Genomic DNA, 57,671 nt, shown 5'->3' on the forward strand with positions numbered 1-57,671 from the left:
TTGAACCTGATTTTATTGCAGTCAGACCCCAAAAAGGAATGGTTATCAGGAATATGGATGCATGGCTTATTGATGGTATAAAAAGCGCCAACGCATTAAAGAGAAAAACGATCACTACAATAGATCAATCGGGACATTTGTCTAATACCCTTACCGATAAATCGGAAATACGTTTCATGAATTTTGACATTCCCGTCGGAGATATTTTTAACACCAAGAAAATTAAATTTTTAGTGGACGGGAAAGAAATTGTTTATGACATCGCTAAGTCTGAATGGGAATAAAAAATAAAAATAATTATAAATCAATAAATTGAAAAACAATGAAAACATTAATCCTCAGAAAAAAAGAAGGAAGGTTCCAGATTCGTGGAATGAAAAGAAGTTTGCTGTCGGCGTTGTGCGTCATTGCCTTTTCCTGTGCCTGTTTTGCCCAGGATGTTATTGTAACGAAGGATTCGAAGAAAATTGAGGCCAAGGTAACAGAAATAAGTGTAGAACATGTTAAGTACAGACTGTTTAATCACCAGGATGGTCCTGTATATACGCTTCCGAAAAGCGATATCGTTACCATCGTTTATCAGAACGGAACGGTAGAAACGTTTGTGTCGGAAACCACACCCACAAAAACATCCCAGGCGTCGCCTAAGACCGTTCCCACATCCACGCAACCGACGGTATCCGTACAGCCGGTGCAGGTATCTACACGACCAACATCGACAACCGCTTCCGTCTCTGCGAAGTCCGCAGCGAGAAATAACCAGATTGCAAGGTTTGGGGTTAAATTCGGCCTCAATCTTGCATCGGAGATGGTTGATGAAGGGAGTACCGACACACGTGCCGGAATTCATATCGGAGGCTTTGTGGCGTTTAGACTCGGCAATATAGTGGATCTTCAACCTGAAATACTCTACTCAATGCAGGGAGCAAAGAGTACTTCAGGAGGTACAGAGATGATAGATAAGTTTGATTATATCAATGTGCCATTAATAGTGAAAATTTTTGTCACCAGGAACCGTACGTTCAGTATCGATCTGGGCCCGCAGTTCGGATATATGGTCAATGCGAAGTTGAAATCCGGGAATACTACATTGAACCTTTTTGATTATACAGATGATCTTAATAGATTTGATGCATCCATAGCACTGGGGGTATCCTATCTGTTTGACTTTGGCCTTGACTTGTATTTCCGCGGCAACATTGGATTAACCAAAATAGCGGAAAGCATGGACCACAAGAACAGTGTATTTCAACTCGGGGTAGGATACAGGTTCTAACTGTATGAAAAGTAACCCATGTTGTCCTAAAATTAATATTTAGAGAAAAGAAAGAAGAACCCAGAAAACCCAATGTGCCACACGATTTTCAGGCGTGTGGCACATCGGGTTTTAATAATGACTATGAATTGTGGGCAATAAAAATAAAAAACCTCACAATTATATTTTTCTTTTTCTCACAGGTGGTGAAACTCCAATGGAACAGAAAAAGAGAATCCAGAATGTCATGCGAAGGATGAATAAGAAATTAAAAATGATAAGTGAGGAATTAGGTATTTCCGGGATAAGCACATACACCGGCAAACATTCATATGTAAGTATTTTGAAACATAGCGTAGCCAATATTGCTTATATTTCCGAAAGCTTAGGTCATAGCAATTTAAGGACAACTGAAAATTATCTGGCTTCTTTTGAGAAAGAAGAACGCATTAAAATGCTGCATTGCATACTCAGGAATTTAATGAATGAGTTTGGTCCGAAAATACCATAAATTTGGAACTAAAAGGATAAATATTTTGTCATATATTTATGCTATTTATGTGACAGGATTAATTTGAAATTGCCTGAAAAACAGGTAAAAATGTATATCCGACAGTAATGTAACTCTACCTGTTTTCCTCGTTGTAAAGCAGGAAATATGCATACCAAAAAATATTGTCGAATTCGATAATTTTTGCTAAATTTGTAATATATAAACGCAAAATAGTTTGCATGAGCAAGAGATTGGTTCATTTGGATTTTGAAATTGATAAATTAACTCATTCCATTGAAAATACTTTTTCGGGCGACAGCTTTACAACAGACATTTTACCTCTTACAAGGCACGATTTAAAACAGGTAACCAAGAAAAACAGGTGGAATTTCAATTGGAAGGAAGAGTTTGACAATCCGAGCAAAGATGTATATAAACTGACCATCGTGCAAAATCCTGACATTATTGACAGATATTATAAAATGTAATAGTTGTGGGTTATATAAAAGAACCGGATGGTGTCGATTTTGTGATTGCCCCGTCGTCATATACTGATGAGGATAGAGAAGCTATAAGCGCCCACCTTCGGGAGTATAAGGCTAAGAAACGGTTAAAAGTAAAACAGTCAAACGTACACCTAAACGTAAGACTACAACGACATAGTTTTTATAAATATTGCATTTTACATATATTGTTATAAACTTTGCATAAAATAGACCTTGACAGAGCAAAAGGCCTAATAAATATCGAAAACGTCTGATACTATTGACAAAATGATCAATAAAAATGCTTTTATTGTAAGATATCAGGCAATATAATTTATACCTTTGTGTTGGATCAATTTTGGAACTATGGATGCAACAACGGTAAAGAATACTAACCACCGGTTTAACTTGAGGTATTGGAGAAATACTAATCAAGATGCTTTAATTAGCAACTCTTAATGAGTGGTTTAAAATCTGATAATATGGGTTTAGCCAAATATTTAAAATTAGGAAAAATCAATGTCAATTCCAAAGACAGGTGTATCGAAATTGACGGGGAAACAACTATAATTCCTTATGAAAAAATTACCAATTCGGATTGGGGAGCGATTTATGAAAAATACGTTGGTCAAATTTTTGAAGATAACGGGTATGAAGTTATATACAACGGCTTAAATTTGGGGTTCATAGATAAAGGGATTGATTTAATTGCAAAAAATGCTTCAAATATTATATTGATTCAATGTAAATATTTTAAAGGATTTATCACAAAGAACAAGATAGAATGGATTTTATATAAGGCTTCTAAAGAATTATTGAAAAATTATTATGCTTCTGGTAAAAAAGTAACTTTTATGCTTGTCGTGAATAGCATTGATAATAATTTTTCCAAACAAAAGCCAAAGGGATTTAATCCAAATTATGAATCACCAAATGCTAAAATAGAATATCCCTTATTACAATATTTTCTAGACCATAACTATACCCAAGATAAAATAAAGTTGGCTTGTAAAGAAATAACTATGGAAAGATAAAAAGGATAAATCTTGTGGGCAAATCGTGGGCAATAAAACAAAAAGCCTCACAAATTTACTTGTAAGGCTTTGATTTTCAGTGTCGGGGTAGCAGGATTCGAACCTGCGACCCTCTGCTCCCAAAGCAGATACGCTAACCGGACTGCGCTACACCCCGAATGAAAAATGAGGTGCAAAGGTAACAAAATATTTTTTGTCTGCAAGGACTTTCTCATCAAAAAATCTATAGATAGTTTGTTTCTAGTAACTTTTGTAGAAGTTTTTCGTATATCTTTGTAAAAGGAAAAGCATGGAATAAAAAATGCTTAAAGAGTGACATGTCTCTTTTTTGTCTGATTGACAATGCTTTGTGGTGTTTTGTGATCGTGGGCTTTGTTAATATCTGAAGCATTTAGATTCATTTTTTCTTAGTCGACAGACTTTATTTTTTGAGCATGAAGAAATTAATTTCTCTTTTTTGGGTACTTTATACATCTTTTTTTACAGTAAATGCTGTAGCGGGCATAAATGACATCTCCCCATCAGGGAATCCTTTGGCGGAGTTTGGCATAAATGCCAATATGATTGTTACAGTAACAGCATCCAATGTAAAATGTTTTGGCGATAACAATGGGGAGATTACGGTAAAAGTGGAACAAGGTGTTCCTCCCTATCAGGTCACAATAAATAATGCTACCTATACCTTGAATTCATCGCCTGCTTCTGTTACGGTTTCGGGATTATCCGGAGGCGACTATCCTATTGTCGTCACTGATAGTAATGGTGAACGGGAAGCGACTTCCCAGCTGGTAGAAGAGCCAATCAAATTAGATATTGTTATTTCAGAACAAAAGAACATCTGTCCGGATGAATCATTTGGAACAATTATCCGTGACATCAGGGGTGGATGGGATCCTGTTGCAGTTACCTGGTATAAGGATGGTGCATTGTTGGGTTCTCCCAACCCGACGAAACTGACGGAAGGACACTATGAGCTGGTGGCTGTGGATTTTGCTTTATGTACCAGTTCGGTAGAAGTAACCCTTTATAAACTAGACAAAATAGAATATGACGGTTTGGATGTCACTGGTGTTAACTGCCAGGGAACGAATACAGGGTCTGTAAAAATAATCAATCCCCGTGGGGGAGCCACAGGTGATTTTATTTATTGTGTCAAAGACCTGAACGATCAGGTTGTTCCCGGGTTTGATTATGCCCAATGGCCCAATGATCTTATTTCAGGATTGCCGGAAGGTGATTTTATCATTGAAGTAAAGGATAATGTGGCAACGGACTGTCTTCCTTTGAGGATCCCCGTAACTATTGATATCGATACCGGAATCGATATCGACAAAATATCTGTCACCGAACCGTCCTGTTTTGGTAGCAATGACGGATCGATCGATGGGATCAGGGTGCTGGGAAATACACAGCCGTTGGAATATAAACTGGAATATCCGGATGGCAATATATCCGGATGGCAACCCTCACCTTTATTTAATTCAATTTCAGCGGGAGACTATAAGGTATGGGTCCGAGAAATCACACCCGGCAGTTGTGAAGTATCCAAAGATACGACCATTGCAGGGCCGAAAGAATTAAAATTTGAAAACATTGTGGTCGATGATCCGGCATGTATGAAAATTCCTCAGGGGTCGATCAGTTTTGATGCAACAGGAGGAACCGGAGTATTGAGTGCCACATTAAATGGTAGCAGTTTATTGGGTAACCTGACGGATCCCATAGCCAATACATGGCATTTTCAAAAAGAATTGATCAAAGGCGGAAATATAGTTGTCCGGGTAACCGACGAACGGGGATGTAATGATACCATCATGCGTACAATCCCATACACCTCGGATCTTGAAATCGACTATTCTGTTATTGTTGAGAATGAATGTCCCGATGATGAGATAGCAAGTATCACCGTCCTTGCAAAAGATATATTAGGTGCGCCACATGCATATTTTGTATATGAGTTATACCGCGGACCTACTTCTGATGCCGTTTATCTTGAAGAAACAATCACCCAGACGGATATCACACAACCGGTGGTCTTTCAACAGTTGAAAAACGGAACCTATACTATATCAGTGTATGACGACCGGGCTCCGGTACCTTGCTATACCCCGGATTTAACTGTTGACGTATCAAATACGGATATTGTGACCATCGAAGACCTATTGGTGATTGACAATACCTGTACCGGAAAGGCCGAAGGTCGTTTGCTCTTCACCATTGTAGGAGACCCCTCTCACCTGAAATATGCCTATTCCCTCAATAACGGTCCGCAAACGGAGGTATCTTCAGATGCACAGGGCCGGGCTGATGTCGAGATACTGAATATGAAGGGTGGTAAGTATACCCTGACTGTTTATTATGGGAATTGTTCTATAGATAAAGAAATCAATATCAATGATCTGTCTTTGGTACTTCCGGCAGTCACAGCCGACGGGCTCACACGATGTGATCACGTTTCTGACGGAGCTATTCATATCAATATGTCCGATCCGGCAGGTGTACGTTACAAATACTGGTACAGTGGGTTGAATGATGGTGATTATATGAGTTTTTCTCCGGCAAATGGTCTCACTACAAGTATCAATGCACTACAAGCCGGGGATTATAAGGTCGTTGTACAGGATAAAAATGGTTGTTTATCAGACACGATCACACAGAATGTTCCGGATGTTCCACCCATGTCTTTCTCATATACACACATTACCGAAGCATTATGTATCGGAAAATACGATGGAGTTGTTGGTGTTACCGTTACCAATGGTGTAGCGCCCTATACTATCAGCGTACTTAGCAAACCTTCAGGTGCGATCGACCCAAAGATCAATCCTGATGCTACATACGATTTTATCATGGAAAATGTGTCCGGAGGTATTTATGAATTATTGGTTACCGGGAGTAACCAATGCTCCGCCACATTGGATATTGATGTCCAGGTATTGACAGCTGTTGAAATGGATATTACACCTACCGATGCCTCATGTGATATCAACGGAAATGAAATTCCCGGCTCTATACATGTCAAAGTGAAAGAACCTCTGTCCGGTACTTTTGTCTACTCGATAGACGGGAATGACGAAAATCCGACCACAGATACGGAACATATATTTTCTCCATTGGTGGGGGGTAGTTACCAGGTTAAAGTAACCGAGCAAACCGACGGTTGTTTTGTTAGTGAAGATGTAATTATCAGGGGAACAGAAGCTCCCGGAATTACATTTACACCATCAGCTACCTGTATAGGTATAGATGACGGTAAATTTACATTCACCATTCTTTCCGGAGGAGGTGATTACAGGTACCAGTTAACTTCGGATGGTATAGCTGATCCGGCAGCATGGATCGATGGGAGCACCGGCGTAATTACAGGCCTGGCGGCAGGCGATTATTGGTTGTTGATTTCAGATAAGCTGAATAATTGTGTCTGGCCATATCCGGTTGAAGTTTCTTCTATTCAGGAATTGACTTTTGATATCTTATTGCAAGAGACCCCGATTGCCAATTGTGTAGTTGAAACAGACCTGACCCTGTTACCACAGGGAGGAACATTGCCATACAAGTACCAGATAGATAGCGAGCCGGAACAAAGCGGCCCGACATTCGCTGATGTAAGCGGAGGTTATCATAATTTGGTGTTAACCGATGCAAAAGGATGCCGGAAAGATTCTGTTTTTCTTGTTACCAAACCAACGGTTGATGTAAATATTGACGATTCAAAGCAATTATTATCATGCAACAATGATTCGAGTGGGTATCTGGTTTTAAAAGGTGCAGAGCTGTATGATTATAAATGGTATTTAAAAGATGGTGATGGCACTATTCTTTCCAATACCAATTCAATTTATGACCTTGCAGCAGGAGATTATGTGGTGGAAGTCAGCCGGCCTGATGGTTTATGTACTGTAGATTATACATTTACCGTAAGTGCAGCTACTTCTGTTGAAGTAAGTATTGATGATCAGGCACATGGATATTGTCCGGGCGATATGGTCACGCTCAACGGAAACGTAATGATTACGCCTAATCCCGGATCGTCGTCATATGTCGCAAACTGGATATTGCCTAATGGCGAAACCCTTGACTTCTCCACTAATAACCCATTGATATTTGTGGCTGAGAAAGGAGAAGTACAATTGATCGCCTCTTATAATCATTGTTCGGATATTCGGACCCATGAGTTGGATGTTACTACACCAACCCTTAATATTCCGGTCGATACGGTTTATATACCTAAAGGAGATACCTATATATTGAATGTAGAAGCATCTGGTTTTACAAATTACACCTGGGAAAGTATTCCCGGCGGTTATGCCGATCTGCCTTCTCCGGCAGGCATTGTAAGCTTAACCCGACCCGAACAGGCTTATCAGTTAAATCTCACATTGGTTGACGATAATTCCTGTACTGTAAGTGATTCTGTTTTCATCAGTTTTGCGTTTGATTTGTTCATTCCTAATGCATTCACTCCCAATGGAGATGGGATACATGATACATGGGTTTTCCATAATCTCGATCAATACAGTGAATTCCATTCTGTAGATGTGACTGTGTATAATCGGGCCGGGATCCTGGTTTATGAAGGCAAGGGATACAATAATGGTTCGGTGGTCTTTAACGGACGACGTGGAGGGAACGATTTACCCATCGGTACTTATTATTATGTGGTGAAGATAGGGTCGCGATCGATAACCGGTTCTGTAACCATTATCAGGTGATGATTTGAAATTATTGGTGTTGGCAAAATACAATAAAATGAAGAAATTTATTTTCTTACTGGTGATAGGATGTCTGGTGCTGGTCTACAAAGGTTCGGCACAGCAACTGCCTGTTTCATCAATATTTATAGAAAATCCGTTTTTGTTTAATCCTGCTGTGGCAGGTGTAGATGACGGATTTAAAGTACGGATGAATAATCGCTTTCAATGGCTGGGTTTTGCAGATGCTCCCATTACAAACCTATTGAGTGCATACGGCCCGCATAAAAATAAGAATATCGGATACGGAGGTACCATAGGTTATGACTCGGCGGGTCCCTATAGCAAATTTAATCTGAACGGGGCTTTCGCTACCAACGTCTCAATTAATGATCAGATACGCATTTCAATGGGGATCGGGTTAGGGTTCATACAATACCGCATTGACGGAAGCCAGCTCGAATTGGATGCTCCTGGTACTCCGCAAATCCAGGATCCATATGCGCCGCTTTCCCCCATGTCTACTTCCCTCCCTGATGCGTCTGCCGGTGTTTATGTATATCATAACAATTGGTATGCCGGGTTTTCAGCCCTTCAGTTGTTCAATAACAATGTCGTTTTTAACGGGGAAAACAGTGACCGGAACCGTTTAAAAACACATTTTTATGTCAATGGCGGATACAAATTTGTCCTGAATGAACAGTGGGAAATAGAACCTGCCCTATTGGTGAAAAAAGTAGACGCTACTCCCCTTCAGCTCGACCTGACGGGAAGAGTCACTTATCGCCAGCAATTCTGGGGAGGGATCAATCTGAGGAACACTTTCGAGTCTTTTGAAGATATTTCCATCATGATAGGGTATATCCACCAGAAGAATATACATATCGGATTGGCTTATGACCATACATTGGCAAAGATCGGTAAATTCAATTCAGGGACTATTGAATTGGTTTTAGGGTATAATTTCACTTCTATTAAAAATCGTCCCAAAAGCGATAAGTAATATCATTTTTTTGTTTCTGCTGAGAATAGCGGAGGATGATTTGTCATTGAATAGCCTAATGGCTATCTTTGTGCTATTAATCAAGTGATCATCGAAAAACGACCGTATATTTTTAAGCAGAATATGAAGACTTTGAAAAATCTCCCGAAATATGAAGAGATGATGCAACAGGTTGCATCATACCCTTTTGATGTGTTGAATGTCAACGGACATTTTCACACACCTTACTCATTCAGTGCTTTTACGGATATGGACCAGATCGCCGGAATGGCTGTCAGGGAAAATATCAGGGTATTGGGAATAAATGATTTTTATGTCATGGATGGCTATGAGGAATTTAATCAAATGGCTGTCCGGAATCAGATATTCCCCTTATTCAATATTGAAGCGATCGCATTGTCCAAAGATCAACAAGCCAAAGGTATCCGGGTAAATGATCCCAACAATCCCGGTCGTACCTATTTTAGCGGAAAAGGGTTGGATTTTCCGGTTACTTTGTCAGGCGAATACAAAGAATTGCTCGAAAGTGTCAAAGCTGAAAGTCAGAGGCAGGTAGCCGATATGATTGTAAAACTGAATGAGTGGTTGAAAGAATTAGGTATTCCTTTATCCTTTTCGTATGATGAAATACGCAGGAAATACGCCCGTCAGTTGGTTCGCGAACGGCATATCGCCCAGGCATTGCGTATCGCTGTTTTCGAAATAGCGAGTAATGATGACGCATGTAAGGAAGTGTTGCAAAAGATCTATTCAGGGAAACCTGTCAATGTGGATATTCATGATGCGGCAGCCCTGGAAAATGAATTGAGGAATAATTTACTGAAAGCTGGAGGAAAGGCTTTTGTGGAAGAAGATGATAAGGCATTTCTTTCTGTGGAACAGATGAAAACGATATACCTGAAAGCCGGGGGAATTCCTTGCTATCCCGTTTTACTGGATGATGCAAAGGGTAACTTTACTGATTTCGAGGCCGATAAGGAACAAATGTGCGCAAGCCTCAAAGAACAGGGTATCTATAGTATAGAGTTAATACCCGGACGTAACAGCCTGGAAATACTGGAGCCGTTTGTCCGTTATTTCGACGGACAAGGCTTCGTAATTACTTTTGGGACAGAACACAATGCTCCCGGTTTGATCCCGTTGACTGTGACTTGTCGTGGTGGTGTGGAACTGACCGACTACCTAAAGCGTGTCAATTATGAAGGCGCTTGTATCGTTGCAGCTCATCAATATCTGAGAAGCCAGGGAAGGGAAGGATATATTGATAATTATGGAGAAGCCCTGATCGGTCAGCGCCAGGAATTTATTCGTCTTGGAAATGCTGTTATCCGTAAATGGATATCCTGACCAAAACTATGAATTGAAAAGTATCATTTTAAAGTGGTCACAATAAATGGCTGTTTTCATTTTGTTATTACTATTCTTTGCCACACGGCGGTGATAAAGTATTTTTCGTATATTTGTAGAATATAGGATACGCCTTGGACAAAATTTCAAGCAAGCTTGATTTTGCCTCTCGGCTTTCACTATATTTGTAGAATATAGGATGCGGTTCGGCAATTATTCAAAAGCAAGCTTTCCACAATTGCTCTTACCTTTCACTATATTTGTATCTAATTGGTATATCAAAGATCTTAGTAGACTATGAGTGAACGCATATTAAAAGCCTTAATGCAATTATTTGCAATTATTTCGCGGCCGGAAAGCAGTTCCTCCGAACGTCATAAGGTCATAGAGGGCTTCCTTCGCAAACAACTCAACAGTGAACTGGCAGAAGAATATATTGAGATATTCAATAATTATTTTTCACAGTATCAGGAAAAATATAAAGATACCCATAAACATCAGAAACACACTGCTTCGAGTTCTGTTAAATTGCTGGTAATCAGTGATCAGATTAATAAGGAACTAACCCAGAGTGAAAAGTTCTCACTGATGGTACTGTTGCTTAGCTTTATAAAGTCGGGGCATGGACCGCAAAGCACCATCTCCGAATTTGAGCAGGAGTTTGTAGAAACTGTAGCCAGTGCATTGAATATTGAACAGGATGAGTTCCTGGAACTGATCCAGTTTGTCATGCTTCCGGTGGAATTCCTATCCTCTTCTCCCAATCTTTTGCTCATAGATCAGAATGATCATGCGGAAAAAGAATATAAGCATCTGCACCGCGATGGGATCCATCGGCCATTAGTCATATTGCATGTAAAAAGCGTGAACATGTATATATGCCGTTATGAGGGAAATAAAGAACTGTTTCTCAATAACCAGATGATAGAACGGGAGCAGATCTACATATTGAATTATGGTAGCAGTATCCGGAATTCCCAGATCAAACCTATCTATTACAGTGATATCGTCAACTGTTTTTATCTTAGCACGCGGGCTAACCCCATGTTGTTCAAGGCTGAAGAGGTAGAATATAAATTTGAAAACGGAACCATCGGATTACATCCCGTCAATTTTGAGATACTATCGGGAAATATTGTCGGGATCATGGGGGGAAGTGGTGCCGGAAAGTCTACGTTATTAAATGTCTTTACCGGATTGGACCGGCCAACCTCCGGAAAAGTGTTTCTAAACAATGTTGATGTCCATAAACAGGGTCATGAAATCGAGGGGCTCATAGGTTTCGTCGCTCAAGATGATCTTTTGGTTGAAGAGCTGACTGTATTTCAGAATTTGTATTTTAATGCCAAACTCTGTTTCGGACAATATCCCGAAGAGGAAATCCGGAAAAGAACGGATGAGGTATTGCGGGATCTCGGTTTGTATGAGATTCGTGATATGAAGGTCGGATCACCATTGGATAAAAAAATCAGCGGGGGACAAAGGAAGCGGCTTAATATCGCATTGGAACTGATACGGCAACCTGCTGTATTATTCCTTGATGAACCGACATCCGGACTTTCTTCCAGAGATTCGGACAATATCATGACTTTACTTAAAGACCTTTCTTTGAAAGGAAAATTAGTCTTTGTTGTGATTCATCAGCCGTCTTCCGATATTTTTAAAATGTTCGACCGCCTATTGGTACTTGATCAGGGGGGATATCTTATATACAACGGTGATCCGGTTGATTCGATCCTGTATTTTAAATCACAGGCACACCAGGCCAACAGGGATACCAGCGAGTGCCCCGAATGTGGAAATGTAAATCCTGAACAGATTTTTAATATTGTTGAAGCGCGTATACTTGATGAGCATGGACAACCTTCGGATACCCGGCGTATTTCACCAAAAGAATGGTACGAATTGTTCAGGAAGGTTCCGGTAGCCCGGATACCGGAGGAGGAAAGACCCGAAGAATTGCCTGATGCGACACTGAAAAGGCCATCCAGGATAAAACAGTTTATGGTATATGCAACACGCAATATCCTTACCAAACTCAGCGATAGGCAGTATATCATGGTTTGCCTTCTGGAAGCGCCATTGCTTGCATTGATCCTCTCATACATTATCCGCTATTATGACGTTTCTAACGGCAGCTATACTTTTGAACTGAATGAAAATGTTCCGATCTATATTTTTGTTGCGGTGATCATTGCCATATTTATCGGACTTTCCATGAGCGCGGAAGAAATAATAAAAGACCGGAAAATCCTGAAACGGGAAGCCTTTCTCAATCTTAGCAGGGGAAGCTATCTCTTTTCAAAAATCATGGTGTTGTTCGGTATTTCTGCTATACAGGCGGCATTATTTGTTTGGGTGGGAAATGGTATTATCCAGATTGCGAGCATGTCGATAGTATACTGGTTGGTATTGTTCTCAGCATGGGCTTGTGCCAATATGATGGGATTGATCATCTCTGATGCTTTTAAATCGGTAGTAACCATCTATGTCCTTATTCCCTTCATCGTCATTCCGCAATTGATGTTAAGCGGGGTATTGTTACGTTTTGAAAAAATAAACCCGACTATCTCTTCTCCTGCATCTGTTCCCTGGTATGGAGAAATCATTACAGCCCGTTGGGCATTTGAAGCATTGGCCGTAGAACAGTTTATGAACAATGACTATGAACGGGTCATGTATCCTTATGAAAAAAACATGAGTACGGCTGAATTCAGAAAAAACTACTGGCTGGTGGAAATGAAAAACAAACTGGCGGAAGTAAATACGGCACTGGAGAATGGTAGGGAACCTGACAGTAAGACCATAACCTTATTATGCAATGAAATCGCTTCGGAAAATAAACATCAGGATCTTGTGGCATTCGATTTTTGCGGCATCATGAATAACAAAGGGCTATCTACGGATCTGATCAATCGGACAACACAATATTTTGACCAGTTATCCAGGTATTATACTGTATTATATAACAAATCAGCCGGACAAAAAAATCAGTTGATTTCAAAAATTATGGCTACAAATCCTGATAGCCTGCGTCTTTTAAAATCGAAGTATTACAATCAAAGCCTGGCCGATATGGTAAAGAACAGTAATGAAACCCATCGTTTGATTGAATACAAAAACCAGTTATTACAAAATTATCATCCGATCTATAAAGATCCGGAACATCCGTTTATCAAAGCTCAGTTTTATGCACCGGCCAAGCGTTTTTTAGGTCAGGATTACCCCACCATGTGGATCAATGTTGTTATCATATGGTGTTTCAATATTTTCTTCTTTTTTGCCTTATACTTTAGATGGTTACCCAAGCTGATGAAGCTGTTTAGAAAAGATTTTTCCGGATAGATGATCTTTAAAATCGTTTCATGGTATTTTACTAAATCATCTTTTTAAGTAGATGTTCATAATTAGTTTCCATTATCATATTTTCTGTTTCCCCACTCATACAGTGGTATTACACCTGGGAGCCTGATCTTCCGGAAGCGGGCACCAGTCCTGCAAAGTGAAGGGGTAAGCCGGAAGCTGTCTGAGCCGCCAGGCAAGTTCTTCCGGCGTCCCGTAGTGTGCAGTGACTGGTCGCTGAGGAAGTAAGCCTTGATTTTTACTCACCATAGATAATTTATATGGTGTTCGTGAGATCACTTCGTTTAGTTGCTTCTTTTTATCAAGAAAAAGAAGAGTAAAAAATGATTCTATGTATGATATAATTTTGAACATTTACTTATTAAAATAAGATACAATTCAAAGAAAAGTTTCAGATAAGGATTTGCAAAATTACGAACAAGTATTGCGGGTCATGTTTCTTTTCCTTCCTCTTCAATATTCGATATCCTGAATTTCTTCTTGTATTGTAAGGGAGTAATTCCTTTTATCTTGGTAAAAATCCTCGATACATTTTTGTAATCGTCAAATCCGGACTGATAAGCAGCATCAATTAGAGGTATGTCTGTATTAATCAATAATTCCGAAAATTTTTCTACCCTATATTGTTGTAGGTATTGATAAATCGACATTCCGGTTTCTTTTTTGAATAATTTTTCCAAAACCCTTCTGGAAAAAGGTCCAGTATCGACAATATCATCGACCGAAAGGGTGTTCATGTAGTTTTCCTCAATATGTTTCAATATTTTCTCTATATTTTTGTCGGATACGGCATAACGCTCGGTAGAACCACGGGTCACGATACGTAAAGGCTTGATCACCACATCGGCAGACGATTTCCGCTTTTTCCTGATCTGTTCGTGAAGTAATTTTCCCAATTCATACCCTCCGTTTTGAATATCCAGTTCAATTGAAGAAAGGGGCGGATTGGATATATTACACAACAGTTCGTCATTATCAACACCCAATACTGCGATATCATTGGGGACGTGTATATTGAAAATTTTGCACACCTCGGTTATTTGTAAGGCATGATAATCATCACAAGCAAATAATGCAACAGGTTTAGGCAAACCAAGAAGCCAGTGATATAAAACATCCGTATCAAAATTCCATTTTTCGGTTTTATTCGTATCTGCCGGTTCCTTAAAAGAATAGACATCAAATCCTTTTTTATTCAGGGTATCTTCAAATCCATCTCCCCGTTCCCGCATCCATACCGTTTCGGAGAACCCATAATAAGCAAAGTAACGAAATCCCCTCTGCAGGAAAAACTCTGCAGCCATAACACCGGTATGATAATAATCTCCGGTAAGATTAGATATACCATCATACCGGTCCTTGTAATTTTGGATAACCACCGGAATTTTAAGCTTATTCAATGCCTTCACATCAACATCCGATAACTGTGCGATGACAGCATCAGCTTTCCATTGTCTGGCCCACTCTACTACTCCTTCATCCCCATATAATTCACGATAATATATGGGCATGCGGTAAAAAATCCAGGGACCATACTCCTTTGAGTAGCGAACAACCCCCTTGATCATGCTCCGGCTATATCCGCTGGATAAATCCGTTAATAGAAGAATTCTTGTCATTCAATCAATATTAAGAGTTAACAAAGATACAAAAAAGACGCTTTTTGAGGATAAATATTCGTAATTTATCTATATTCGATCGATCTTTGTGTCATTTCTTTGTACCAGGGGAGAAAGAATAAAAGAATTATCCTTAAAATATCTAATAATGAAAAGAATAAAAATTATCTACATTGTTTTATTTATCTACATGTTAGGAATAGGAATTTCTGCTTGTCATCAAACCGGATCTACTATGGCTAAAATATCTACTCAGGAGGATATTCAACTACCTGAAGGGAAAGCACCGGAGCCGGAACCTATTCCTCATTTTCCGGATAAGTTGCATGCTTTTGTATGGAGAAATTGGAATCTTGTAGATTTGGAAAAGATGGCACAAGTACTAAAAACCTCACCTTCAAAAGTAAAAAAACTGGCAGGCTCAATGGGTTTGCCGGCTTACCAAAAGCCAAAATGGACGACTGAACAAATCTATATTACCCTGATCAGGCGTAATTGGCATCTTTTACCTTACGAACAATTATTGGAATTAGTTGAGATGACACCTGAACGATTGAATTTTTCGCTCAGGGAAGATGATTTCCTATGGGTAAAGTTAGGAAACCTAAAACCCAAATGTCAACCGTTGATCTATGAAAATCCATCTAAAGAGTCAAAAAAACGAGCCAAAGAGATCAGTAAAGTCCTAAAAGGACAAATCGGTAAAAAGCAGTTAAATGCTGCGGTAGAACCACGTTTTGCTTTTATCGATGAAATAAAGAAAACCGATGGGATTCCACGGGAAAAAATAGTTTCTGATAAGGAAAAAGGATCTTTACGGTTTATCTATTCTTACTTTGCTTTATTTGGAGACCCTTTATTCAGTGACGAAGATATTTTTGCCGAAGGGTTATTAGAAAAATTATCAGCATTAGGGGTTAATGGAGTATGGTTGCATGTTTTGCTTCGCGACCTGGCCCCTGGAGGAAATGCCTTTCCCGAATTTGGTGCAGGACATGAAAAGCGGCTGGAGAATCTTCGCAAAACAGTAGATCTGGCACAAAAATACGGGATCGATATTTATCTGTACTTAAATGAACCCAGGGCTTTACCTGCATCTTTTTTTAATAACCCTGATATTCCCGGTAGAGAATCGACAAAAGGAGTCCGCGAAGGTGAATATCATGCATTATGTACCTCTAATGATGATGTCCGGAATTGGATAAAAGATGCTTTGACTTACATTTTTACACAAGTTCCGGAACTTGGAGGCGTATTCACGATCAGCGGCTCGGAAAACCTTACTTTCTGCAATTCGCATGGGGGATGGCAGCAATGTCCGTGCTGTAAAGAAAAATCCGGAGCGGAAGTGACTGCCGATGCCAATGCGCTCATTGCAGAGGGCGTACATCGTGCATCGCCTGATGCAAAGGTGATTATATGGGATTGGGGATGGAACAGGCACGGAATAGCAACAGACGTAATTGAAAAACTCCCTTCTGACGTATGGTTGATGTCGGTAAGTGAATGGGCATTACCTATAGAAAGAGGCGGAATAGAAAGTAAAATAGGCGAATACTCAATATCTGCAGTAGGGCCGGGTCCCCGGGCGAAAGAGCATTGGCGTGCTGCAAAAGAAAAAGGAATAAAGACAGCTGCAAAAGTGCAGTTCAATTGTACCTGGGAAATAGCTGCCGTACCATTTGTACCGGTGATGGATCTGATTGCTGAACATTGCAGTAACCTTGCCGAAAGTGGTGTTGACGGATACCTGCTCAGCTGGACGTTAGGAGGGTATCCATCTCCTAACCTCGAAATACCTCAATATTTCGATCGCACGCCTACGCCCTCAACGGAACAGGTATTGGATAAACTGGCGATAAAACGTTATGGAAATAAAGGCGCTCCGTATGCACGGAATGCATGGAGCGCTATGAGTAATGCTTATCGGGAATACCCTTATTCGGGAGCAGTTGTTTACTTTTCTCCGGTACAGATAGGCCCGGCAAACTTACTTAGGCCTGAAGCAACCGGATATAGTGCGACCATGTCGGGAATTCCTTATGATGATCTGACAAAATGGCGAAGTATATATCCTGCTGAAATATTTGCCCGGCAATTTGAAAAAATGGCTAAAGGATTTTCTGAAGCTATTCCTTTATTGAAACAGGCTGTAGATATGGCTGATAAGGAGTATATAGCAAGTGTGGAAGACGAATTGCGTTTTGCCAAAGTAGTATGCATCCACTTTGAAAGCGTAGCCAACCAGGTGCGTTATATATTATTACGGGACCAATATCTCGCACCGGAAATTCAACCGGAAAAGAGAAAAGAAGTTGCACAACAGATGAAGCCTCTGATAGAGCGTGAAATGTCCCTGGCAAACGAACTGTATCTTTTAACATTGGAAGATTCCCGGATCGGATTTGAATCGGCCAATCAATATTTTTATGTACCCAATGATCTGCTGGAGAAGATAATCAGCTGCCAACAAATACTTGATCAGTTAGAGTGAGTCAGGACAAAAAGTAATATTATCTTTAAAAAATATTTCTTACGTTGAACAATAATTGAATGTAAATTGTTAAGTATGATTTATACCTAATAACAATAATGAAAAACAACGTTTTTTGAGGATTTAATTTCGCAAATTATCCACAAGGAAAAAAATTGTTAGTGTTATTTTGTATATGATAGGAATCTTTCCAAATCAACCTATCTGTGATATCTAAAGTTTTATGATCTGATCAGGTGCTCCTGTAAAGACAATATCTTGTAATTGAGTTTGATAAATTATAATCTTATTTGCCTATGATAAAAAAGAAACGGTAAGTGCGGCCACACCCACCGTTATAAACTTTACTGTCGATTATATTAAATAATCGCATTAATTAGAATGACAAAAATATGATAATAAACCGTTGTAAAAAACTATTTATCAATAAAAAGGAAATATTTTTTTGATATCTACCGCCTTCTTCTTTGTAAGCATCTGTATTCTTAATCTTTGATGTGAGGACTCGACAATAAGATGTCTGAACATATTTGAATAACCGGTGGAAATAATACCCTCATGCCCGTGATATTAATTGCCGGTAAGGAGGATATGGTGACCTGTCTGTTAAATCAACAACGAATTTCAGCCCTTTTTGGCAAAAGAATGAGAGGCCATAAATTGTTTCGAGAATTAACTAAAAATTAAAAAAACATGATCAATAAATGTGTAAAAAAGATGTTCGTTTATGATCGTCCCTTGATCTGGAAAATCATCATTATTTCTCTGTCTATTTTATTATTACCTAATCCATCTTTTTCAAACGAGGTGGAAAACAATAAAGATTCAGAAGGAAAAGCATTGATAGCTGTTGCACAGTCTTCCATCAGGATTTCCGGAAGAGTTGTGGATAAAGATGGTTTCCCGATACCCGGAGTTGCAATCAATGTGAAAGGAAAACCGGAGATCGGTACGGTAACGGAGCAGGATGGTAAATATGCGATTACTTGTAATCCGGACGATATGCTGGTATTTTCTTTTATGGGTTTTAAAACCATGGAACAGGCAGCCAATGAGATTGATAAGGTAACACTGACCATGGAAGAAGATGCCCTTGAAATGGATGAAGTAGTGGTGGTCGCTTTCGGCAAACAGAAAAAAGAAAGTGTGGTGAGTTCCATCACAACCATTAGTCCTCAGGATCTGAGAATTCCTTCCAGCAACTTAACTACAGCTTTTGCCGGACAGATTGCCGGGGTAATCGCTTATCAACGTTCCGGAGAACCCGGTCTGGATGATGCGGAATATTTTATACGGGGAATCACGACCTTTAGTTCGGAAGGTAAAAAAGACCCATTGATCCTGATCGACGGAATTGAAATGGAATCTACCGATTTAGCAAGAATCAATCCTGATGACATTGCCTCTTTCTCCGTATTGAAAGATGCCAGTTCTGCGGCATTATATGGCGCCCGTGGCGCCAACGGGGTAATTTTGGTCACTACCAAAGAAGGAGTCAGTGAGAAACTGAATATCAATATCCGTGCGGAATTATCCACCTCTGCCAATTCGGAACTGGTGGAACTGGCCGATCCGATCACCTATATGAGGCTTCATAATGAAGCGGTCAGGACCCGGGATCCTTTGACGATGCGACCTTATTCATCGGAAAAAATATACAATACGCAGTTAGGCAATGATCCTATAAACTATCCTTCTGTGGATTGGTATAACTATCTACTCAAAAAAAGGACGTTCAATCAACGGGTTAACGCTAATATTTCCGGAGGCGGAAAAGCTGTTCAGTACTATATAGCAGCAGGATTACAACATGATACGGGTATATTTAAGGAAAGCAAGGAAAATCAAATTGATAATAACATTGATGTCCTTCGTTTTCAGCTGCGTACCAATGTAACCATTAAAATTACTCCCAGGACCACTGCCAGAGTACGGGCTTACGGTTCGTTTGACGATTCTCAGGGGCCAAAAGACGGAGGAAAAGATGCTTTCAACAAAGTCCGTAATGCCACTCCGGTACAATTTTTACCGGCTTATCCTAAAGATACAGCCAATGAGTTCACCGAATGGATCCTTTTCGGGATGGCTGGCGATGGAGTATATTCTAATCCTTACGCTCAGATCATCAGTTCTTATAAGGAGGAAAAAAAATCCATGATGTTTTCTCAGTTGGAATTGGAGCATTCCTTTGACGGTCCGCTAAAAGGACTGTTTGTACAGGGGATTTACAACATCAAACGAAACTCCGAATATGACCTTAACAGATCCTACCGTCCTTTTTACTATACGCCTGTCGCCACGGCAGATGGTTCCTATCTTTTGTATTGTTATAATCCGGACACCGGAACCAACTATCTGGATTATAATTTCGGGAACAGAAGAATCTCATCCTCCATGTATGGGGAATTCCGGATCGGATATAATAAGGTATTTAATGAAAAACATGATCTGAACCTCTTGTTGTTGGGTGCAATACGAAGCGAAACAGATACCAAGGTCACCACTCTTCAGGAGTCACTCCCCAAAAGAAATATTAACTCCGCCGGAAGAGTCACTTATGGATATGATTCAAGATATTTTATCGAAGCTAATTTTGGTTATAATGGTTCCGAACGTTTCTCCAAGAGCAAGCGCTTCGGTTTTTTCCCTTCCATCGGCGCCGGGTGGATGGTTTCCAATGAAGTATTTATGGAAGGCCTGAAAAAAGTAATACCGAGGTTGAAACTGAAAGCTACTTACGGGCTGGTAGGAAATGATGCCATCGGCGATAAAAAGGACCGTTTTTTCTTCCAATCACAGATTGAGATGAACAATAGCGGCATGGGTTATGTATTTGGAACAGAGAGGGGATATGCCAAATCAGGCATTTTGATCAAGAGATATGCTAATGATCAGATTTCATGGGAGATAGCAAAAAAGACAAACTTTGGTATCGAACTAACCTTATTCAACGATCTGGAGATACTGGCGGATTATTTTATGGAAAAACGGGAAAATATCCTGCAGACAAGAACAGATATTCCCACTACCATGGGACTGGTAACCATACCACAGGCCAATGTGGGAATTGCCAAGGGATCCGGTTTCGAAGCGGAAGTAAAATACAGGAAACATTTCAATCCCGATGTCTTTTTGATTATCAACGGAAATTTCACTTATGCTTCCAGCAAATACAAAGAGTTTGAAGAACCGGATCACACGGACGCACCCTGGAAATCCCATATCGGAAAAAAGTTATCACAGCAATACGGATATATTGCAGAAAGGCTATTTATCGATGAGGCAGAAGTAGCGAATGCACCCGTGCAAACCTTTGGCTCATACGGAGCGGGAGATATCAAATATAAAGACATCAACAATGACGGACAGATCAATTCGGATGATATGGTGCCTATCGGATACCCGACTACACCTGAGATTATCTATGGAGCCGGATTTTCTATGGGTTTTCATGGTTTCGATTTGTCCTGTTTTTTCCAGGGTTCTGCCAGATCGTCTTTTTTCATCGAGCCCGATAAGATCACTCCTTTTATCAATAACGGACAGAGAGGTTTATTGCAATATATTGCAGATGATCACTGGTCGGAGACTAACCGTAACTTATATGCTTTCTGGCCGAGACTTTCCGAATACGAGATTAAAAACAACAGCCAGAAAAGTACCTGGTGGTTGCAGGACGGTATATTCCTGCGCTTGAAAAATGCCGAATTCGGATATACCCTACCCGAAAAAATATCTCAAAAAATAGGTATGAAAATGCTCCGGGTATACCTGAGCGGTTCCAACCTCTTGGTATGGTCGAAATTTAAAATGTGGGATCCCGAAATGGCCGGGAATGGCTTAGGATATCCCGTACAAAGAGTGTTTAATCTCGGTGTAAATATTAACTTCTAAATGAAAAAAAATATGAAATATTTAATTAGAAATATATGGATATTTTCCGTTATCATGAGTATCACGGCTTGTGATAAATTTCTGGATGTGATTCCGGATGATACTCCCACATTGGATCATGCCTTTTCGAACAGGGCAGCCATGGAAAAATTCCTGTTCTCCTGCTATTCTTATTTGCCGGATCCGACCAATCCTTACTACTATCCGGCTTATCTGGATAGTAATGATGAATTCTACCCGAGGGGAGGCGAATCCAACACTCATACGGTATCTACTCCTTCAATCATTATCCGGCGTGGAGAGCAAAATTCCAATGATCCGATTCAGGATTACTGGATGGGTAAAAATGGTGGGAAAAGCATGTTTCAGGCGCTGCGTACCTGTAATATTTTTCTGGAAAATGCACATGCTCCTAAAGATATAACGGAAACCGAAAGAAAAAGGTGGATTGCTGAGGTAAAATTCCTGAAAGCCTATTATCATTTTTTCCTGTTACAATTATACGGACCGATTCCCCTGATCAAGGATAATTTCGATATATCGGCCGATCCGGAAGATGTACTGGTCTTTCGCGAACCGGTAGACGAATGTATTGCTTATATCGAAGAACTCATTGATGAAGCTCTTCCCGACTTACCGGAAATTATTACCAATAATATCCAGGAAGACGGGAGGACTACCCAACCCATAGCACTGGCAGTAAAAGCCAAGGCATTGATCTGGGGAGCCAGTCCTCTATTCAACGGAAATCCGGATTATGCCGGATGGGTCGATTCACGGGGGAAACAACTGATATCTTCCACGTATAGTAAGGAGAAATGGGAAAATGCCGCCACTGCTTTAAGATATGCTATCGGAGTTTGTCATCAGTCAGGACATGAACTATATATGTATAGTAAATTAACCGGAAGCCAGCATAATATGCATGATAGTGTCGTTGTATTGATGAGTGTACGGAAAGCGGTTACCGAAAGATGGAATAAGGGGATTATCTGGTCTAGCATGGAATCATTCGGAATAAAACGGAATAGCGACGATAATAGTAAATTTCTGATACCGACTTATCCTGATATGAGCAATTTTCAACGGATACTATACCCGGCTATAACTGATGACAGGGATCCTACATCATACTGTTTTGCTTCTTTCAATATGGCCGAATTGTTTTACAGTAAAAACGGAATACCTATCGATGAAGATCCGGATTGGGATTATGCGAACAGATATAAGCCGAAACAGGCAGGAAATGATCACAAATTTTATATCGCTTCAGGGGAGAAAACAGCGTCGCTCAATTTTAACCGTGAACCCCGTTTTTATGCCAATCTGGGGTTCGACAGGGGTTATTTCGAACTGGAAAAAACGGCAGTGAACTATGGCGCGTCATTTACCCCTTGTCTAAAACTGAGAGGCGGTAGTGAGGCAGGAAGCAATAAAAACGAAACGGGTTATTATGTAAAGAAGTTAGTCGCCTTCGAAACAGCCAATAACCAAACAACCCAGACTTATTCCGGATATGATTACCGTTTTCCTTTGATCCGGCTCGCGGATCTATACCTGTTATATGCCGAAGCATTGAATGAAATGTATGACACTCCCAATGATGAAGTATATGAATATATTGATAAGGTAAGGGAGGTGACCGGATTGAAAGGAGTGGTGGATTCATGGAAAAATTCCCGCTATCCGAACCGTCCGTTTGATAAAGACGAAATGCGGAAAATAATCCAACAGGAACGAATGATCGAACTGGCTTTTGAGGGTCAGCGTTTCTGGGATGTCCGACGTTGGAAACGGGCAGATGAATTCTGGACACAAACCCCTATAGGCTGGAACCAGCAAGGTAAAACAGTTGAAGAATATTATAATTTAGTGAATATAGGAGGGGTAACACGTAAATTCCTGTTTAAGGATTATTTATGGCCAATAAGGATTGGTGACCTACGGGTCAATAAAAACCTGGAGCAAACCTACGGATGGTAGTAAATAATTGAATTTCGATAAGTATGTCAATCCGATATAATTATAAAAATTGCTGAAACAAAGCATAATAAGACAATATAAAATATACAGGCGATTAATGCCAGTTCTTTACAAGAATAATATTTATATAACGAACAGTAGATAATTAATTGATAAAATATTTAGATATGAAAAACCTGTATTTCTTAACTGTATTATTGATGGTCTGCTTGTTTTCCGCATGTAAAGATGATGAGAAAACAGGGCTGAAACCGGGTATACTTACAGAATGTATCGTTACTTCCATCAACGGCGGAGCGCTTATTACCTACTCTATCCCGAGAGGTGTCGATGCGCTGTATGTAATGGCCGAATACGAAAGGAACGGACAGATGTTTACGGAGCGGGCATCTGCGTATGAAAACTCTTTGAAAATCGAAGGCTTCAATACCATGAATCCCGTAAGAACCGCTTTGTATGTGGTTAACCGTGATAAATCCAAATCGGAACCTTTATTTGTAGAGTTCGAGCCTTTGGAGTCCCCTATAAGTCTGACATACCAATCTATGACGCTCGAGACGGGTTTTGCCGGAATTATAGCTAAATGGGAAAACCGTGCAGAAATTGAACTGGGGTTCCGGTTGATGGTAGAAGAAGATGGAAAGTTAACAGATAAGGATATGTACTTTTCTACCCTTTCTTCCGGAGCACATGCTTTCCGGGGTTTTGACGAAGTGGAAGCTACATTTGCCGTATCCATTGAGGATAAATGGGGTAATATTTCTGACACCATGTTCCTTACCACCATTCCCTACTTTGAAATGCAGATACCATCTGCCGACATTAAAGACAGGAGGGATGGATCCGGACCATCAAAGAGCGGACTCATGTTTGATAAATTCAGGGCAAATTCTACCCTTACATTTAATAGGATGTTCAATGGAGTTACGGATGGAGACATGGATAGCTGGACTACCGAACCAACGCCGGATTATAGCGAGATGTGTGCGTTTACTATTGATCTGGGCGCAGTATATAAACTCAGCCGGATGATCATGTGGCCGCGAAGAAGGTACAATAATCCCCAACATGTATATACCGTAAATAATGTGTTTACTTTCGAAATGTGGGGTTGTAAAACGTGGGATCACTCGAAGGTTTCAGCTGAAAATAAAGCATACTGGCTGGATGAATTTCAGGATTGGCAGACCTTTATCCCTTGGGATGGCTTTTCCCCGGAAACGGACATTCCTGAACATACTTTCAAGGATGATTGGGTATACCTGGGGTATTATGAAGTTGAAAGGTTAGACTTGGCGGGAGCCACAGATGATGAAATATGGGCCAAAGGAGAAGAAGGGCATCATTTTGATATCATTGCGGAAGCTGATCCGGTACGATACATCCGTTTCTTTCCCAGGTCAACGAATCTGGGGAGCCCTGTACCCAAAGGAGAATTCCAAATAACAGAGTTGAGCTTTTTCGGTAATAACAATGTGCCGCAAGAATAAATAGAGTTGAAGGACACTCACGACATACTGAATATTTAATTAAGAAAAGTATATGAATAAAATAATATCATTCACAAAAATCCTATTTCTGATGATTACCTGTATTTCTTGCGATGACATGAACAGCATTCATCAGGATTATCTGGATGAAGGGGAAAAGGTTTATTTGGGAAAAGTAAATGAACCGGAAAGTTTTCCCGGAAGAAACAGGGTAAAGTTGATCTGGTACCAGAATGCCGATCCGGATATTACTCAAACCGTGATATCCTGGAACGCAGGAAAGGATTCGATCGTAAAAACTTTCGACAGGACAACAGGCGGTATACAAAAGGATTCTATTATTATCGATGTGGAAGAGGGAACCTATTCTTTTAACCTGTTCAATGCCAATCAATCTGATGACAAGTCCCTGATCTCGACCGTTCAGGAGGTTTCCTATGGTGATAACTATGAAAAATACCTGGTCAACAGGATGGTGGAAAGTGCATCTTTTCAGGAAGGAGAATTTGTAGTTCAATTATCTGCTACGGTATTAAGCAATATGATCGGTTCGGATATTTTCTGGCAACAAAACGGGATGGAAGAAAAACTGTTCGTTACTAAATCAAAAAATAAAGTAACCCTTGAAAATTTCAGCGGTTTATCATTTGCTTACCAGACTCTTTATATGCCTAAATCGACCGCTATTGACACCTTTTACGCAGCAAAGGCCATTTACGCAATGAACATAAGCGCCGATAAGGTTACTCCCCTTAAAGAAGGCAATACATTGAACATTACTTTTCCGGTAATCAACGATCCGTATTATACTGGGATAGAAATTACCTGGGTACAGGATGGTGTAGAGCATATTTATACATTGGATAAGGATAATACCATTGCGGCCATTGATAATTTTGATGCAAGCCGGATCAATTACCGGACCATGTTCGATTATGATGCTACAACTTATTATTCGGAATATACCGAACTCCAGGTACTTAATCCGGTTAATTTAAACAGAAGCGGATGGACGGTAACCGCTTCTCATAATTTGCCGACCGATCCTGCTAATAACTCTACGGATAATATCAAAGACGGAGATAACGATACTTTCCTCTCGTTAATTAAACCGGGAAAAAGTTATGCGGGAGTTACCGTATCTGCCGGTGAAACGGTATATTTTGTCATTGACATGGGTACCTCTCCGACCTTCGATTACTTCATCTTACGTCATCGTCAGGGTAACGAAGCTGCAACTAGTCCGAACCTGAGAGTACATAAAGCTTCTTTCTATGGAAGCAATACAGGAGGTAATGATTATGTCCTGATAACAGGTGTAGATATTGATGTGGATGCTCAGGAAAATCGATATGACATACCAAGATCAACATATCGCTACCTGAAAATGACCTATGACCAATGGACAGATACATCCAGTGCCATGCAAATTGCCGAATTTTATCTGGGACTATGGCAATAGGGATGATAGGATACAAATAATATGATTTGTTGTTCAAGAAACATATTGTACCGGTTAACCCGGAGGTCTATCCGGGTTTAATCAAAGAAAAAAATTAAATGTTTTACCGGCTGAAGCAGGAGAGGCTGTAATGAAAAATACCCTGCAATTGATTTTTTAAAATTTAAATGTTACACTTATGAAAAAGTATGTTTTTCTTTTGATGGCCCTTTTGGGCATAGGGTGCTGGGCTTGTAAGGATGACGACCCGTCGCCGCCGAAACCCGTTATTTTATTATCGGCACCTGCCAATGCATCTTCTTGTGAGCTGGAAACTGTGGATGATGTCACTTTTTCGTGGGCCGTGAGCAGTGGTGAAGTCGCCGGAGGATATACCTTGTACCTGAGTCTGTCAGCTGACCTGGTCTCTGCAAAAACCTATACCTCTACCCAGCTTCTGTTAAAGATCGCTTCCGGTAACTTAGATGCCTTGTTGGGAGAATGGGGTGTTGCCCTGGGTGCGGAAGCTACGGTATATTGGTCGGTGAAGCCTTCCGTGGAAGGTGAAGCCACTCCGCCGGCAGAATCACGGAACGTGAAAATGAAAAGACTTCCTAAACCGGCTCCTGTAATTTCCTTATCCGAACCGGATGCAGAAGCTTTTATTGACCTGAAAGGCCTCAGTAATATAAATTTCTCGTGGAAGTTGGGTGAGGAGGATGTTATTACCGGCGGATATACCCTGTATATCAGCAATACGGAAGATCTGGCTTCTTCGCTTACGTATACATCTGAAGAACTTTCTAAAGCGGTAGATACCAACGAACTGGATGAAAAACTGGAAGAATGGGGTTACACCTGGGAAGCAGAAGCGGAAATTTTCTGGACGGTAAAGCCCACAGAACCTCAAATTGCAACTGTCCCGGATGCAAGGAAGATAAAAATCAAGCGTTTACCCAGGTCGTCCAGTGTTCTGGGGAGTATGCAAAATGTTCAGGTGTATCCTGGTTATGAGCGGATTCTTGTAACCTGGGAACAAAATCCTGATCCTATGATTGAACAAACCGTACTTTATTGGAATAATAAAGCGGATTCGGTTGTAATTGATTTTGTCAGAACAGAGGATGGTTGGCAAAAAGAGTCTGTTTACATTCCCAATCTAACGGAAGGAACAGCGTATACTTTTAAGTTATTCAATAAAAATTCACTTGGGGACAGATCTGCTCCGGAAGGTGTTCAATCGGGAGGATGTACTCCTTACGGGCCGGTATGGGAAGCCACCTTGGGTGGGAAAAACACAAGAGAGTTAACCAGAATCCTGCCAACGGCCTATAATCCCGCTTCTCCCAATACAACGGTGGGTAATGTGACCCTTACATGGGATAATGCTCCGGCTAATAGCGTAAAAACCGTAGTGGAATACAAAAAAACGGGAAGCGGTACGCCTTCCAATGTATATGTCAGCAATAATGCAACATCAACCGCATTGACTCAAGTGGGTAATAATCTTCTCGATCCGGATCACCTCCTTTATGTAAAAACACTATATGCCCCTGAAGGCGGAATTGATACCCTTGAATCGAAAACTTTATTAAGCCAGATGGTGGTTTATATCGCGGATATAGAGAAATCACATAAAAGGCTGAATTACAATCATCATCTTAAACCTCCGACCTGGACAGAGACAATTATATCAGCTACTGATGAACGGTTGATCTGGGGGATGAATCAGGAAGATAAGATTACGGTATTTGATTGCAACCGATTCGGCAGCTTCGGTATTTTCGGAGGTGCTGAATTTATCAATCAATATGGAGAGAATTCTCGTTTTCAAATGAAATGGACAATCAATGCAGACAATACGGTAACTGTTGAAGGACGCGATAACGATCCTGCTGCCGGGTATACTATTCACAACAATGACCAAACCAGGGGTGAAGGAGGAAGCTCTGCTTCCCATGGTACAGCCGGTGTGGTTACTATAGATGAAGGTCCGTCGACCTTTAATCCATCGGATCGTACTTTAGCTATGAATTATATGCGAATAGTGGTCGGTACCACTTCTACAGGAATAAAAACATTTTTCCTGGAGACCCTTAAACCCAAACCTTAAGATGTAACATTTGTACTTAAACAAGTTGGTGTATTTTACACCAACTTGTTTTATTCTCTTTCCTGATTTATAATATTTTCTATTCTATGCCTTATACAAGTAAAATACGAGCAACCTCTAAATATCTTATCCTGTTTTTGGTTATTTTGAACGTTGCCTGTAAGAAAGAGACGACCGAACCTTTTTTCAGGATGGATGAGTCGGAGTTGCTACAGAATATGAGTGCGGAGGAGGGGAACAGGAAGGTCACCATCTCCACCAATCAGAAATATACAGTCATATCTTCTCAATCATGGTGCAAAGTTTCTGTTTTTCAGGATTATTTCTCCATCTCTGTTTACGGGAATGAAGATCTGCAATCAAGGACTGCGTCCATTACAATAACATCCAAAGGATTCCCGGAACGGGTTGTAACGGTGGTACAAGCCGGAACACCTTCTGTCTGGGGTATTCCTGAAGAATCCTTGATACAGCATTTCACCATGGATGGCGATATCCGTACCATTGCAGTTCCAACTGTCCGGGAATATACAGCTACCTCTTCTCAAACATGGTGTGCTGTAACAATCACGGATGATGGTCTTGAAATCACAGTAACTCCTAATGATGGGGAGAAAAGGACCTCTCTTGTTACCCTTGGCGCCGAAGGGCTTTCCGATATTTTCCTCAAAGTGACCCAGGATGGTGCTATTCCTTTTCTGGAGGTGCCGGACGATCAATTAATCCAATATTTTGATGAAAACGGAGGTACGCGGATTATTACGGTGGCATGTCACCAAAAATATACGGCTATATCCTCTGAAACCTGGTGTTATGCGGAAGTCTGTGATAATGGGTTGAAAATATCCATACCCCAAAACAAAAGTTCGGAACGGACAGCCCGAATTATGGTTTCTTGTAACAATATGCCGGACATCACTATCGATGTGGTACAGGAGGGTATTACTCCGTTTATCTCGGTAAAAGAATCAGGAATCTGGCTTCGGGCAGGAATACAGGAATTTTCTTTAACTGTTACCGCCAATATCCCGTTCGTTTTTGAACTTCCGGCGTGGATACGGAAAATATCATGCAGTCCCTGTGAAACGGCCATTCGGAAATACACTTTTATCGCCTCTTCTCCGGTAACTGTTCAGGAGAACATCATCATCAAAGGAGTGGATGGCGACGTGCAGGCGGTGGTTCCGGTGATACAGCAGGAAGTGATGGCGATCAAGGCCATGACCTATAATGTACGGGTATATTCATCCAATGACGGCGACAATAACTGGCCCAACAGAAAAGATGTAGCGGCGCAGATCATTAAGAACGAAGGAATTGATGTTGCCGGATTGCAGGAGATGAGTAAAAATATTTTAGGAGTGGATCAGTTCGGAGATTTAAAAACGTTGTTATCTGAAGATTATGATGCATATGGATACGGGCGCGACGAAAGTTCGATCTCAGATGAGTACAATGCCATATTTTACAAAAAAAGCCGTTTTCGTCTCATCAAATCCGGTGTTTTTTGGTTGAGTGAGACACCCGATGTGAAATCAAAAGGCTGGGATGCCGCTTACTATCGTATTGCCGTATGGACCATACTGGAAGACAAAAATGACGGGCAACGTTTGTTCTTCATCAATACACATCTGGATAATTCGGGGCCAACCGCACGACTGGAAGGCGTCAAGCTGATTATGACCAGGATCAATTCCCTGAGTGAGGGATTACCGGTTGTTCTGACAGGAGATTTTAATGCCGTACCTGCATCCGAACCGGTCAGGTATATAACGAATCCTTCCATTCCGGATCATTTGTTACATACAAAGGATATTGCGGAAAGCAGAAGCGGTCCGAACTGGACCATTCACGATTATGGCGTGACGCCGGAAAGTCAGCGGATATTTCTTGATTATATATTTGTCAACCGCTCATCGGAAGTCACTAATCATACTGTTCTCCCTGAAAAACTGAACAACATCTTTTTATCAGATCATTGTCCTGTTACTTCGGAGATTTTATTAATGAAAAACCTGTAGATATAAGGCCATGTATCTGAGATTATCCCTGCTTTTTATCTTATTTTTACGTATTCCGGTGGTATTATCCCAGGATTATACCGTCGCCAAAATATGGGATGCGGCTCCTCATAACGCTTTTACAGACCTGACCAGGTATGCGGGGAAATATTATTGTATATTCAGGGAAGGACCGGGGCATAATCCTACGCCCGGTAACCCGGCTGATGGAAAAGTACGTATTCTTGTTTCGGCAGATGGGGAAAATTGGGAATCGGCAGCATTACTGGAGAAAGAAGGCGTGGATCTGAGGGATTCAAAATTTTCCGTCACACCCGATGGGCGTTTGATGATCCTGATGGGCGGTAGCTTCTATCCCAACGGAACGCTCACTGGTCGCCAACCCCATGTGGTTTTTATGGATCCTCAGGGGAAATTTACCGGAATCATGCCGGCCAATATTGATGAAAGTATCCGTTCTTATATGGACTGGCTATGGCGGGTTAGCTGGGATCCGAAAACCGGAACCGGGTATGGTGTCGTCTATCAGGATTTTCCGGACAAGGAAAGCGGTTTGTACCTGGTAAAAACCGTTGACGGCAAAAATTATACCCATGTTTCACGATTGAATCTTACCGGAAAACCAAACGAATCCACTGTTGAAATGCTGGAAGACGGTAAAATGCGTATGATTGTCCGGCGTGAAGGATCCGACAAAAAGGGGATGGCCGGGTTGATCGGTTATAGTGAAGCGCCTTATGTTGAATGGCAATGGTATGATCTGGGCATTCGTTTAGGTGGGCCGAACATCATCACTTTACCCAATGGAAAAACCCTGATCGGAAGTCGTTTTCACGTAGATCCTACAAAAAATTTTCCGGCGCGTATGTCACTTTTCGGATTGGATAAAAATAACAAGGCAGTAAAGTGGTTGGATCTGCCCAGTGGAGATGAGGGGGATACGAGTTATCCCGGTTTTCTTGTTGTCGGGGATGAACTCTGGGTCTCCTATCATTCCACAGATAAGGCTAAAACAGGAATATATCTGGCAAAGATAAAACTGGCGTTTTTCAATACTTCCGTTGATAATGAACTGATCTCCGTAAGCAATATAGAATCACAGATGTATACCGGATCGGCCATCTGTCCGGAACCGGTTATTACGGATACGGAAAACGGAAAGATACTGGTTCAGGAAACAGATTATACTTTAAGTTATGCCAACAATACTGAAATAGGATATGCCCGGATCATTATCGGCGGTATAGGGAATTATAAAGGCAGCCGGACTGTAACATTCAGGATTATCTCTGACGTCCGGCCTTCTGTGGAAAAGATCGAAGTCAATCATGAAACGGTAGCCTCCCTTTCCCGTCCTTTTGTGGATATGGGCTGCGGGACCGCCGCTGCCACTATAAAAGTTGTCGTTCCTTCACAGGATATCAGGGTCAATTTTCATGTTTCAGATAAGGTGTATTCAGGTGGTTATTCAGTTACCATTCCGTTAGAACAACCGCAAATATACCGGGTCGGCATTACGGCCTATTCCGATATCTCCGAAAGAACCTATGATCTGCAAATCGAAAGACGTTTTGAATTTGATCATCTGGTGGCCATCCGGAACCATACCCTCTCTGTGTTGCCGTCTTTCGGCAACATAGGTTTCAAATCATGGCAATTATACCGGAAACCTGCCGGACAGCAAGACTTTACGCCTCTGCTGGTTGAGGCCGGAGCAGCATACGTGCCTGTTACCATGAGTTACACCCCTTCCGGCAATGAAATACCGGCGAATCCAGAAGATGTTTATTACGCGGCTGTAGTCACCATGGACAACGATACCATCCGCAGTTGTGAAAAGAAATGGGACATTATCGCGTTTGTCGATCAAAAAACCGCCGGAAATGCGGATTTCCGCATATATCCCAATCCGGTGATACGGGGAATGGAATTTTTCTTTGAAGGACCCTATGAACAGGCCGGAAAAACAGAGATACTGATGTTGCATTTATCCGGATATCCTGTTTTACAGATGCATGTGACCGAACCGTCCGTCCGTGTCAAAGCGCCGGATACCCCGGGAATCTATCCGCTGATTGTCCGGACAGGAAATAAGAAATGTAAGAACTGGAAAGTAATTGTTCAATAGAAATTATTTGACGAGTGTTTTTTGATGACTGACAAAATCACTGATTTCAGACTCAAAATCTTTAGCCAAATTAAGCCAATCAAATTCTATGAAATTCCACCTATTCCTTTTTCCTTTTTTAATCTGTTTTTCTTCTTGTACAAATAGCGGAAAATTACTTTCCTCTAAAGCTTTCCATATCTTATCACAGGGGCTGTCACAAAATGAAAGATGGGAAAAAGTACATGCCGCGGAATTTTTACTGGATTTAGGGCATGAAGAACATGTTCGAACCACATTCCTTTCCGAATATGATCAGTACGGACATGTTCCGCAATACAGGATCGGTATCTGGCGGGTACTATACAAATGTTCGGAAGGATCCGAAAAGAAAAAATACGGAGATAGTATTTATCAGGCTTTTGTCCGGCCGGATTCTCCTGACCGTCTGCATGCGGTGGAAACCCTCGCTAAATTAAACATGGCAAAAAGAGATGCCGATACGGCAATCATCGCGTCGGCATTAACATCCACGGATTTACAGATGTGCTTGTATACCCGGTGGTGGGTACTCCCTCAGCAGGAAAACGGGATAGATCGACTGAAAAACCTGTTGTTTGGGATCATCCGGTCCGGCCAAAACGATGAACCGGTCCGCCGACTGGCAGCATACATTATCAGGGAAGATCGATCCATCGTACTTACCCTTGAAGAATGGATGCAGATGAAAGATATCGCGGTAGCCGAACCCATTTCGTCAACAGCCAGGGCCCAACTTCTGGCGACTTTATTTTCAAAAGCATCCTGTGAGGTAACTATGTTGCCCGGGTTCGGAGAAGTAAAAAAAGCACTTCTCAGGTACAAAGAATCCGAAGTCGCTCATATGTATCAATTATGTCTGGCATTCGCCGAAAAGGGAACTTCAGGTGATGTCCGCATGTTGGCATCTTTGCTGGATAATGAGTCAGATGATGTGAAAAATGCGGCGGCCTATGCTATTTTACGGATAGTTGCCCGGAACAAGGAAAAATATTAAACCGAAAGGATCCATGAATCATCCATTGTCAACACCTGTTCAGATAAAAATTTCTTCGAGGGCCTGGATTACCGTTGCACTCCTGTTCGTGGTAGGTGCCCTCAATTACCTCGACCGTATGATGATAGCGACCATGCGGGAATCGCTTGTCACGGCCATACCTATGACTGATGCACAGTTCGGATTATTGACTTCTGTATTTTTATGGGTTTACGGTCTGTGTAGTCCTTTTGCCGGCTTTATTGCAGATAAGTTCAAAAAAAGCTATGTCATCATTGGCAGCTTGTTTGTATGGTCGGGAGTAACCTGGTTAACCGCACATGCTACCACTTTCGAGCAATTACTGGCTACAAGAGCCTTGATGGGCATCAGTGAAGCATTCTATATTCCCGCAGCGCTTGCCCTGATCGTCGATTACCATAAAGGTACTACACAGTCGCTGGCTGTCGGACTACATCTTGCCGGAACCACTGTCGGACAAAGCCTGGGTTTCCTGGGTGGATGGGTGGCGGAAAAATATACATGGAGCCATGCTTTTAATATATTCGGTCTGATTGGCGTTTTATATGCTGTTTTACTGATCTTCACTTTAAGAGAAGCTCCCAAAAGTAATAACAGGAACCTGAATACGGATCTGAAGGACAAAATTCCGGGTATCCGCTTTAAAGATGCCATGAAAAACATATTTGCTAAGAAAACATTCATCTACCTGTTGTTTTTCTGGTGCCTGATCAGCATTGTGGGATGGCTGGTCATCGGATGGCTGCCTACCTATTATAAAGACCATTTCCAGCTTTCTCAAAGTGTAGCCGGAGTATATGCGACCGCATACCTATATCCGGCCTCTATTCTGGGACTGATTATTGGAGGTTTCTGGTCGGACAAATGGATCAGGACCAATCCTTATGCACGTATTCTTGTTCCTATGATCGGTCTCAGTATTGCAGCTCCTTGTGTTTTTATGGCCAGCTACACTAATATTCTGATCATCGCCATTATCTTCTTTATGATGTACGCATTTCTAAAGATGTTTGTCGATTCCAACCTGATGCCTATTTTGTGTATATTGATCGATGAACGTTACAGGGCTACCGGATACGGAATCCTTAATATGCTGGCAACTATCGTAGGTGGTGTGGGTATTTATGTGGCCGGTGCATTACGCGATTCCAATATCAACCTGGGAGTTGTGTATCAATCGGCTTCATTGTGTATTGTCCTTTGTGTGGTTTTGTTATGGCTGATCAGAAGAAATGCACGGGAAATGACCAAAAATAAAATATTATAAAAACAGATTTGTATGAAAATGCGGGAAAGTAAGGTACTTAGAAAGCTCAGGTCGGGAGAAAATGTATGTAGCTTCAAACTGAACCTGTGCAGTGCACAGGCTGCTGAGCTGGTAGCCATGACGGGTTTCGATTGTATATGGCTGGATATGGAACACACAGCACAGGACTGGAGTATGATCAATGCTCAGAACTGGGCTGCCAAAGCTCATGATACGGATGTATTAGTAAGGGTTTCAAGAGGAGGCTACAGTGATTATATCAAGCCGTTCGAACTGGATGCTACAGGGATCATGGTGCCGCACATCATGAGTCTGGACGATGCAAAGAATGTAGTCCGTATGACCCGCTTCCATCCTATCGGCCGCCGGCCCGTAGATGGTGGAAACAGCGACGGCGCCTATGGAATGACAGGAATGGACGACTACCTGAAAAAAGCGAATGAACAACGTTTTGTCGTTTTACAGATCGAAGACCCGGAGCCGCTTGTTGACCTGGAAGCTATAGCGCAACTGGAAGGATACGACATGCTGTTCTTCGGGCCGGGAGATTTTAGCCAGGGCATAGGCGCCCCGGGACAGTGGGAAGATCCCCGTCTAATAAAAACACGTGAATTAATCGCAACTACGGCCCGGAAATATGGGAAGTATGCCGGGACAACAGGTAGCCCGGATAATTTTAAACAGTTGAATGATATGGGATACCAGTTTGTTAATCTGGGTGCAGATGTGGTGGGCCTGATCGATTATTGCCGAAAACTTGTCAACGGGTTTCGGGGCGAAATGAAATAAAAATCTGTTCGTAAACGATAAAAATAAAACGAACCAACTGATGTTTTATAATCGCCGGTCAGGATTTGCTTCACGGAATATTACACCGGTTGCATAGTTTGGGGATCTGGGCGTGTTGTCATTCCTGTTTCAGTATCAGGATTTTTTCTATATTTGTAGAATATAGGATGCACCTCGGCAAAGTTTACGAACAAGTTCGACACTCTGCCCTCGGTTTTCGCTATATTTGTCAGGGATATCATATCATTATTGACTGGTTTGTAGGAAGTAATGACCAAAATTATATTTTTCGCAAAACCGGTAATTTTCCGAACATCAACACACCTATTCTTAAAATCACTTTGCAGAGATGAAAAGAATTTTTCTGAACCTCCTTTTGTGTACGGCCGTTTTATTTCCTTATAATATCTTTTCTCAACAGAAGTATGGAGCCAACCGGGTGTCGGTAGAACGCCGGTCTCAGGCTCCACCTTTAAAATTGATATCCTCTTCTGACAGGGAAATGATACAAAAGGCAGATCAGATGGTGAAAAAATACCATTTGAATACAAAGCCGGTCAACCATGTGGTGAAAATAGTATATTTTCATGGTAATGATCTGTTCCCATTAGATAACTGGCAGGACCGGCTGCCCCGGACATTGGATGACGTAAGCAACTTCTACAGGGAAGAATTTCAAAGATATGGTATTGACATTAGCGGAGTGCCTTTTGAAAAAAAGAATGGTGAATATGTCATTCATAAAGTTCAGGGAGATCTGTCATCCCGTAATTACAATACCGAGTCGGGAGGGATAATCGAGGAAGAAATTGCAAGGAAGACCAACGGACGGATCAATTTTTCCACGGATTATGTATTAATTATAAATGGTTTGTGTTATCGAAAAGATGATGGAGTTTATGTTTTTCACTCACCATATCACGGGAGAGGTTCATTCATCGATGGGGTATGTCACGTTGCGGATTGCGAACTGTTAGATGCCGGATTATTAAAAGATACTACTATGCGAATGGTGTTTTCTGAAATGATGATAGCTCGAAAAGAGTGTGGTGTCGCTGAATTTAACAGTTGGTATATTGGCGGGATTGCTCATGAAATGGGACATGTATTTGGGCTTCCCCATGATTTTGGTTATCCGGGGGAGACGGACGGATCTAATATTTCGTTGATGGGACAGTATGGCAGTCGGCATTTCAGGGATTATCTCTGGGGAGGAAAACCAAGTGCATTTTTCTCTGCGGCGGGTATTTTACAGATGTTGAGCCATCCTGTTTTTACTCAATCCGATAAATTACAAAACACAGATCTTGATTTTTGGTTGTATAGTAAACAGTTCGAAAAAAATGAAACAGGGATACTGTTAAATGCGAATTTTAAAGCCGGGGTGCCACCCTATGGAATAGTAGCGTTATTACGGCCGGATAATATTTCGGAATATTTCAACCGGAGTTTTCCAACTTTTATCCAAAGTGCCGGTTCAATAAGTGTAGAATTAGGGAAATTATCGGCAGGAAGTTATACCCTTCAATTATTGTTCCTTTTCCCTAACGGTGCTGTCCGATGGTTCAATCATACGGTATCTGTAGACAATGAGGGTAATGCCGTGATCATTGATTCTCCGGCGAATAATTCCGTAGACATACAGAAATTGTATGAAAAGATCGGGAAGCAGAAAAAAACCACGGAAACACAGGCGAAATTAGAAATATTAAATGGAATATTGAATCCGCAAACGCCTATAAATCCTGTAACATACCAGGGGAAAACATTATATTTATCAGATGCAAAGTGGGAGAAAGCCATGGTAGGTTGGGAACAACCGGCCAGGAATTATTTTAACCGCGAAGCGGAACATAGGTTTTTCCTGGAACTTCAGGGGAAATTATATGCCAAAGGCCTTTATGCTCATTCGCCGTCATTATATGTGTTCCGCTTAGGTAAAAAATGGAATACATTTTCTGCAATTGTCGGTTTAAGGGATGGCGCTCATAAACAAGGATCTGCAAGATTTACAGTGATCGGCGACGGTAAGGTAATTTACAAATCAGACGTGTTAAGAAACCAAGGACAGGAAGAAATAACAGTGGATATATCAGGCGTAGAGATTCTGGAACTAAAAGCCGACGGAACAGAAGGACATAATCATAATTCGTGGGCGATATGGGTCGATCCTGTTATAAAAAAATAACTGAACCACTATGTATCTTTAGTCCATAGGTTGGAGAATGACTGAATGCAATTTCCGGGTAGAACGCTCTTTTAACCACTTCAATAGCATTCTCAACGCTAAATGTGTTAAAGTGCATAGTTTTTACTATGATTCATCTTACAATTCCTTTTACCTTTAATGGACTTTCGTATAAAAAACGTTTTTTGAGGATTTTATTTCGCGAATTAGATATGATTCATGGCCATAATGGTATTACTTTGTATATACCTTCAAAATCATTTGGAATAAAACAATATAAAATATAATATGGATACATCAAGACGTGATTTTATAAAAAAAGTCTCATTAGGAGCGACAGCGCTTAGTGTCGGAGGTATACTTCCCGGGTTCAGCGCCGGAAGTTATCGTCGGATTATAGGGGCCAACGACCGCATCCGTGTTTCGGTAATCGGTGTCAACAGCCGTGGCAATGCTTTGGCTCAGAATTTCGCTCATCAACCGCAATGTGAGGTTGCCACTATATGTGATGTGGATAAACGAGCCATAGAGAAATGTATCAAGGCATTAAGTGGAATACAGGAAAAAATACCCGGAGGAGAACCGGATTTCAGAAAATCACTCGAAGATAAGAATATAGATGCCGTTGTTATAGCTACTCCCGACCATTGGCATACACCGGCTGCATTGTTGTCCCTCCAGGCAGGAAAACATGTATATCTTGAAAAACCTGTAAGTCACAACCCGAATGAGGGCGAAATGCTGGTCAATGCCGCAAAAAAATACAATAAAGTAGTGTTGATCGGTACACAGCGCCGTTCCTGGCCCAAGGTAGTCGAAGCCATTCAGAAAGTACAGGAAGGTGTTATCGGAAAAGTACATTACGGGAAAGGATGGTATGCCAGCAACAGGCCGGGCATCGGTACCGGTAAACCTGTTCCTGTTCCGGAATGGTTGGATTGGGACCTGTGGCAGGGGCCGGCACCACGTAAAACCTATAAGGATAATATTGTCCACTATAACTGGCACTGGTTCTGGAATTGGGGAACTGCCGAATCATTGAACAACGGGACCCATATGATAGACCTGCTCTGCTGGGGGATGAACCTGAAATACCCTAAAAAGATCACTTCAAGCGGCGGAAGATATTATTATAAAGACGATTGGGAAACACCCGACACACAAATCATCAATATAGAATATGATGATGTGCTCTTATCATGGGAAGGGCAAAGTTGTAACAGCAAATTGATCGAAAACTCATCTGTAGGAGTCATTTTTCACGGAGAAAAAGGCAATCTATTCATCTCCGGTGGGAATGATTACAAGATATTCGACAAAAATAACAAGGTGATCAGTGATGTGAAGAGCGACATTACTATCGACCCCCAGAACAGGACAAGTCCCGCCCAAAGGCTGGATGCCCTCCATATACAGAACTTCTTTGACGGCATACAAAAAGGGGCTAAGCTCAACATGACCGTTGAGGAAGGGCATTTGTGTACTTTACTGATGCAATTGGGCAATATATCACTGCGTACCGGAAGTCCTTTGAATATCAATCCCGAAAACGGGCATATCCTGAAAAATTCCGCAGCGCAAAAACTCTGGAAACGGGATTATGAGCGTGGATGGGAGCCCAAAGTTTAATTAAAGTAGAATACAAAATATGAATTAAGTATCATATTTTTTATTGGTCAGGGAAATGATCAATAAGTATAACTATGGTCGTTTTTAAATCTATTTGTGTGAGAGTGTGAAATAATCGATTGGACATTGGTCACTTCCAACTCAACTGTTTTATTGTATGAAAAAATCTTACTCCAGACGAGAATTCATAAAACGTAATTCATTCACCGGATTAGGCGTTTTAATGGCAGGAACTTTTGGTTCCCGTATCTTTGCCTCAAGTGGATCGTCCCAAAATACACTGGCCATATTGGGAGGTCAACCTGCACATCCGGGAAAATGGGTTTCGTGGCCGATATGGAAACCTGAGACAGACGAAGAGCAGTTATTGAAAGTCATCAGAAGCGGGGTCTGGTCACGGGCAAATACAGTCGATGAATTCGAACGGAAATGGGCACAGATGATTGGTTCCAAACGCTGCCTATCCGTAGTGAACGGCACCAATGCACTGATTGTGGCGCTTACCCAGATGGGTGTCGGGGCCGGCGATGAGATCATCGTTCCCCCATATACATTCATCGCCACGGTAGCAGCTGTTTTAATGACCGGAGCCATACCCGTATTTGCCGATATCGATCCTGAAACTTATCAGATTGATCCTGAAAAAATAGAGAAAAAGATCAATGCAAGGACACGGGTAATTCTTCCTGTCCATATACTGGGATTGCCTGCTGATATGATACGTATTATGTCCATTGCCGGGAAACACCGGCTGCTGGTTCTGGAAGATGCTTGTCAGGCATGGTTGGCGGAAATTAATCACAAGAAGACAGGTACTTTCGGAAAAGCCGGCTGCTTCAGTTTCCAGAATTCAAAGAACCTGGCCATCGGGGAAGGTGGGGCAATCGTAAGTGATGACGATGAATTCATGGACAGGTGCTGTTCGTATAATAATTTCGGATTCCCTCATAATGCTCCGGGTTCAATAGGAACTGACGCAGTGATGTTGGGTACAAAAGTACGTTTTACGGAATACCAGGCAGCCATTGGATTGGCCGAAATGGTACGTTTGGAGGGAGAAACAAAACTTCGTAATGAAAATGCAGCTTACCTGAGGGCAAAAATCGAGAAAATACCCGGTATCATTCCTTACAAATTATACAATAATGTAACCCAGGCCGCATTTCATCTTTTCCCATTCAGGTACAAAAAAGAACAATTCAAAGGCATATCAAGAAATACATTCCTGAGGACCCTGAGGGCCGAAGGTGTACCATGTTCCGGCGGATATACCCCGCTCAACAAGATGCCCTTCCTTGAACATGCTTTTAATACGAAAAATTTCCGGAAAATGTATACTGCTGGAGAACTGGATGCAAAGTCCTATTACCGTCAGAATGAATGTCCTGAAAACGATCTTTTATGCACTGAAGCGGTATGGTTACCGCAAAGCCTTTTGCTCGGGAACAAGCAGGATATGGATGATATAGCAAATGCCATAGAAAAAATTAGTCAGAATGCAGGGAAATTAATTTCATACGACAAATAAATGCCGGACAAACCCATAAAAATATACGGACTTCTCTTTGTTTCCGCTCTCTTCTTTACCAGTAAGGTTTTCGCGGAAACCAATATTTCCATGCTGTGGAAGGCCGGTACGGCACAGGTTGTTATAACACCAGGAGAGAATTTGTGGATGGCCGGATATGCGGCCCGAAACCAACCCTCCGAAGGAAAAATTCACGACTTATATGCTAAAGCACTGGTGTTGGAAGATTCTTACGGAAGTCGTTCCGTATTGGTTACATCCGATCTTTTGGGCTTTACAGCAGACTTGTCGAATCGTATTCGAAAAGAACTGGCATCTTTACTGGATCTTACAAAAGCCCAGATTATCCTGAACGCCTCGCACACACATTCGGGTCCTGTGTTATCCGGCGCTTTAGTGGATATCTACCCGATAGATAAGGAAGAATGGGATAGGATTGAAAGGTATACGCAGACCCTGGAAAAAAAAATCATCGATCTGGTCATAGAAGCGGCCCTAAACTTAGAGCCTGTTTCAATCTATGCGGCCAACGGAACGGCCCGGTTCCTGGTAAATCGTAGGAATAATCCGGAACAAAAAATAGAGTACCAAAGTGAATTGAAAGGGCCGAGCGATTATTCAGTTCCTGTTCTTAAAGTTGTTAAAAAGTCAGGTGATATAAAAGCCATTATCTTCGGGCATGCCTGCCATCCCGTTGTGTTGACCGGTTACCAATGGGCCGGCGATTATCCGGGATTTGCTCAGTTGGAATTGGAAAAATTATATCCCGGAACGACGGCCCTCTTTTTTCAAGGTGCCGGTGCCGATCAAAACCCTATGCCTCGTAGAACCATTCCGTTGGCCAGGCAACATGGCATCACACTGGCAGCGGCTGTGGACAGGGTACTTCACGAAAAGATGAAATCATTGCCATCCAGCTTAAAAACAGCATATAAAGAGATCGACCTACCTTTGGTACCGATATCCGAAAAAGAATTGGCCGGAATAATACAAGAGAAAGAAGGATATCCGAAGCAGTGGGCTTTACGTATGCTGGAAGAAAGAAGAAAAGGCATTACTCCTCTCAATACCTATCCGTACCCCATACAAATATGGAACCTGGGAGGGTTACCCTTATTTTCCTTAGGTGGAGAATTAGTAGTAGATTATGCTCTGAATTTCAAACAAAAATATGGATATGAATCATTTGTTTTAGGATATTCCAATGATGTTATGGCTTATATACCGACTGTCAGGATATTGAACGAAGGTGGTTATGAAGGGGCGGATTCACAGATGGTATATGGAATGCCCGGATTGTGGTCGTCTGAAATAGAAACCCTTATATTTAAAGGGGTAGATGAGTTAGCAGAAAAAGTAGATATACAACGCCGGTAACACCATGAAAAACAATCATAAAAAGACAGTCCATTCCCTTATAGCTAAACGCTATTATTCCGGATTTGCAGATGCACACGATACCTACAATGCTATCTCTGCCGGTAGCGATGGGAGAATATATTACGTCTTATCTTCCACACGATATGATATTGGGGGGCAATTTTATGTATATGACCCAAAAACAGAAAAAACAGAATTTATAGCCGATTTATCATCCGCTTTGGGAGAAAAAGAAAAAAAATGCATAGCCCAGGGAAAAAGCCATGTGGAATTTTATGAAGCTGATCATAAGTTATATTTTGCCACACATATAGGATATTACGAAATGATAGGCGGCATGGAGCGGTTGCCACGAAATGCTCCGGATGGATATCAGTTGTATCCGGGAGGTCATTTCCTGTCTTATGATATGGAAACAGGCAAAATAGCCGATCTGGCTTTAGCTCCTGATGGTGAGGGTATTCTGACTATGGCTATGGACAAAAAAAGAGGTCATATTTATGGAATTACATGGCCGAAAGGATACCTGGTAGATTATAATATTCATACTGGGCAGCTGAAAAATACCGGTTTGATCAATAAAATGGGAGAAGCCGGCATAATAGGAAAAGATTACCGGGTTCTTTGCCGTTCGATGTTTGTGGACACTCGTAACGGAAATTTGTATTATTCCACTGCCGAAGGGGATATCTGGACTTATCATCCGAAATATAACAAGCCTGAAAAACTGGATGAAGTGGATATGAAGCTGGATTATTTCGGAACCTATGATTATACTGATCCGGGAAGTATGGCTTATAATTGGAGAAAAGTATGCTGGTGTGAACAGGAACATGTAGCCTATGGTGTTCATGGTAATTCCGGTTATTTGTTCCGTTTTGATCCGGAAAAAAGGGAATTGGAGGTCATGGAACGAATCACTTCCGGTCCATCCAGAAAAAGCGGCATGTATGACCAGTTCAGTTACGGGTACCTTGGTTTTATGTTGAGTAACAGCCAGACTGTTTACTATCTCACCGGAGGACCTGTTTATCGTGATGGAAAACGTGTCGGCGGAACCGGCAAAATAGCTATGGGAGCTGCCAGGGGACTGGAGAACCTTCACCTGGTCACTTATGATATTCCCCGGCGAAACTATACGGATCATGGTGCCGTTTTCTATGAAGACGGTAGTATTCCTACATATGTAAATTCCATAGCTATGGATCAACAGGGTAACATATATACCCTGGCCAGGTTCATCCACGAAGGAAAAGAAATCGAAGACTTAGTGAAAATAATATTGTTTCAATAAATTAAATATCTATGACAGACCGTAGAACTTTTATCAAAACCGGAGCTTTTGCAGGAGTGGGATTATTCACATCGGGATGGGTTTCAGGAAACGTTTCCGAACCTGTAAAAAAAGGATTACGAGTAGGAATTATCGGATTGGATACTTCACATAGCACAGCTTTCACAAGATTGTTCAATAATGATCAGGCATCCGACTATGGAGGATACAAAGTCGTCGCAGCCTATCCCTATGGCAGCCGCGATATAAAATCCAGTGTCGACCGTATCCCGGGTTATATCGAAGAAGTAAAAAAAATGGGAGTGGAAATTGTTGATTCCATCAAAGCCTTATTAAAAAAAGTCGATTTTGTATTGCTTGAGACAAATGACGGGCGTCCGCATCTGGAACAAGCATTGGAGGTTTTCAGGGCAGGAAAGCCGGTGTTTATTGATAAACCGGTGGCTGCTTCCTTAACCGATGCTATTTCCATTTATCAGGCAGCCGGAAAATTTAAGGTCCCTGTTTTTTCTGCATCTTCCCTCAGGTACATGTCGAATATGGATGATATCCTGAAAAAACAAAGTATTGGAAAAATCCTGGGTGCCGATACATTCAGTCCATGCGCACTGGAGGAAACCCATCCTGATTTTTTCTGGTATGGCATCCATGGTGTCGAAGCATTGTTTACCGTCATGGGCGTAGGATGTAAAACAGTATCGCGCGTACATACCCCAGGCGCTGATGTTACGACAGGTATTTGGAATGATCAACGTATCGGTACTTTCAGGGGAATACGGACAGGGAAAACAGGGTATGGCGGATATGCTTTCGGTGAAAAGGGTATTAAACCTTTGGGTGACTATAATGGATACATCCCGTTAGTCAAGGAAATTGTTAAATTTTTCCAGACAGGAATTGCTCCTGTAACTCCGGAAGAAACACTTGAAATATTCTCCTTCATGGAAGCAGCAGATGAAAGCAAAAGAAGGAACGGTGCATCTGTTGATATTCAGGAGATTCGTGAAAAGGCGCTTAGTAAAGTAAAAAAGACATGGTAAGGTAACATTAAAATAAAACAGATGACCGAAACAACTTTATCCAAAAAGAATTCAATAGTATCGATTGCGATCCTGGCGTTTATGTTCTTTATCTTCGGGTTTGTCTCGTGGATTAACGCAATACTTATTCCCTATTTCAGGATTGCCTGCGAATTAGAAACGGATTTCCAGGCCTATTTAGTGGCATTTGCATTTTACATTGCATATTTCGTGATGTCTATGCCAGGTGCCCTGCTCCTGAAAAAAGTCGGGTTCAAGCGCGGCATCATGTACGGTTTTTTTGCCCTGTCATTGGGTGCCTTGATATTTATTCCCGCTGCACTTACCCGCACTTATGGTATTTTTCTGATCGGGTTATTTACCATGGGAACAGGATTGGCCGTGCTGCAAACAGCCGCAAACCCCTATGTAACTATCATCGGTCCTATCGAAAGTGCTGCGCGGCGTATGAGTATCATGGGGGTATGCAATAAATTTGCGGGTATCGTTTCCCCGCTTATTTTTGCCGCATTCACATTAAAAGCCACTGACACCTCGCTATTTGAAGCTTTGCCTCTAATGGACGATGCAAGCAGAAGCGCTGCCCTCGATGAGTTGATCCGCCGTGTGATATTCCCTTATGGTTGCCTTAGCGTATTATTGGTCGGAGCCGGATTATTTATCAGGTATTCCGTACTTCCTGAGATCAATACGGAAAAAGAAACAGAAGAACAGGTACTGGCACATACAGGAAAGAAAAATATTTTCCATTTTCCTTACCTGATATTGGGTGCCATTGCCCTGCTTTTACATGTCGGCACACAGGTAATTGCTATCGATACCATCATCAGGTATGCCGAATCCATGGGGTTGAATCTCATCGAGGCAAAAGCATTCCCTTCATATACTTTGACAGCCACCATCATTGGATATATCATCGGCATCGCCTGTATTCCTAAAATTATCAGCCAGACTACGGCATTAAGGATCTGTACGATCACAGGACTGATATTTTCTTTTTGTGTCCTCTTCATACCCGGATATATGAATTTCGGAAATCATACCATCAGTATCTCTATCTGGTTCCTGGCTTTGTTGGGATTGCCTAATTCGCTGATCTATGCAGGGATATGGCCTTTGGCTATCCGGAATCTGGGACGATTCACTAAAACAGGTTCTTCCTTATTGATTATGGGATTGGTAGGAAATGCCATTCTCCCTTTAATCTATGGGGCGCTTGCCGATCGCATCGGGTTACGTCAGGCATATTGGGTGTTGATTCCATGTTTCCTGTACCTGGTTTTCTATGCCTTGTACGGACACAAAATCACTTCATGGAAACGTGTAAAATGATACCCGCATAAATATTCATGATCAATGTTCACATCAACCATCTATAAGTTCATAGTTTATTATTCATCTTTTCTACTTTAAAGAACCTTGAATCCGGAATTTTGAACTTCAATCTAAAATAATCTTAATCGTATGAAATCCAAACCTATTTATAACAGACGTTCATTCCTTTCGAATACAGCTTTGGCAGGGGCAGGAGTTTTGGGTTTTCCGGCTATTATCCATTCATGCTCCGGCTCTGCAGACAGGGGGATTATGCCATTGCGCCCTTTTGAAGAATTATTTATACCCGAACTTCCGGATAAAGCAATTGAGGGAAAGCCGCTTAAAGCAGCGCTTGTCGGGTGTGGAGCAAGAGGAACAGGTGCCGCATTTAACTTTCTGGACGCAGGTGATAATTTACTTATAACAGCTTGTGCCGATTTATTTAAGGATAAATTAGATGCATGCCTGAAGATGTTGAAGGAAAAAAAGAAAATGGAAGTGCCACCGGAAAATTGTTTTACAGGTTTTGATGCATACAAAAAAGTTTGCGATTTGCCTGTTGACCTGATTATTATAGCTTCCCCTAATTGTTTTCATCCTGAACAAATGAAATATGCCATAGAAAAAGGGAAACATGTATTTGTAGAAAAACCGGCTGCCATTGATCCTACCGGTTACAGGACATTTCTCGCATCTGCCCGTCAGGCGTACAGTCGCGGGCTAAACGTCCTTCCCGGAACGCAGTACCGTTTTGATCGTCCTTTTGTAGCATCTTACCGGAAAATTCAGGAAGGATGGATAGGAAGTATTGTTTCAGGGTATGTTTTTTACCATACAGGAAGTGACCAGTACATCGTTCGTCAACCCGGATGGTCGGATATGGAATATATGATACGGGGACACTTCAACTGGAGTTGGGTAAATGGTGATCAGGTCAGCAATATGTTGATACATTGGATTGACGTGTTTAACTGGTTTTCGCATCTTAAACCCGTAAGAGCCATTTCATACGGTTCACGGATACAAAAAAACATAGGAAATGTATATGACAATTTCAGTATGAATATTGAGTACGAAGGAGGAGTAAATGTTTCCGGTATGGTCCGTAGGATAGACGGATGCGATAATGACAGGGGCGCTATTATCCGGGGGGAGAAGGGCTCATGGCACAGCCGTGATTTTTCCATAAGAAACAATGACGGCGAAATAATATGGAAGTATGATGGAGAAGACGCCAAAAATAAATTCAAGGTACATGATATGTATACTCTCGAACACATTGAGCTGGTCAACCATATACGAAAAGGTAAAGTGATAAATGTAGCCGAAGGTGCGGCCATATCATCCATGACTGCTGTAATGGCTAGGGAATCGGCTTATACGGGAAAAGCGTATACATGGGAGCAAATTACCTCTTCAAATTTGAATATGTTACCTGAAAAAATGGAGTTAATAAATATGGACCTGAAAAAATATGAAATACCGCTTGCAGGGATTTCTTCCAAAAATATACCGTCATGAAAAGAATAAAAATCATCAATGGGAAAATCATTACTTCTACCAGGATATTTCCGGGTGTTGTGTGTGTTGACGGGAATAAAATATGTGAAATAAGTGACAGGGATATTGATTTTCCGCATGCCGTCATTGTAGATGCAAAAGGTAAATATATATCCCCGGGATTTATTGATTTACATACGCATGGAGCAGGGAATTCCGATTTCATGGATGGAACGGTAGATGCTTACCTGACCGCAGTGGAAAGGCATGCTGTGCACGGCACTACTGCTTTATATCCTACGACACTGGCTTCTACTTATGAAGAATTGATCCATACTTTTGAAGTCTACGAAGAAACTATTACAAAAAACACCAAAGGGGCTACTATGATGGGACTTCACCTGGAAGGACCGTACTTCTCGATGAATCAGAGAGGAGCACAGGATCCGAAGTATATCCGGAATCCCGAACCGAAAGAATACCTGTCCGCCCTTCATGCCACCAGGCATATCAAAAGATGGAGTGCGGCCCCTGAACTGAAAGGGAGTAAAGAATTTGCTGAAGCGTTATCGGTCCGGGATATACTACCTGCCATTGCCCATACCGATGCGGTTTATGAAGAAGTGCTGCCGGCATTTGACTGGGGATTTACACACATAACACATTTATACTCCTGCACTTCAGGAGTAACACGTCGAAATGCATTTCGTTATGCCGGAGTGATAGAGGCTGCATACCTGATCCCTGAAATGACGGTGGAAATTATTGCAGATGGTGTACATCTTCCGGCAAGTCTGTTAAAACTAGTGTATCAAATCAAAGGTCCCGGAAAAATAGCTTTGATCACAGACTCCATGAGGGCAGCCGGTATGCCGGAAGGTCCGAGCATATTAGGAAGTCTAAGCAACGGACAGGAGGTAATAGTAGAAGATGGTGTGGCAAAATTACCGGACCGTTCCGCTTTTGCCGGAAGTGTGGCTACAACCGACAGATTAGTACGTACCATGATGAAACAGGGCGAAGTCCCTTTAATAGATGTAATAAAGATGGTAACCTCTACACCTGCACGGATTATGGGAATAGAAAAAATAAAAGGTTCATTATCAAAAGGAAAAGATGCAGATATTGTCGTCTTTGACGATGACATCAACATGCAGATGGTAATGATTAATGGTAAAATTATACAAAATAAATTGTAATGACAGCGGTAAAATACATTCAAAAATACAGTTTACATATTTATGTTTATCCGTCAAGAAAAGAACTAGGGTCATCTGCTGCCCGGAATGTAGGTGACACTATCCGGGAAATGCTGCAGCAGAAAGACTTCCTGAACATAATCTTTGCTGCAGCGCCTTCTCAAAACGAATTCCTTGAATCACTCCGTAAACAGCAAGGCATTGAATGGCAAAGGATCAATGCATTTCATATGGATGAATATGTCGGATTGCCTCTCGATGCCCCTCAACGTTTCGGAAACTATTTGAAGGAGCATATTTTTAATACTTTACCTTTTTATTCTATCAATTATCTGAATGGTAATGGTAGTGTTAATACAGATGAAGAATGCGAAAGATATTCCAGGCTTTTGGAACAACATCCCGTGGACATTGTCTGTATGGGAATCGGAGAGAATGGACATATTGCATTCAACGATCCGCATGTAGCAGATTTTTATGATCCTGTTTTGGTCAAACAAGTTGATTTGGATGATGCCTGCCGGCAACAACAGGTGAATGACGGGTGTTTTTCCTCTTTTGAAAAAGTACCTACACATGCACTTACTTTGACCATTCCCGCTTTAATGAAGGCATCACATCTTTTTTGTATGGTGCCTGGACAGGCAAAAGCATGGGCGGTATCACATATGGTCAATGGTCCCGTTAGTGAAGATATTCCGGCAACCTGCCTGCGCAAGCATGAACATGCTACGATATATGTAGATATGGAAAGTGCAGCCATGTTAGGTTAACGTATTGAATATGAGTAAATAAGTGATTGTTTCCTGTTTGATTTATCCAAAATGTAAAAACTTTAAATTGCCTAGTAAAAAGGGTATTGACTTGAATGTTATATTTTAATGGTATCCAATATGTTATAATGAATTAACTGATATAAAGGTAGGCTATAACCAGTTTAATAATGATTGGAATTTTCATTAAGAAAATTTAATCGGAAATTTCCGAAACTTATAAAATGATGAAATAAGGATCGTCGATTATACTTCTTCTTTTATCGTTCTATTTGTCTATCTGTCAAGTAAAATAACTCTTGTATGTTACCGAACCGGTTCTACAATAACAAAACATATATTCAGGAAGGTATCCGGTTTCCGGCAAATACTTGATGAATTGGAGTTGAGTGAAAACAAAAAAATGTTGCTTAAAAAAAAACAATGCTGAACAATTATTGAACCAAACTGTTAATCTTATAAAGCAGTTAAAGCCTTTTTTGAGAATTATTATTCGCAAATTTTGAATATGATATCATGACCATAATGATATTTTTTATTACATCTGCAAAGTTATTCCGAATAAAACAAAACAACGAAATAGTTTTATGGATGCGTCAAGGCGGAATTTTATAAAAAAGGTCTCAATAGGAACGGCATCACTTGCTATTGGTGGTATACTTCCCGGGTTCAGCGCCGGAGGTTATCGCCGGATTATAGGGGCCAACGATCGAATCTGTATTTCTGTAATCGGTGTCAATAGTCGCGGTAATGTTTTGGCAAGAAATTTTGCCCGTCAACCGCAATGTGAAGTTGCCACTATATGCGATGTGGATAAACGAGCTATAGGAAAATGTATCAGGGCAGTAAGCAAGATACAGAAAAAAGCGCCCGAAGGAGAACCGGATTTCAGAAAATCACTTGAAGATAAGAATATTGATGCTGTCGTTATAGCTACTCCCGACCATTGGCATACACCGGCTGCATTGTTATCCCTTCAGGCAGGGAAACACGTATATCTTGAAAAACCTGTTAGTCACAACCCGAATGAGGGCGAAATGCTGATTGAGGCAGTAGAGAAATACAATAAAGTGGTATTGGTTGGTACACAGCGCCGTTCCTGGCCTAAGGTAGTCGAAGCCATTCAGAAGCTACAAAAAGGAATTATTGGCAAAGTACATTACGGGAAGGGGTGGTATTCCAGCAACAGATCAGGCATCGGTACCGGTAAACCTGTTCCTGTTCCGGAATGGTTGGATTGGGACCTGTGGCAGGGGCCGGCACCACGTAAAACCTATAAGGATAATATCGTCCACTATAACTGGCATTGGTTCTGGAATTGGGGAACTGCCGAATCGCTGAACAACGGGACCCATATGATAGACCTGCTCTGTTGGGGACTGAATCTGAAATACCCTAAAAAGATTACTTCAAGCGGCGGAAGATATTATTATAAAGACGATTGGGAAACACCCGATACGCAAATCATCAATATAGAATATGATGATGTGCTCTTATCGTGGGAAGGACGAAGTTGTAACAGTAAATTGATCGAAAATTCGTCTGTAGGAGTCATTTTTCACGGAGAGAAAGGCAATCTATTCATCTCCGGTGGGAATGATTACAAGATATTCGACAAAAATAACAAGGTGATCAGTGATGTGAAGAGCGATATTCCCATCGACCCCCAGAACAGGACAAGTCCCGCCCAAAAGTTGGACGCCCTCCATATACAGAACTTCTTTGACGGCATACAAAAAGGGGCTAAGCTCAACATGACCGTTGAGGAAGGACATCTGTGTACTTTACTGATGCAATTGGGTAATATATCACTGCGTACCGGAGATTCTCTGGATATTAATCCCGAAAACGGACATATCATGAAAAACTTTGCCGCAAAAAAGTTGTGGAAACGGGATTATGAGCGTGGATGGGAACCTAAAGTTTAATAAAATCCAATTAAGGATATATCGTGTTTGCTGTTGAGGCTGTCTTAAAGATATTTTAAAAGTTTTTATCTTAGGGTATTTTAATTATTGTCTGAAAATAAGGATATTATCAGGGTGGTTGCGCAAAGAGACAAGATAATTAAAATTATCGAAAATCACACAATTTGTTAATGATATCCAAGACAGTAATTCGGTGTTTTCAAATTGATGCTGCATCGGTTATTACGGAAAAGCATCAAATCAGTCCATCCTTTCCCATACCTCTTCAATAGGACTATTGCCAATCTTTCCCTTCATGTGGAGTTTGTTGTTTTTTAACTCATATTCATAAGTGAATTTTTGTCCCAGAAAAGACTTCATTACCGTGAAAGCCATAACAATGGTTTCGGTAAAAGTATTTCCATCGATGGAGAATTTTCCACCCGCTCCAATCTTTATTTCCCCTTCATCGTCAAAGTTGGCCCAGATAAAATTGTTTTCCGTAATAAATTTGATCTGGTTGATTTTACCGGTTACATCTTTTCCGTTCTGGGAAATCAGTTTCCAGGTGCCTTTTAATTCGTTTTCTTTTGCATCTGCACAGAAAAGGATTGTCAAAGACAGCACAGCAATGAATAAGAATTTAAATTTCATATGTAAAAAAATTGAGAATTGAGAATTGAAAGTTGAGAATTATATTTTCATTGACTATTCAACATTAAGAAATGAAGGTCACTTATCCTATTTTTCATTTATATACTGAATAGCCCGCTCTATCAGTACATCTTTTTTATTAAGCAGGTCGTCTGCTGTAGGCCGGGCATGTATATCGATCTTTACTCCTGTACGCTGACATTGGATCCAGTCGGGATAATATGCGCCAATGACAGTATAACTAACGGTCATTCCTCCGGGCAGAATAAACCTTGTTACATTTCCGTCCGCACCGGAAGTGGTTGATCCGATCACAGCAGCCCGGGGTGCATTACTTAAAGCAATGGCTGTCATTTCACCAAGACTTTGTGTATACTCATTCACCAATATGGCCACCTTTCCTTTAAAGAAATCAGGATTTGTTTTTCCGATAGGGCACTCATTATATTTTCTGTAATGCCCAGGATAATTAAGTACGGATGTTGAAAACCATAAATTAATTGCCGTATTTGGTAAAAGAACATCCGACAATTTGAAAAAAGACATGAAATCGCGGGGATATTGTCTTAAATCAAAAATAATCCCCTTAGCAGACATATTATTTTCTATGGCATTGACCAGTTGGCTCGATATAGATGTCCCCAAATTCAGGAAAATAATGTCTTTGTTTTCTCTTTGATAATTCTCAGCACCTTTTACACCAGTCGTATTCTCTCTGGAAAATTGCTTCAATTCCAGTGATATCATTTGTCCGCCCCGGTTGATCTTTGCTTCCAGAGAACTGGCTTTACCGGTACCGGCCATTATGTCCATAGCATTATCAGCGGATTTTGCCAATATGCACGGACGTAGGTTGCGTGACAATGCAGCATTGTTGGAAGCTGTAATGTAAGGAGCCAGTTCGTTATATATTTCTTTTACAGGTTTACCATTTACGGAAAGTATGATATCACCGGGGTTTAGCTCAGAGGTAAAGGATTTCTCTACGCAAAACTCACCGTTGTCTGTTTCCGTCAGGGTAACCGGGTATTTTTTGTATTCCAGCCTTTCTGCAGGTGTTCCTTTCAATGACCCATTAAAAAATAACCTTCCATGAGAATCGTTAATTTCTGCTACTGCTTTCATCATAGCAGCAAAATATTCCGCTTCCGATCCAGCCGATAAAACTTCCGGAATATATTCAGTCAATACATTTGTCCATGGTTTATCTGTCAGGGATTTGTAAGGAAAATTGTATTCCATTACATTCCAGAACCGGAACAATGAAAGCAAGCGATATCCCTGGTCTTCCCATGTTATATTATTATATGGTTTTTCAGCCCTGAAGTTACGTTGACGTGGTCCTCCTCCGAATGGGATCATATAATAATTCACCTTTTCCTGTCTTACGGCATTTTTCACTTTATTCAAAAGCGAAATCATATCATCTGTAAACATTTCTTTATTGTTGATCCATGCGATATCGGCAAAGCATGGATATAAGATGCTGTCTCCTGATGATATATGATACTCTTTCACCGGAAAGTCTCCTATATTTTCCGTCCAGTTATATAGTACCTGATTTAGTTCCTTTTTGTTTTTCGCATTTGCTACTTTTGGTAATACACGGAATAATTCATAATCCCAGTTTATATCGCCATCTGCTATCGCAGGATGATAATATTTCAAAAATCCCCATATACGCCCCAATACGTCAAGATTTCTATATACCTCCGGTGTCAGTTCTTTTAACGTTATACCGGATCCTTTGTCGAATTCCACATCTTCTTCGGCAGGATATCTTGCTTTTACATATCGGTATACAGGAAAGTTGTCCACCTGTATATCCCAATCATCGATCCAGACCTTGTTGATATTTTCGGTTTTCAGACCAAACCTGATTTCATAAATATTCGGTTTTAATTTGGCCCTGATCGTAAAACCATCCCATCCGGCATTTCCGGATATATTATTTATGATCAGAGAGTCAGGAATAGCAGGATGTTCTACTGATTCATCCCTTACCCGTTGCAGTATATAAAAATATAATTTTCCGGATCTTGCCTCTGAATATTTGAATTTTCCGGAAAAAATTAACGAATCGCCTTCTATCCTGGCAGCGTCGAGGTAATAGTAAACATCACAATCGTTTTGAAGTTTTAATGAATATTTCCCTTCGGCAACATTGATGCTGTCTTTTCCTGTATTTCCGGAACTAATCCATTTACTCACATACGGAGAAGGACAATTACGTGGATTATAAACTACAGCATTCGTCTCAAATTTCATTTCCGGTGTTATATACCTGCTATCAGGACGGTCTGGCGGAGTAATTCCTGCCTGTCTATTATTTACAGGATATGTGGTACTATTTGCACCATTACAAGCCGATAAAAAGAATACGACGATCAGGAATAGATACTTTTTCATGACTTATGATCTTTAAGAGACAGTTTTTAATAGTGTATCACTTTGTAAATATATGAAGAATCATTAAAGAAACAACTCTACAGGCATTTTTATATGATGTTTATACAATCATTATCAAAACGTAATCCGGATATCATTCCTGATCATGCTTAATAAGAGCCGTTTATGTAATGTTTGATATATGCTGATCATTCATTTTCTTTTGATTCTCATTTTTTATAAACAATCAAAAAAATCGTATACAACCTGCCCTTAAATGTTATATTTTTGCATGCGGAAAAATGGGTATACGTAGGTCGTATATTTTTGAAAATTAAACAAGAAAAATGGAGCAAAACATCAAGAAAGTCATTGTATTAGGGTCTGGTGCCCTGAAAATCGGAGAGGCGGGTGAGTTTGATTATTCTGGCTCGCAGGCATTAAAAGCGATGCGAGAGGAGGGGGTTTATACCGTACTGATCAATCCGAACATCGCAACGGTACAAACCACGGAAGGCATTGCCGATAAGATTTATTTTCTCCCGGTAACGCCTTTTTTTGTGGAAAAAGTAATCCAACGCGAACAGCCCGATGGTATTTTATTGGCTTTTGGAGGTCAGACAGCTCTGAACTGTGGGATTGCTTTGTTTAAGGCCAATATATTTGAAAAATACAATGTACGGGTATTGGGTACACCTATTCAGGCCATTATGGATACTGAAGACCGTGAACTTTTTGTACATAAGCTTGACCAGATTGATGTGAGGACTCCGCGCAGTATTGCCGTAGAAACCATGGAAGCTGCCGAAGAAGCCGCTGAAAAGTTAGGATTTCCAATTATAGTCCGTGCCGCTTATGCTTTAGGCGGTTTGGGAAGCGGATTTTGCATCAATATGGAAGAACTCCGGACATTGGTAGCCAAATCTTTCACTTATTCTAATCAGGTATTAGTTGAAGAATCGCTGAAAGGATGGAAGGAAATAGAATATGAGGTAGTCCGAGACAAGTACAACAACTGTATTACGGTATGTAATATGGAAAACTTCGATCCGCTCGGGATACATACAGGAGAAAGTATAGTCGTGGCACCCATCCAGACCATGAATAACCGTGAAGTGCAGAAACTCCGCCAGCTATCTATCAATATTATCCGGCATATCGGGGTGGTAGGTGAATGTAATGTGCAGTTTGCATTCGATCCGTTTTCCGAAGATTATCGTGTAATTGAAGTAAATGCACGTCTCTCCCGTTCCAGTGCATTGGCATCCAAAGCGACCGGTTATCCGCTGGCTTTTGTCGCCGCAAAATTGGCTTTGGGCTACGGATTACACGAACTGAAAAACTCCATTACCAAGGTAACATCTGCCTATTTCGAACCATCCATCGATTATATTGTTTGTAAGATCCCACGTTGGGACATGAATAAATTCCAGGGGGTTTCCAAGGAAATCGGTTCCTCTATGAAAAGTGTGGGAGAAGTGATGGCCATCGGACGTACATTCGAGGAATCCATACAAAAAGGATTACGGATGATCGGACAGGGAATGCATGGATTTGTTGGTAATCGTGACCTTGTTTTTGAAGATATCGAAAAAGAATTGACCAATCCGACCGATATGCGGATTTTTGTGATCAGCAAAGCCTTTGACAAAGGATATACCGTTGATCAGATATATGACCTGACTAAGATCGATAAGTGGTTTCTTTATAAGTTGTTAAATATCCATCACTTAAAAGCCGAGCTGGGTAAATACAACAGCATCGAAGAACTTCCGGCCGACCTGTTACTGGATGCTAAAAAACAAGGATATTCCGATTTCCAGATTGCCCGTTATGTTTGTAAAGACGATGACCGTAAGATCAGCCAGTCATTGCTGAAAGTACGTAACCACCGGAAAAAGCTGGGGGTAGTGCCTTATGTGAAGCAGATCGATACATTGGCGGCCGAATATCCTGCGCAGACCAATTACCTGTATCTGACCTACCATGGATCGGAGCATGATGTGCCGTTTGAGCGTGACGGAAATTCTGTGGTGGTTCTCGGTTCAGGTGCATATCGTATCGGTAGTTCCGTTGAATTTGACTGGTGTAGTGTCAATGCCATCAACACCATCCGGAAAGAAGGTTACCGTTCCATCATGATCAATTATAATCCGGAAACGGTCAGTACCGATTATGATTCCTGCGATAAACTGTATTTTGACGAATTGTCTTTTGAAAGGGTCATGGATATTCTGGATCTGGAACAACCGAAAGGGGTGATCATTTCCACCGGAGGGCAGATACCTAATAATCTGGCCATGCGCCTTGATGAGCAGAAAGTGCCTATTCTGGGTACCACTGCTGCTTCTATAGACAGGGCAGAGGACCGTCATAAATTTTCCATGATGTGTGATGCCCTGGAGGTTGATCAGCCTAAATGGAAGGAATTATCAAACATGGATGATATCTATAAGTTTGCCGACGAGGTTGGCTTCCCCTTATTGATTCGTCCTTCCTATGTATTATCCGGCGCTGCGATGAATGTGGTTTCCAACCGTGATGAACTGAGGGATTACCTGCAACTGGCCGCCAACGTTTCCAAACAACATCCTGTAGTAGTTACTGAATTCCTGCAAAATGCCAAGGAAATCGAAATAGATGCTGTAGCCAATAAAGGAGAACTGGTTACCTATGCTATTTCGGAACATGTCGAGTTTGCAGGTGTACATAGCGGGGATGCTACGATTGTATTTCCTCCGCAAAAACTGTATTTTGAAACTGTACGCCGTATCAAAAGGATTACCCGTAAGATCGCCAAAGAGTTGAATATTTCAGGTCCGTTTAATATGCAATTCCTGGCAAAAGATAATGATATCAAAGTCATCGAATGTAACCTGCGTGCATCACGTAGTATGCCTTTTGTTTCAAAGGTTTTGAAAACCAATC

The 57,671-nt window shown here is 41.2% G+C and carries 36 protein-coding genes and 1 tRNA gene (1 of these 37 running past the window's edge); 32 read left to right on the top strand and 5 right to left on the bottom strand.

Features of this window, described 5'->3' with window-relative positions; translation table 11 throughout:
* The 5 genes from LBQ60_15740 to LBQ60_15760 all read left to right on the top strand — a co-directional run.
* Nucleotides 1-284: hypothetical protein (locus LBQ60_15740; protein MDR2039374.1), on the top strand; the 284-nt coding region annotated here is incomplete at its 5' end.
* A 38-nt stretch (nucleotides 285-322) separates the two neighbouring features.
* A complete protein-coding gene (locus tag LBQ60_15745) occupies nucleotides 323-1,276 on the top strand; it encodes a PorT family protein (protein ID MDR2039375.1) in 954 nt (317 codons plus the stop codon).
* Between the two features lie 130 nt (nucleotides 1,277-1,406).
* Complete coding sequence (locus LBQ60_15750; protein ID MDR2039376.1) at nucleotides 1,407-1,766, top strand: tyrosine-type recombinase/integrase; 360 nt, start codon at nucleotides 1,407-1,409, stop codon at nucleotides 1,764-1,766.
* A 221-nt stretch (nucleotides 1,767-1,987) separates the two neighbouring features.
* Nucleotides 1,988-2,236, top strand: a complete 249-nt coding sequence (locus LBQ60_15755) for a hypothetical protein (GenBank protein ID MDR2039377.1) — start codon at nucleotides 1,988-1,990, stop codon at nucleotides 2,234-2,236.
* A 455-nt stretch (nucleotides 2,237-2,691) separates the two neighbouring features.
* A complete protein-coding gene (locus tag LBQ60_15760; protein MDR2039378.1) occupies nucleotides 2,692-3,267 on the top strand; it encodes an NERD domain-containing protein in 576 nt (191 codons plus the stop codon).
* A gap of 82 nt (nucleotides 3,268-3,349) precedes the next feature.
* Here the strand turns inward: LBQ60_15760 and LBQ60_15765 are convergent.
* Nucleotides 3,350-3,424, bottom strand: a tRNA-Pro gene (locus LBQ60_15765).
* Between the two features lie 277 nt (nucleotides 3,425-3,701).
* Between LBQ60_15765 and LBQ60_15770 the strand changes: the two genes are divergently transcribed.
* The 4 genes from LBQ60_15770 to LBQ60_15785 all read left to right on the top strand — a co-directional run bounded on the left by LBQ60_15770 (nucleotide 3,702) and on the right by LBQ60_15785 (nucleotide 13,653).
* A complete protein-coding gene (locus LBQ60_15770) occupies nucleotides 3,702-7,979 on the top strand; it encodes a gliding motility-associated C-terminal domain-containing protein (GenBank protein MDR2039379.1) in 4,278 nt (1,425 codons plus the stop codon).
* Nucleotides 7,980-8,016: 37 nt separating this feature from the next.
* Nucleotides 8,017-8,961 (top strand): type IX secretion system membrane protein PorP/SprF, encoded by a 945-nt coding sequence (locus LBQ60_15775; GenBank protein MDR2039380.1) that lies wholly within the window; start codon nucleotides 8,017-8,019, stop codon nucleotides 8,959-8,961.
* 123 nt (nucleotides 8,962-9,084) lie between these two features.
* The gene (locus LBQ60_15780; protein MDR2039381.1) at nucleotides 9,085-10,308 is read left to right on the top strand and encodes a hypothetical protein; all 1,224 of its coding nucleotides are present in this window, start codon (nucleotides 9,085-9,087) and stop codon (nucleotides 10,306-10,308) included.
* 297 nt (nucleotides 10,309-10,605) lie between these two features.
* The gene (locus LBQ60_15785) at nucleotides 10,606-13,653 is read left to right on the top strand and encodes an ATP-binding cassette domain-containing protein (GenBank protein ID MDR2039382.1); all 3,048 of its coding nucleotides are present in this window, start codon (nucleotides 10,606-10,608) and stop codon (nucleotides 13,651-13,653) included.
* A gap of 96 nt (nucleotides 13,654-13,749) precedes the next feature.
* Here the strand turns inward: LBQ60_15785 and LBQ60_15790 are convergent, their stop codons facing one another.
* Nucleotides 13,750-14,025: a hypothetical protein gene (locus LBQ60_15790; protein MDR2039383.1), complete on the bottom strand. Its 276-nt coding sequence runs from the start codon at nucleotides 14,023-14,025 to the stop codon at nucleotides 13,750-13,752.
* 77 nt (nucleotides 14,026-14,102) lie between these two features.
* Nucleotides 14,103-15,290 carry a DNA-binding transcriptional regulator gene (locus LBQ60_15795; GenBank protein MDR2039384.1) on the bottom strand — a complete coding sequence of 396 codons (1,188 nt, stop codon included), beginning with the start codon at nucleotides 15,288-15,290 and terminating at the stop codon, nucleotides 14,103-14,105.
* Nucleotides 15,291-15,438: 148 nt separating this feature from the next.
* Between LBQ60_15795 and LBQ60_15800 the strand changes: the two genes are divergently transcribed.
* The 22 genes from LBQ60_15800 to LBQ60_15905 all read left to right on the top strand — a co-directional run bounded on the left by LBQ60_15800 (nucleotide 15,439) and on the right by LBQ60_15905 (nucleotide 51,722).
* The gene (locus LBQ60_15800; GenBank protein MDR2039385.1) at nucleotides 15,439-17,784 is read left to right on the top strand and encodes a hypothetical protein; all 2,346 of its coding nucleotides are present in this window, start codon (nucleotides 15,439-15,441) and stop codon (nucleotides 17,782-17,784) included.
* A 693-nt stretch (nucleotides 17,785-18,477) separates the two neighbouring features.
* A complete protein-coding gene (locus tag LBQ60_15805) occupies nucleotides 18,478-21,678 on the top strand; it encodes a TonB-dependent receptor (protein ID MDR2039386.1) in 3,201 nt (1,066 codons plus the stop codon).
* Between the two features lie 12 nt (nucleotides 21,679-21,690).
* Nucleotides 21,691-23,661 carry a RagB/SusD family nutrient uptake outer membrane protein gene (locus LBQ60_15810; GenBank protein ID MDR2039387.1) on the top strand — a complete coding sequence of 657 codons (1,971 nt, stop codon included), beginning with the start codon at nucleotides 21,691-21,693 and terminating at the stop codon, nucleotides 23,659-23,661.
* Nucleotides 23,662-23,828: 167 nt separating this feature from the next.
* Complete coding sequence (locus LBQ60_15815; GenBank protein ID MDR2039388.1) at nucleotides 23,829-25,151, top strand: DUF4959 domain-containing protein; 1,323 nt, start codon at nucleotides 23,829-23,831, stop codon at nucleotides 25,149-25,151.
* Nucleotides 25,152-25,242: 91 nt separating this feature from the next.
* The gene (locus LBQ60_15820; protein ID MDR2039389.1) at nucleotides 25,243-26,613 is read left to right on the top strand and encodes a DUF4998 domain-containing protein; all 1,371 of its coding nucleotides are present in this window, start codon (nucleotides 25,243-25,245) and stop codon (nucleotides 26,611-26,613) included.
* Between the two features lie 178 nt (nucleotides 26,614-26,791).
* Complete coding sequence (locus LBQ60_15825; GenBank protein ID MDR2039390.1) at nucleotides 26,792-28,705, top strand: SusE domain-containing protein; 1,914 nt, start codon at nucleotides 26,792-26,794, stop codon at nucleotides 28,703-28,705.
* 86 nt (nucleotides 28,706-28,791) lie between these two features.
* Nucleotides 28,792-30,726, top strand: a complete 1,935-nt coding sequence (locus LBQ60_15830; protein MDR2039391.1) for an endonuclease/exonuclease/phosphatase family protein — start codon at nucleotides 28,792-28,794, stop codon at nucleotides 30,724-30,726.
* 10 nt (nucleotides 30,727-30,736) lie between these two features.
* A complete protein-coding gene (locus LBQ60_15835) occupies nucleotides 30,737-32,854 on the top strand; it encodes a hypothetical protein (GenBank protein MDR2039392.1) in 2,118 nt (705 codons plus the stop codon).
* An 88-nt stretch (nucleotides 32,855-32,942) separates the two neighbouring features.
* Nucleotides 32,943-33,869 carry a hypothetical protein gene (locus tag LBQ60_15840; GenBank protein MDR2039393.1) on the top strand — a complete coding sequence of 309 codons (927 nt, stop codon included), beginning with the start codon at nucleotides 32,943-32,945 and terminating at the stop codon, nucleotides 33,867-33,869.
* 13 nt (nucleotides 33,870-33,882) lie between these two features.
* Nucleotides 33,883-35,157 carry an MFS transporter gene (locus LBQ60_15845; protein ID MDR2039394.1) on the top strand — a complete coding sequence of 425 codons (1,275 nt, stop codon included), beginning with the start codon at nucleotides 33,883-33,885 and terminating at the stop codon, nucleotides 35,155-35,157.
* Nucleotides 35,158-35,169: 12 nt separating this feature from the next.
* Nucleotides 35,170-35,946 carry a hypothetical protein gene (locus LBQ60_15850; protein MDR2039395.1) on the top strand — a complete coding sequence of 259 codons (777 nt, stop codon included), beginning with the start codon at nucleotides 35,170-35,172 and terminating at the stop codon, nucleotides 35,944-35,946.
* Nucleotides 35,947-36,295: 349 nt separating this feature from the next.
* Nucleotides 36,296-38,134: an NPCBM/NEW2 domain-containing protein gene (locus LBQ60_15855; GenBank protein MDR2039396.1), complete on the top strand. Its 1,839-nt coding sequence runs from the start codon at nucleotides 36,296-36,298 to the stop codon at nucleotides 38,132-38,134.
* A 288-nt stretch (nucleotides 38,135-38,422) separates the two neighbouring features.
* On the top strand, nucleotides 38,423-39,763 hold the full coding sequence (locus LBQ60_15860; GenBank protein MDR2039397.1) for a Gfo/Idh/MocA family oxidoreductase: 1,341 nt from the start codon (nucleotides 38,423-38,425) through the stop codon (nucleotides 39,761-39,763).
* 157 nt (nucleotides 39,764-39,920) lie between these two features.
* Entirely contained in the window at nucleotides 39,921-41,291 is a 1,371-nt protein-coding gene (locus LBQ60_15865) for a DegT/DnrJ/EryC1/StrS family aminotransferase (protein ID MDR2039398.1), read from the top strand.
* Complete coding sequence (locus tag LBQ60_15870) at nucleotides 41,292-42,668, top strand: neutral/alkaline non-lysosomal ceramidase N-terminal domain-containing protein (protein MDR2039399.1); 1,377 nt, start codon at nucleotides 41,292-41,294, stop codon at nucleotides 42,666-42,668. It abuts the gene before it with no gap.
* A gap of 4 nt (nucleotides 42,669-42,672) precedes the next feature.
* Nucleotides 42,673-43,965: a hypothetical protein gene (locus LBQ60_15875; GenBank protein MDR2039400.1), complete on the top strand. Its 1,293-nt coding sequence runs from the start codon at nucleotides 42,673-42,675 to the stop codon at nucleotides 43,963-43,965.
* Nucleotides 43,966-43,976: 11 nt separating this feature from the next.
* Nucleotides 43,977-45,005 carry a Gfo/Idh/MocA family oxidoreductase gene (locus tag LBQ60_15880; GenBank protein ID MDR2039401.1) on the top strand — a complete coding sequence of 343 codons (1,029 nt, stop codon included), beginning with the start codon at nucleotides 43,977-43,979 and terminating at the stop codon, nucleotides 45,003-45,005.
* A 21-nt stretch (nucleotides 45,006-45,026) separates the two neighbouring features.
* Nucleotides 45,027-46,337, top strand: a complete 1,311-nt coding sequence (locus LBQ60_15885) for a sugar MFS transporter (GenBank protein MDR2039402.1) — start codon at nucleotides 45,027-45,029, stop codon at nucleotides 46,335-46,337.
* A gap of 132 nt (nucleotides 46,338-46,469) precedes the next feature.
* Nucleotides 46,470-47,843 (top strand): Gfo/Idh/MocA family oxidoreductase, encoded by a 1,374-nt coding sequence (locus LBQ60_15890; GenBank protein ID MDR2039403.1) that lies wholly within the window; start codon nucleotides 46,470-46,472, stop codon nucleotides 47,841-47,843.
* Nucleotides 47,840-49,021 carry an N-acetylglucosamine-6-phosphate deacetylase gene (gene nagA / locus LBQ60_15895; protein ID MDR2039404.1) on the top strand — a complete coding sequence of 394 codons (1,182 nt, stop codon included), beginning with the start codon at nucleotides 47,840-47,842 and terminating at the stop codon, nucleotides 49,019-49,021. Before LBQ60_15890 ends, nagA begins: the two co-directional genes overlap by 4 nt.
* Entirely contained in the window at nucleotides 49,021-49,794 is a 774-nt protein-coding gene (locus LBQ60_15900; GenBank protein ID MDR2039405.1) for a glucosamine-6-phosphate deaminase, read from the top strand. Before nagA ends, LBQ60_15900 begins: the two co-directional genes overlap by 1 nt.
* 587 nt (nucleotides 49,795-50,381) lie before the next feature.
* The gene (locus LBQ60_15905; protein ID MDR2039406.1) at nucleotides 50,382-51,722 is read left to right on the top strand and encodes a Gfo/Idh/MocA family oxidoreductase; all 1,341 of its coding nucleotides are present in this window, start codon (nucleotides 50,382-50,384) and stop codon (nucleotides 51,720-51,722) included.
* Between the two features lie 240 nt (nucleotides 51,723-51,962).
* Here the strand turns inward: LBQ60_15905 and LBQ60_15910 are convergent, their stop codons facing one another.
* Both LBQ60_15910 and LBQ60_15915 read right to left on the bottom strand, forming a co-directional pair.
* The gene (locus tag LBQ60_15910) at nucleotides 51,963-52,355 is read right to left on the bottom strand and encodes a hypothetical protein (GenBank protein ID MDR2039407.1); all 393 of its coding nucleotides are present in this window, start codon (nucleotides 52,353-52,355) and stop codon (nucleotides 51,963-51,965) included.
* An 87-nt stretch (nucleotides 52,356-52,442) separates the two neighbouring features.
* Entirely contained in the window at nucleotides 52,443-54,764 is a 2,322-nt protein-coding gene (locus LBQ60_15915) for a hypothetical protein (protein ID MDR2039408.1), read from the bottom strand.
* Nucleotides 54,765-55,090: 326 nt separating this feature from the next.
* Between LBQ60_15915 and carB the strand changes: the two genes are divergently transcribed.
* A protein-coding gene (gene carB, locus LBQ60_15920; GenBank protein MDR2039409.1) for a carbamoyl-phosphate synthase (glutamine-hydrolyzing) large subunit crosses the window boundary here: on the top strand, nucleotides 55,091-57,671 show its 5' portion. It continues 638 nt past the right edge of the window; only the first 2,581 of its 3,219 coding nucleotides appear in the window; it begins with the start codon at nucleotides 55,091-55,093; its stop codon lies off the right edge, out of view.

It is taken from the genome of Bacteroidales bacterium (assembly GCA_031275285.1).
Taxonomy (GTDB): domain Bacteria; phylum Bacteroidota; class Bacteroidia; order Bacteroidales; family UBA4181; genus JAIRLS01.

Coding starts and splice junctions, on each gene's coding strand:
- LBQ60_15815 (MDR2039388.1), top strand. CDS start 23,829: ATGAAAAACCTGTATTTCTTAACTGTATTATTGATGGTCTGCTTGTTT.
- LBQ60_15885 (MDR2039402.1), top strand. CDS start 45,027: ATGACCGAAACAACTTTATCCAAAAAGAATTCAATAGTATCGATTGCG.
- LBQ60_15845 (MDR2039394.1), top strand. CDS start 33,883: ATGAATCATCCATTGTCAACACCTGTTCAGATAAAAATTTCTTCGAGG.
- LBQ60_15760 (MDR2039378.1), top strand. CDS start 2,692: ATGAGTGGTTTAAAATCTGATAATATGGGTTTAGCCAAATATTTAAAA.
- LBQ60_15890 (MDR2039403.1), top strand. CDS start 46,470: ATGAAATCCAAACCTATTTATAACAGACGTTCATTCCTTTCGAATACA.
- LBQ60_15745 (MDR2039375.1), top strand. CDS start 323: ATGAAAACATTAATCCTCAGAAAAAAAGAAGGAAGGTTCCAGATTCGT.
- LBQ60_15755 (MDR2039377.1), top strand. CDS start 1,988: ATGAGCAAGAGATTGGTTCATTTGGATTTTGAAATTGATAAATTAACT.
- LBQ60_15810 (MDR2039387.1), top strand. CDS start 21,691: ATGAAATATTTAATTAGAAATATATGGATATTTTCCGTTATCATGAGT.
- LBQ60_15900 (MDR2039405.1), top strand. CDS start 49,021: ATGACAGCGGTAAAATACATTCAAAAATACAGTTTACATATTTATGTT.
- LBQ60_15825 (MDR2039390.1), top strand. CDS start 26,792: ATGAAAAAGTATGTTTTTCTTTTGATGGCCCTTTTGGGCATAGGGTGC.
- LBQ60_15780 (MDR2039381.1), top strand. CDS start 9,085: ATGAAGACTTTGAAAAATCTCCCGAAATATGAAGAGATGATGCAACAG.
- LBQ60_15860 (MDR2039397.1), top strand. CDS start 38,423: ATGGATACATCAAGACGTGATTTTATAAAAAAAGTCTCATTAGGAGCG.
- LBQ60_15785 (MDR2039382.1), top strand. CDS start 10,606: ATGAGTGAACGCATATTAAAAGCCTTAATGCAATTATTTGCAATTATT.
- LBQ60_15790 (MDR2039383.1), bottom strand. CDS start 14,025: ATGTTCAAAATTATATCATACATAGAATCATTTTTTACTCTTCTTTTT.
- LBQ60_15835 (MDR2039392.1), top strand. CDS start 30,737: ATGTATCTGAGATTATCCCTGCTTTTTATCTTATTTTTACGTATTCCG.
- LBQ60_15905 (MDR2039406.1), top strand. CDS start 50,382: ATGGATGCGTCAAGGCGGAATTTTATAAAAAAGGTCTCAATAGGAACG.
- LBQ60_15865 (MDR2039398.1), top strand. CDS start 39,921: ATGAAAAAATCTTACTCCAGACGAGAATTCATAAAACGTAATTCATTC.
- nagA (MDR2039404.1), top strand. CDS start 47,840: ATGAAAAGAATAAAAATCATCAATGGGAAAATCATTACTTCTACCAGG.
- LBQ60_15800 (MDR2039385.1), top strand. CDS start 15,439: ATGAAAAGAATAAAAATTATCTACATTGTTTTATTTATCTACATGTTA.
- LBQ60_15805 (MDR2039386.1), top strand. CDS start 18,478: ATGATCAATAAATGTGTAAAAAAGATGTTCGTTTATGATCGTCCCTTG.
- LBQ60_15830 (MDR2039391.1), top strand. CDS start 28,792: ATGCCTTATACAAGTAAAATACGAGCAACCTCTAAATATCTTATCCTG.
- LBQ60_15840 (MDR2039393.1), top strand. CDS start 32,943: ATGAAATTCCACCTATTCCTTTTTCCTTTTTTAATCTGTTTTTCTTCT.
- LBQ60_15875 (MDR2039400.1), top strand. CDS start 42,673: ATGAAAAACAATCATAAAAAGACAGTCCATTCCCTTATAGCTAAACGC.
- LBQ60_15775 (MDR2039380.1), top strand. CDS start 8,017: ATGAAGAAATTTATTTTCTTACTGGTGATAGGATGTCTGGTGCTGGTC.
- LBQ60_15855 (MDR2039396.1), top strand. CDS start 36,296: ATGAAAAGAATTTTTCTGAACCTCCTTTTGTGTACGGCCGTTTTATTT.
- LBQ60_15770 (MDR2039379.1), top strand. CDS start 3,702: ATGAAGAAATTAATTTCTCTTTTTTGGGTACTTTATACATCTTTTTTT.
- LBQ60_15870 (MDR2039399.1), top strand. CDS start 41,292: ATGCCGGACAAACCCATAAAAATATACGGACTTCTCTTTGTTTCCGCT.
- LBQ60_15850 (MDR2039395.1), top strand. CDS start 35,170: ATGAAAATGCGGGAAAGTAAGGTACTTAGAAAGCTCAGGTCGGGAGAA.
- LBQ60_15820 (MDR2039389.1), top strand. CDS start 25,243: ATGATTACCTGTATTTCTTGCGATGACATGAACAGCATTCATCAGGAT.
- LBQ60_15795 (MDR2039384.1), bottom strand. CDS start 15,290: ATGACAAGAATTCTTCTATTAACGGATTTATCCAGCGGATATAGCCGG.
- LBQ60_15880 (MDR2039401.1), top strand. CDS start 43,977: ATGACAGACCGTAGAACTTTTATCAAAACCGGAGCTTTTGCAGGAGTG.
- LBQ60_15915 (MDR2039408.1), bottom strand. CDS start 54,764: ATGAAAAAGTATCTATTCCTGATCGTCGTATTCTTTTTATCGGCTTGT.
- LBQ60_15910 (MDR2039407.1), bottom strand. CDS start 52,355: ATGAAATTTAAATTCTTATTCATTGCTGTGCTGTCTTTGACAATCCTT.